Annotated in this window: 39 protein-coding genes and 2 pseudogenes; 26 read left to right on the top strand and 15 right to left on the bottom strand. The window is 44.4% G+C overall.

Translation table 11 applies throughout. The annotated features are described in order from the left end of the window. Nucleotides 1-158 precede the first annotated feature (158 nt). The 3 genes from PSF16_RS06635 to PSF16_RS06625 are packed head-to-tail and all read left to right on the top strand — an operon-like array spanning nucleotide 159 to nucleotide 2,337. Nucleotides 159-530 (top strand): ArsC family reductase, encoded by a 372-nt coding sequence (locus tag PSF16_RS06635; RefSeq protein ID WP_006661614.1) that lies wholly within the window; start codon nucleotides 159-161, stop codon nucleotides 528-530. 11 nt (nucleotides 531-541) lie between these two features. Beyond that, entirely contained in the window at nucleotides 542-1,672 is a 1,131-nt protein-coding gene (dapE, locus tag PSF16_RS06630; RefSeq protein WP_272688996.1) for a succinyl-diaminopimelate desuccinylase, read from the top strand. Then, nucleotides 1,669-2,337 (top strand): M15 family metallopeptidase, encoded by a 669-nt coding sequence (locus PSF16_RS06625; protein ID WP_006658877.1) that lies wholly within the window; start codon nucleotides 1,669-1,671, stop codon nucleotides 2,335-2,337. The genes dapE and PSF16_RS06625 overlap by 4 nt, the downstream gene beginning before the upstream one ends. 44 nt (nucleotides 2,338-2,381) lie before the next feature. Here the strand turns inward: PSF16_RS06625 and PSF16_RS06620 are convergent, their stop codons facing one another. Further along, nucleotides 2,382-2,780 (bottom strand): DUF454 family protein, encoded by a 399-nt coding sequence (locus PSF16_RS06620; protein WP_006658878.1) that lies wholly within the window; start codon nucleotides 2,778-2,780, stop codon nucleotides 2,382-2,384. Nucleotides 2,781-2,891: 111 nt separating this feature from the next. On the opposite strand from PSF16_RS06620, the gene PSF16_RS06615 reads away from it, so the two are divergent. Then, entirely contained in the window at nucleotides 2,892-3,086 is a 195-nt protein-coding gene (locus PSF16_RS06615) for a YpfN family protein (protein WP_006658879.1), read from the top strand. Here PSF16_RS06615 and PSF16_RS06610 read toward each other — a convergent pair. Together PSF16_RS06610 and PSF16_RS06605 are read right to left on the bottom strand one after the other, a co-directional pair. After that, nucleotides 3,067-5,100: a tRNA(Met) cytidine acetyltransferase TmcA gene (locus tag PSF16_RS06610; RefSeq protein WP_272688995.1), complete on the bottom strand. Its 2,034-nt coding sequence runs from the start codon at nucleotides 5,098-5,100 to the stop codon at nucleotides 3,067-3,069. The two genes, PSF16_RS06615 and PSF16_RS06610, sit on opposite strands and share 20 nt — an antisense overlap. Before the next feature lie 8 nt (nucleotides 5,101-5,108). Continuing rightward, nucleotides 5,109-5,561 (bottom strand): DUF441 domain-containing protein, encoded by a 453-nt coding sequence (locus tag PSF16_RS06605; RefSeq protein WP_006658881.1) that lies wholly within the window; start codon nucleotides 5,559-5,561, stop codon nucleotides 5,109-5,111. Nucleotides 5,562-5,956: 395 nt separating this feature from the next. Here PSF16_RS06605 and PSF16_RS06600 point away from each other — a divergent pair, with 395 nt between their 5' ends. The 5 genes from PSF16_RS06600 (at nucleotide 5,957) to PSF16_RS06580 (ending at nucleotide 9,366) form a co-directional block, all read left to right on the top strand. After that, entirely contained in the window at nucleotides 5,957-6,382 is a 426-nt protein-coding gene (locus tag PSF16_RS06600; protein ID WP_006658883.1) for a PPC domain-containing DNA-binding protein, read from the top strand. Between the two features lie 63 nt (nucleotides 6,383-6,445). After that, a complete protein-coding gene (locus PSF16_RS06595; RefSeq protein ID WP_006661611.1) occupies nucleotides 6,446-7,027 on the top strand; it encodes a hypothetical protein in 582 nt (193 codons plus the stop codon). Nucleotides 7,028-7,035: 8 nt separating this feature from the next. Further along, on the top strand, nucleotides 7,036-7,740 hold the full coding sequence (locus PSF16_RS06590) for an energy-coupling factor transporter transmembrane component T (protein ID WP_006661610.1): 705 nt from the start codon (nucleotides 7,036-7,038) through the stop codon (nucleotides 7,738-7,740). Next, a complete protein-coding gene (locus PSF16_RS06585; protein WP_272688994.1) occupies nucleotides 7,731-8,576 on the top strand; it encodes an energy-coupling factor ABC transporter ATP-binding protein in 846 nt (281 codons plus the stop codon). Before PSF16_RS06590 ends, PSF16_RS06585 begins: the two co-directional genes overlap by 10 nt. Continuing rightward, on the top strand, nucleotides 8,560-9,366 hold the full coding sequence (locus tag PSF16_RS06580) for an energy-coupling factor ABC transporter ATP-binding protein (protein ID WP_036979430.1): 807 nt from the start codon (nucleotides 8,560-8,562) through the stop codon (nucleotides 9,364-9,366). Before PSF16_RS06585 ends, PSF16_RS06580 begins: the two co-directional genes overlap by 17 nt. Before the next feature lie 68 nt (nucleotides 9,367-9,434). Here the strand turns inward: PSF16_RS06580 and purC are convergent, their stop codons facing one another. The 4 genes from purC to dapA form a co-directional block, all read right to left on the bottom strand. Continuing rightward, complete coding sequence (gene purC, locus PSF16_RS06575; RefSeq protein WP_006658888.1) at nucleotides 9,435-10,148, bottom strand: phosphoribosylaminoimidazolesuccinocarboxamide synthase; 714 nt, start codon at nucleotides 10,146-10,148, stop codon at nucleotides 9,435-9,437. A gap of 333 nt (nucleotides 10,149-10,481) precedes the next feature. Beyond that, nucleotides 10,482-11,159, bottom strand: a complete 678-nt coding sequence (locus tag PSF16_RS06570; RefSeq protein WP_272688993.1) for a hypothetical protein — start codon at nucleotides 11,157-11,159, stop codon at nucleotides 10,482-10,484. A gap of 161 nt (nucleotides 11,160-11,320) precedes the next feature. After that, on the bottom strand, nucleotides 11,321-12,373 hold the full coding sequence (gene bamC / locus PSF16_RS06565; RefSeq protein WP_006661606.1) for an outer membrane protein assembly factor BamC: 1,053 nt from the start codon (nucleotides 12,371-12,373) through the stop codon (nucleotides 11,321-11,323). A gap of 16 nt (nucleotides 12,374-12,389) precedes the next feature. Then, on the bottom strand, nucleotides 12,390-13,298 hold the full coding sequence (dapA, locus tag PSF16_RS06560; RefSeq protein WP_006661605.1) for a 4-hydroxy-tetrahydrodipicolinate synthase: 909 nt from the start codon (nucleotides 13,296-13,298) through the stop codon (nucleotides 12,390-12,392). 249 nt (nucleotides 13,299-13,547) lie between these two features. Here dapA and PSF16_RS06555 point away from each other — a divergent pair, with 249 nt between their 5' ends. Both PSF16_RS06555 and bcp read left to right on the top strand, forming a co-directional pair. Beyond that, nucleotides 13,548-14,105 (top strand): glycine cleavage system transcriptional repressor, encoded by a 558-nt coding sequence (locus PSF16_RS06555; protein ID WP_006658892.1) that lies wholly within the window; start codon nucleotides 13,548-13,550, stop codon nucleotides 14,103-14,105. A gap of 14 nt (nucleotides 14,106-14,119) precedes the next feature. Further along, nucleotides 14,120-14,590: a thioredoxin-dependent thiol peroxidase gene (gene bcp, locus PSF16_RS06550; protein WP_006658893.1), complete on the top strand. Its 471-nt coding sequence runs from the start codon at nucleotides 14,120-14,122 to the stop codon at nucleotides 14,588-14,590. 40 nt (nucleotides 14,591-14,630) lie between these two features. Here bcp and PSF16_RS06545 read toward each other — a convergent pair whose 3' ends face one another. Then, nucleotides 14,631-15,716, bottom strand: a complete 1,086-nt coding sequence (locus tag PSF16_RS06545) for an AI-2E family transporter (protein ID WP_006658894.1) — start codon at nucleotides 15,714-15,716, stop codon at nucleotides 14,631-14,633. 143 nt (nucleotides 15,717-15,859) lie between these two features. Between PSF16_RS06545 and PSF16_RS06540 the strand changes: the two genes are divergently transcribed. Together PSF16_RS06540 and arsC are read left to right on the top strand one after the other, a co-directional pair. Continuing rightward, nucleotides 15,860-17,326, top strand: a complete 1,467-nt coding sequence (locus PSF16_RS06540; protein WP_006661604.1) for a beta-barrel assembly-enhancing protease — start codon at nucleotides 15,860-15,862, stop codon at nucleotides 17,324-17,326. A gap of 12 nt (nucleotides 17,327-17,338) precedes the next feature. Further along, nucleotides 17,339-17,695: an arsenate reductase (glutaredoxin) gene (gene arsC / locus PSF16_RS06535; RefSeq protein ID WP_006661603.1), complete on the top strand. Its 357-nt coding sequence runs from the start codon at nucleotides 17,339-17,341 to the stop codon at nucleotides 17,693-17,695. A gap of 50 nt (nucleotides 17,696-17,745) precedes the next feature. Here arsC and hda read toward each other — a convergent pair whose 3' ends face one another. From hda to upp, 3 genes are all read right to left on the bottom strand, one after another. Continuing rightward, nucleotides 17,746-18,468 carry a DnaA inactivator Hda gene (gene hda, locus PSF16_RS06530; protein WP_036961411.1) on the bottom strand — a complete coding sequence of 241 codons (723 nt, stop codon included), beginning with the start codon at nucleotides 18,466-18,468 and terminating at the stop codon, nucleotides 17,746-17,748. Between the two features lie 109 nt (nucleotides 18,469-18,577). Continuing rightward, nucleotides 18,578-19,873 (bottom strand): uracil permease, encoded by a 1,296-nt coding sequence (gene uraA / locus PSF16_RS06525; protein WP_036979432.1) that lies wholly within the window; start codon nucleotides 19,871-19,873, stop codon nucleotides 18,578-18,580. Nucleotides 19,874-19,948: 75 nt separating this feature from the next. Next, on the bottom strand, nucleotides 19,949-20,575 hold the full coding sequence (upp, locus tag PSF16_RS06520; RefSeq protein WP_006658899.1) for a uracil phosphoribosyltransferase: 627 nt from the start codon (nucleotides 20,573-20,575) through the stop codon (nucleotides 19,949-19,951). Nucleotides 20,576-20,892: 317 nt separating this feature from the next. Between upp and purM the strand changes: the two genes are divergently transcribed. Both purM and purN read left to right on the top strand, forming a co-directional pair. Next, the gene (purM, locus tag PSF16_RS06515; protein WP_036965858.1) at nucleotides 20,893-21,933 is read left to right on the top strand and encodes a phosphoribosylformylglycinamidine cyclo-ligase; all 1,041 of its coding nucleotides are present in this window, start codon (nucleotides 20,893-20,895) and stop codon (nucleotides 21,931-21,933) included. Further along, a complete protein-coding gene (gene purN, locus PSF16_RS06510) occupies nucleotides 21,933-22,571 on the top strand; it encodes a phosphoribosylglycinamide formyltransferase (RefSeq protein WP_006658902.1) in 639 nt (212 codons plus the stop codon). Before purM ends, purN begins: the two co-directional genes overlap by 1 nt. Before the next feature lie 91 nt (nucleotides 22,572-22,662). Here purN and PSF16_RS06505 read toward each other — a convergent pair. After that, nucleotides 22,663-22,830, bottom strand: a pseudogene (locus PSF16_RS06505) (SDR family oxidoreductase); the annotation flags it as partial. Between the two features lie 60 nt (nucleotides 22,831-22,890). Next, on the bottom strand, nucleotides 22,891-23,856 hold the full coding sequence (rlmF, locus tag PSF16_RS06500; protein WP_272688992.1) for a 23S rRNA (adenine(1618)-N(6))-methyltransferase RlmF: 966 nt from the start codon (nucleotides 23,854-23,856) through the stop codon (nucleotides 22,891-22,893). Between the two features lie 576 nt (nucleotides 23,857-24,432). Here rlmF and speG point away from each other — a divergent pair. The 5 genes and pseudogenes from speG to PSF16_RS06475 all read left to right on the top strand — a co-directional run bounded on the left by speG (nucleotide 24,433) and on the right by PSF16_RS06475 (nucleotide 32,259). Beyond that, nucleotides 24,433-24,978, top strand: a complete 546-nt coding sequence (gene speG / locus PSF16_RS06495; RefSeq protein ID WP_006658911.1) for a spermidine N1-acetyltransferase — start codon at nucleotides 24,433-24,435, stop codon at nucleotides 24,976-24,978. 81 nt (nucleotides 24,979-25,059) lie between these two features. Next, nucleotides 25,060-27,129: a polyphosphate kinase 1 gene (gene ppk1 / locus PSF16_RS06490; protein WP_006658912.1), complete on the top strand. Its 2,070-nt coding sequence runs from the start codon at nucleotides 25,060-25,062 to the stop codon at nucleotides 27,127-27,129. A gap of 4 nt (nucleotides 27,130-27,133) precedes the next feature. Then, entirely contained in the window at nucleotides 27,134-28,666 is a 1,533-nt protein-coding gene (gene ppx, locus PSF16_RS06485) for an exopolyphosphatase (RefSeq protein ID WP_272688991.1), read from the top strand. Between the two features lie 371 nt (nucleotides 28,667-29,037). Then, nucleotides 29,038-30,318 (top strand): annotated as a pseudogene (gene mgtE / locus PSF16_RS06480) (magnesium transporter); the annotation flags it as partial. A 585-nt stretch (nucleotides 30,319-30,903) separates the two neighbouring features. Then, nucleotides 30,904-32,259: an MFS transporter gene (locus PSF16_RS06475; protein ID WP_272688990.1), complete on the top strand. Its 1,356-nt coding sequence runs from the start codon at nucleotides 30,904-30,906 to the stop codon at nucleotides 32,257-32,259. 87 nt (nucleotides 32,260-32,346) lie between these two features. Here PSF16_RS06475 and PSF16_RS06470 read toward each other — a convergent pair whose 3' ends face one another. Beyond that, nucleotides 32,347-32,790 carry a hypothetical protein gene (locus PSF16_RS06470; RefSeq protein WP_272688989.1) on the bottom strand — a complete coding sequence of 148 codons (444 nt, stop codon included), beginning with the start codon at nucleotides 32,788-32,790 and terminating at the stop codon, nucleotides 32,347-32,349. A gap of 434 nt (nucleotides 32,791-33,224) precedes the next feature. Here PSF16_RS06470 and PSF16_RS06465 point away from each other — a divergent pair, with 434 nt between their 5' ends. From PSF16_RS06465 to trhP, 6 genes are all read left to right on the top strand, one after another. Next, nucleotides 33,225-34,475 (top strand): MdtA/MuxA family multidrug efflux RND transporter periplasmic adaptor subunit, encoded by a 1,251-nt coding sequence (locus PSF16_RS06465; RefSeq protein WP_272688988.1) that lies wholly within the window; start codon nucleotides 33,225-33,227, stop codon nucleotides 34,473-34,475. After that, nucleotides 34,475-37,591, top strand: coding sequence for an MdtB/MuxB family multidrug efflux RND transporter permease subunit (locus PSF16_RS06460; protein WP_272688987.1), 3,117 nt, complete (start codon nucleotides 34,475-34,477; stop codon nucleotides 37,589-37,591). The genes PSF16_RS06465 and PSF16_RS06460 overlap by 1 nt, the downstream gene beginning before the upstream one ends. Next, nucleotides 37,591-40,683 (top strand): multidrug efflux RND transporter permease subunit MdtC, encoded by a 3,093-nt coding sequence (gene mdtC, locus PSF16_RS06455; RefSeq protein ID WP_272688986.1) that lies wholly within the window; start codon nucleotides 37,591-37,593, stop codon nucleotides 40,681-40,683. The genes PSF16_RS06460 and mdtC overlap by 1 nt, the downstream gene beginning before the upstream one ends. After that, nucleotides 40,673-42,064: a two-component system sensor histidine kinase BaeS gene (baeS, locus tag PSF16_RS06450; RefSeq protein ID WP_272688985.1), complete on the top strand. Its 1,392-nt coding sequence runs from the start codon at nucleotides 40,673-40,675 to the stop codon at nucleotides 42,062-42,064. Before mdtC ends, baeS begins: the two co-directional genes overlap by 11 nt. Beyond that, a complete protein-coding gene (gene baeR, locus PSF16_RS06445) occupies nucleotides 42,064-42,777 on the top strand; it encodes a two-component system response regulator BaeR (protein ID WP_006661588.1) in 714 nt (237 codons plus the stop codon). Before baeS ends, baeR begins: the two co-directional genes overlap by 1 nt. Nucleotides 42,778-42,927: 150 nt before the next feature. Next, nucleotides 42,928-44,304: a prephenate-dependent tRNA uridine(34) hydroxylase TrhP gene (gene trhP / locus PSF16_RS06440; protein WP_006661587.1), complete on the top strand. Its 1,377-nt coding sequence runs from the start codon at nucleotides 42,928-42,930 to the stop codon at nucleotides 44,302-44,304. A gap of 336 nt (nucleotides 44,305-44,640) precedes the next feature. Here the strand turns inward: trhP and thiD are convergent, their stop codons facing one another. Then, complete coding sequence (gene thiD, locus PSF16_RS06435) at nucleotides 44,641-45,438, bottom strand: bifunctional hydroxymethylpyrimidine kinase/phosphomethylpyrimidine kinase (RefSeq protein WP_006658924.1); 798 nt, start codon at nucleotides 45,436-45,438, stop codon at nucleotides 44,641-44,643. Nucleotides 45,439-45,811: the final 373 nt, after the last annotated feature.

The following is a 45,811-nucleotide window of genomic DNA, read 5'->3' as shown; positions in this document are numbered from 1 at the left end:
GTTATCCATTTATAAAATCATGAATATTAACTCCGCTTTAGTTATTATTAAATCGCTTTTAATATTAATAAATCTTTTCGATTCAAGGGGGTAGACCACAATTGTATTTTCCCGCATTATGTATGGCATAACATTGTTCGCCATCAGAGGAAAATCATATGTCCAATACCCCTGTGCCCCCTTATACCATGTATGGGATTAAAAACTGCGATACCATTAAAAAAGCACGCCGTTACTTAGACGATAATGCAATCGGCTACCAATTCCATGACTATCGCGTTGATGGCATTACAGATGAGCTTCTCTCCACATTTTTACAGCATATCGATTGGGAAACGCTTGTGAACAAACGAGGTACCACTTGGCGTAAACTGAGTGATGAAGAAAAAAATGCCGTTATTGATGCAGACAGCGCCAAGAAAGTACTACTCGCTGAACCAGCAATGATCAAGCGCCCTATCCTTGTCTCCGCAGACCACCGTTACCTTGTCGGATTCAATGCTGACGACTACCAATCATTCACACGATAAAAGGTGACTCAATGAACTGCCCTGTCATCGAACTTGCACAACAACTTATTGCACGCCCATCAATCAGCCCTGATGACCAAGGTTGCCAAGATTTACTGATTGAACGTTTGAATAACATCGGTTTTACTGTCGAAAAAATGCCATTTGGCGATACGCTTAATTTTTGGGCTCATCGCGGCAACGCAGGTAAAACACTTGCGTTTGCTGGACACACAGATGTTGTCCCTGCTGGCGATCATAGCAAGTGGCAGACGCCGCCATTCACGCCAACCATTATCAATCAGCATTTATATGGGCGTGGCGCCGCTGATATGAAAGGCTCTATTGCCGCGATGGTCGTGGCCGCTGAGCGCTTTGTCGAAAAATATCCGACTCATACGGGACGTCTCGCATTTTTGATTACCTCTGATGAAGAGGCTAAAGCGACCCACGGAACTGTTAAAGTCGTTGAAACATTACAAGCTCGCCATGAATCCGTCGATTACTGCTTAGTAGGGGAACCGTCGAGCCAATCTGCGCTTGGCGATATCATTAAAAATGGTCGTCGAGGCTCTATCACCGCCCACTTAACCATTTTAGGCACACAAGGGCACGTCGCTTACCCACACCTTGCAGACAACCCCGTGCATCGCGCAACAAACTTTCTTCAAGAATTAGTCACAACCAAATGGGATGACGGTAACCAATACTTCCCTGCCACCAGCATGCAAATTGCCAATATTAATGCGGGTACGGGTGCAGATAACGTGATCCCTGGAGAGCTAAAGGTACAATTCAACTTCCGCTTTAGTACGGAATTGACTGACACCATAATCCGTGAACGCGTCACGGACATGCTTGAGCGCCATGGTCTGGCTTATCGCTTAGAATGGTTCTTATCCGGTCAGCCTTTCTTAACAGGTGACAGTGAATTAGTGAGTGCAACCGTCCAAGCTATCCATGAAGTTACAGGGCGTGAAACCACACTATCCACCAGCGGCGGTACATCTGACGGGCGTTTTATTGCGCAAATGGGTACCCATGTGATTGAATTGGGCCCACTGAATGCCACCATCCATAAAGTGGATGAGTGCGTTAGCACCGAGGATTTACAACAGCTCGCTGTCATTTATGAGCGCATCATGGAGTTACTACTACTATGATCACCATCGAGATGCTTACAGGGCGTTCCACCGACCATTTAGTCACATTAGGCGGTCATCATCGACTGCAATTTAATACCACTAAAGCCTTTCTTGCTATGCAACAAGCTGCGGCACGCGCAGGATTCAAGTTACAATCTGCCAGCGCATTTCGCGACTTTGCTCGTCAACAGGTGATTTGGAATGAAAAATTTGCAGGTCAACGTCCTGTTCTCGATACACACAGCCAACCGCTAGACATTTCGACCTTAACTGAAGGGCAGCTGTGTGAAGCGATTTTGCATTGGTCTGCGTTGCCCGGTGCTAGCCGCCATCATTGGGGAACTGAAATTGATGTTTACGATCCGCTACGGATCCCCGCTGGACAAACATTGCAATTGGAACCGTGGGAATACCAAGAAGGTGGGTATTTCGCTGAGTTAAATGATTGGCTCACCGATAATATGGCAACGTTTGATTTCTATCGCCCTTTTACTGCTACAGATGCCGGTGTAGCAGAAGAACCTTGGCACATTAGTTACTGGCCGTTGTCCCATGAAGCAGAGCAGTTATTAACGCCAGACATTATCAAACAGGTACTCACTGAGGAAGATATTAGCGGGAAAAACTGGTTACTCGCTAACCTTGAATATGTGTTTAACCGCTATATTAAAGTGCCGGATTAATGTTTATTGTCACTCGGTGCCTTACTGAGTGACATTTTTCTACTTTATAACTCAGTCTTACTCTGCTGAGTTTCCGTGGCATCCACTACAGGTAAACGGTACATAAAAATCAGCAACCAACACATTCCCACGAATAGCCCGATTTTTAACCACCCATAACTGACCACCCAAATCGAAAATGCAAATGTCAGGACGATGAGCGTCATCGCTTTCGGTTTTACACCTTTAGGTAATGCCCGATAAGTCTGCCAGTGACGTAAATAACCGCCAAACCATGAGCGATACAATAGCCAATTATGAAAACGTGGGGATGAACGAGAAAAACACCATGCTGCCAGTAATAAAAAACACGTTGTTGGCATCACAGGTAAAATTGCGCCTAAAAAGGCTAAGCCAACGGCAATCCACCCTACTGTAATGAATATGATCTTCTTTATATTCATTCCGGCTCTCCCGTTAAAACAAAAAACATGGTTAAATAACCCCACTTAAGCTAGCTAATTAGCAACGTTGGCTGCGCTACACATTATTATGATTAATATAAGAAGGCAAATATGCATTGGTTAGCCGATTATTGGTGGATCATTCTACTTTTATTGGTTGGCGTCATTTGGAATTCAGTTAAAGAAATGATGCGACTCGACCCCAAAAAATATTTAGACGACAAACCTAAAATTCCACCTCACCAAGATAATAATCACCTGTGGGACGATGAAGACGACGACTGGCCTAAGGACAAAAAACGCTAATTTGCTGTTTTAATCCGCGCGTCTGTTCAGCGTAATAATCATTCAACCATTGTGCAATTTCCATTCTTGCACGTTTTAGCCACTGTTTTTGCCCTGCTAAACCTAGCCGCTTTGCTGCCTGCTCGATGGATAGCCCTTGCTGGAAGTAATATCCAAGAGCAGTATTCACTATTTCATGCGAATGTTGTTGCTGAAAAACAGCTAAAAAGCGCTGTAGTGACGCCTCACTCGCCGCAAGCGAGCGGCTATAATGGCTAAAGCCGACTAATTCTAGCCAATCCCCAGCATCAAGTAGCTGCTCATATGTGCTTTTCAGATTAAATTCATCGAGATCATCACGCCAAAACAGATCTCGCTGTAAGCGATGTTGCCCCAGGTGGCAGATTGCCTGAGCTTCCGTAGATAACGGCAATATCGCCATTGCAGTATAACAGCCACTACTTGCCTCAATATGGCGCCCTATACGTAAAAGATGGAATCCCGCTGATTGCCAAAATGCCAATAAGTCAGGCGTCAAACCAAAACTCACCGAAAGAAAATCCAAACCATCCTGAACACCGCGTTCCACTTGTAATGCTAATAAGCGTTGCCCGATTTTTTGGCGGCGATATCGGGTCTGCACTGCAATCCTCATCACACGCCGAGAACGCAACCTCGATGCTTCAGGAAAATAACTATGCGCAGCAAGAGATTGCGCTACTAAATTTCCCCGAGGACGCCGTAATCCAGCCCAAATTTGCCAGCTTAAATGCGTCTCTAACCCTCCTTCATCCACCAACCAAACAGCCCCCATAACATCCTGATTATCTTGGCTTATCATCGCAAAATGTTGATGCTGAGCATCCAATAATCGTCGTAGATCCAGAGGTGACGTTCGATAATGTGCCGCCGTTAATAAACCATAAAACCCCTTCAGCAACTTAGGATCATCCGCAAGTTGTTGTTGGCTCAACAACTGTGTAATCGCTGGTGCATCGATAGTATGAGGGGATTCCACCTCACCTAACAAAAGACTCTGATTAATCACTTTTTCGAGCGGATCATCCTGCGCAAATCGAATCGGCTGAGTTAGCGATAACGCAGTAAAATTCTCAAGGCTATCGCAAAATTTAATCACAAATCCACGCCCAGTTCCTTCATACCCTTCGACTGTCGTCGTCATTAAAACCCGTGGAAAGTAGGCGATAATTTTTCGTAGCATGTGCGTTGGAATTGCAGCGGCTTCATCAATAATCAACCAATCTGCATCAATCGTTTGACCAAATTCGCAATAGTGTAAAAGCGCATCTGGTGCCCAAAATTCAAGTTCATGTTCCGCATACTCAGCCACTACACGGGTGGAAACTTTCGCTGGTGCACAACACCAGCACTTTCCCTGCCACTGTTTTATCAGCATCCCTGCAACTGTCGATTTTCCTCTTCCTCGAGGTGCGATCAATCCCCAAACACCGCAATTAGCGGACATTAATTGTTTCAGGGCATTGAGCTGCTGTTGAGTCGGTTGACCTAAAGGTGGAAACCATTTGGGGTGATCGGGTAGCAAATTCAAGAAACGTGGCTGGTTTTGTTCCACAACTAACACTTCGGGACAATTCAAAAATGTTCGCTGTAAATGATGGACAAAATTGGGAGTAGGGATTTGACCAAAGTGCTCATTCCAACGCTCACTATCCGCATCATTTTGACTTGCCCACGTTGACTGTGGCGGAGTACAGAGCACCAATAAACTACCCGCTTTTAATGTTCCCGCTAAGATAGCAAGGGCTTCGCTGTGCAGACCTTTACGTGCATCAAAGATGCCATGGGTGAATTCACGTCCCAGCAATAATTGCGCTTTTTCCGGTAGGATATTATTGGGTAACTCTGATGAAATACACAGCCAATCTCCCGCTAAATAACTTTGAATTTGCTGAAGTTCATTCGTGACCCATTCACTCTCACCTGATATCACCAGCAAACGGCGATAACCCACAGTTTGTAGCTGTTCAACAATTGCCTGTAATGATTTTTGCATAAGTCGCGCTACGATTTACCAACCAATAATGAGAGAATTCCAGCCGCAATCAACGGTCCGACAGGAACCCCGCGAAATAGTGCCACACCAATCACCGTACCGACTAATAATCCTGCAACAGTTGAAGGTTGGCTTCCCATGAGTGCCACCCCACGGCTCCCTAACCAAGAAACCAACACGCCAATCACTATTGCTAAGAGTGATTTCCAATTCAAAAATGAGCCTAATACATCATTTGCGGAGATCTTCCCACTGGCAATCGGCGCCATTACCCCTATTGTCAATATTAAAATACCAATAGTTAATCCGTATTTTTCTACCCAAGGAAAGAAATTATTCAGTGGCGTGATCCGTACAACCAACAGAAACAGCATGGCTAACGTCACCGTCATGTTATGGCTGATAATACCTAGCCCTGCCAGTACCAGCAAAATGATCAGTGTTGGATCAACTTGGCTCATAGATTTTCCCCTGTAAAATAAATACGTTGCAGTATTCCACTTTCACTGCATCCATAAAGTTTGTATGTTATTGATCTCGCGCTGAAGAGGCAAACATTCCTTCATCGCTCAGCACTATTTTCCATCGTTTATCTGAAAAACAGTTTACCTTAAAAACAACACTGTTTTTTGCTCAGCCTTGCAAACCAGATGAAAGCTTAAGCCAAATAATTAGAATATTTGGGACTCTACTTCCATTTTTTTCTGTTTTTCCCGACCTTCTCTATCAATCTTTTTCAAGATGCAGTGTGTTTCACTAAAAAACCCAGAAAAAATCGCCTTTCCCAGACAGCCATTTATCAATTCGTATAATAGATTACCAAAATCTATCAACATGATTCGCAAGGATCTTTGCTATGTCTCATTCTTTAGCAACTTACTCAAATGCGCGTTTTATCGCTCTACGCTTACGCCCAGGGGATGATGTTATTCTCACATTGCAACAACAGGTAAAGCACCACCAGCTACAAGCTGCATTTATTGCAGGCTGTGTCGGTAGTTTAACCGATGTTGCACTGCGCTTTGCGGGGCAAGAAGATACTCATCTGACATCCGGTAAATTTGAAATTGTATCGCTTATCGGGACACTCGATGCACAAGGTGAGCATCTCCATCTTGCAGTCTCCGATGAAAATGGACATATGCGTGGTGGGCATATGATGCCCGGCTGCACCGTCAGAACCACCCTCGAATTAATTATTGGCGAATTAGAAAATAATACATTTACCCGTGAGCATTGCACGCTTTCAGGGTATGAAGAATTGGTCATCACTTCGCGTTAACTATCATTCTGTCTTGATTTTTATTATGGCGTTAATTTTCAACTTCTAAGGGATATTTATTTCATGGCAAACTCGTCAATGATTTCAAGCCGCACACTGGCGCTAATTGTTTTCTCCATTGCAATCAATATGGTCGTTGGACAGCTAAGTTCTATGTTAAAGCTGCCTATCTTTTTGGATTCTATTGGAACGATTATCTGCGCACTTCTCGCGGGTCCTTGGGCTGCCTTATTTAGTGGCTTAGCAACGAACTTACTGTGGGGATTATTAAGTGGTCCTATCGCTGCGGCGTTTGCCCCTGTGGCAATGATGATTGGCTTAAGCGCAGGCTTACTCGCCCGCGCTGGCGGTTTTCGCACTCTGCCGCGTGTGATTTTATCGGGTGTAGTCATCACTTTTGCTCTGATGATTGTTGCCGTGCCTATCCGCACTTACTTATTTGCAGGTACCACCGGTAGTGGCGCAGACTTTTTTGTCGCCTATTTCCACGCCGTTGGTGAAAACTTATTAGAATCGGTCGCCATTACCGTCTTAGGTGCCAATATTGCCGATAAGATAATCTCTGCCATTGTCGCTTGGTTGCTTGTTCGTCGTTTACCAGAGCGCGTTCAGCGCACTTTCCCAAATATGGCTAAAGTACGCTAGGGGTCAAGATGCACCCTTTTACCTCATTAACCTTATGGCTCTGGTTTAGCGCTAGCACATTGATGCTACCACTCGGCTGGGGCTTGGTCTTTGTTGCTTTCGCTCCATTTGCCGCCGTCATTCTACGGTCCGCGTCGTATCACCGTTGGAAATTTATCGCATGGATTATGCTGCCGATGGCAGCAGGACTTTGGTTAATTCATGGAGGCTGGTTAAGCCAATTATTAACGGGTTCACCACCGCTTATCTCTCAGCAACAAAGTGCCATGGCTTTATGGCTACGCCTGCTAGCCATCATTAGTGCATCCCAATTATGGTTGCAATATGTCTCCACGGAGCAATTTATTCGTGCGTTGTTTGCAAGCCGTCTTCCTGCGAGTTTTGCCTATGTGCTCGCCGGTCCACTCTTACTGGCTGAACAGTTTCGCCAACAACTTGCGAGCATTCGAGAAGCGCAGCTTGCTCGGGGTGTCCCATTAGATGGTCACTTTTGGCAACGTATGACATCATTGCCCGCCCTCTTATTTCCACTGGTTAGCCAGACACTCAGCGAACTGACTGTGCGCAGTGCTGCACTCGATATGCGTGGTTTTCGTTATACTCGTCATCGCACTACTTTACATAAACCTATGGATAGCCGAAGCCAATATATCTGGCGCCTCGTTTTGTTGCTATTAATCGTCATTGAAGGAGCCTTTGCATTATGGTGGTAGATTTACAGCAACTGTCCTTTATCCCACAAGGTAGTGAAGAGCCTATTCTTGATGCTATTCACTTAGCCTTACCACAAGGACATTGGCATTGTATTCTGGGCGGTAATGGCAGCGGAAAAACCACATTTGCGCAACTGTTAGCGGGCTGGCTTCCTGATCAATTGATTGGCAAATTAATCGGCGATGGGCAAGTGCTTTCTCAGCGATTAGGAAAACAATCATTAGTTGAGTTATCAGTCGATCGCCAGTTAGTTCAGCAATCACCTCAATTACAGCTATCGGGATGCACTTTTACTGTTGCACAAGAAGTGGCATTTGGTCCTGAAAATTTGGGGTTGTCTCCTGAGGAAATTGTTCGTCGCGTTGAACAAGCTTTGGATTTGACATTCAGCCAGCATTTGCGTGATCGTCATCCTGCGACACTGTCTGGAGGCGAAGCTCAACGCGTCGTTCTAGCCAGTGCCCTCGCTATGTCTCCCCAGCTGTTGCTATTAGATGAAGCATTTAGTCGTCTCACGCCCGCAGCTACCTATCGACTATTAACACAACTCAAAAACTACAGTGAACAAACTGGTTGTAGTGTCATTCTATTGGAGCGCCACTTACTGCCTGCCTTGCATTTTTGTGATGATTTCTCACTACTTGAGCAAGGTAAAATCACCGCTCAAGGGGATATTAACTCCGTATTTCTACCCGCGCAAAATACCATCAATATGCCAGATGCATGGCGAGTGTTGGGTAAATTAATAGAAAATGGTATTTGGCAATCGGAAGTTCCATGCAAAGAACAGCAACTCATTCAAGGCATCGAGGCTTGCTATGCTGCAAATCAATAATTTAAGCTTTCAATGGGCACCTAAAACCGCGCCAGCTATTGCCGAGCTGTCATTTGCAATCCATGCTGGTGAATGGGTCGCTCTCGTCGGTGACAATGGCGCAGGAAAATCCACGTTATTACGCTTAATGGCAGGACTGTTATCGCCTTCTCATGGGGAGGTCAATTTCAATCAACACCCCATATCTTCATTACGTGCGATCGAGCGAGCACAGCACATTGGAATTTTATTCCAAGAGGCGGAAAAACAGATTTTTCACAGCACCGTAAAAGATGAAATTTTGTTTGGGTTACGCCGTAAAAAACTCAATCAATCTGACATCACGGAAAAGTTAGAACACGCTTTAGATTTATGTCATTTAACCGATGTCGCTGATAAACACCCTCTAGACTTGCATTCAGCCCAACGACGAATGGTCGCTGTTGCGTGTTTAACCGCTGTCGCACCTAAACTATTATTGTTAGATGAACCTAGCCGAGATTTCGACGCCCAGTGGCTCGGCTATTTTGAACAGTGGCTAGATTTTCAAAAGCAGCTTGGCACCACCGTTGTCACTATCAGCCATGATTTAGATTTTGCTGCGCGCTACTTTGAACGTGCCTTGCATTTGTCTCAGGGTCACTTAGTCGCGGATGGCAAGATTGATACCGTATTACGCCATCACGAGTTACAACCTAATTCAGCGTTACCTTCCCCCTCCTTACACGCCCTGAGCCAGCAATTAAATATACCGCCCCAAAACCATCCCATCTCTTGGGTTCAGCAATTTATGGCACAAATTCAGTCATAATGTACACGTAAAAAAATAGCCTGCAATTTGCAGGCTATCCTCTATTCGCTTAATACGCGGTTGAATACTTAGTCAAGCTTAACTCCAATACGGCGAGCCACTTCTTCGTAAGCTTCAATCAAACCACCAAGACTTTGACGGAAACGGTCTTTATCCATTTTGTTCAAGGTTTCTTTATCCCATAAACGGCTACCGTCTGGAGAAAACTCATCACCCAGAACCACTTCACCGTTGAACAGTCCAAATTCCAGTTTGAAGTCAACTAAGATAAGACCTGCATCAGCAAAAATCTGGCTTAAAACATCGTTCGCTTTGTAGCTCAGTTCGCGCATTTTCGCTAAGTTTTCTTTGCTCACCCAACCAAACGTTTCGCAGTAAGATTCATTCACCATTGGGTCGTGTTTGGCATCATCTTTCAGGAATAAGTCAAACAGAGGCGGGTTTAAAATCATCCCTTCTTCTACCCCAAGGCGCTTGACCAGCGATCCTGCCGCACGGTTACGAATAACGCATTCAACCGGCACCATATCCAGTTTTTTAACCAACGCTTCGGTGTCAGATAACAGGGCTTCCATTTGGGTAGGAATACCGGCTTCTTGCAATTTAGTCATAATAAAATGGTTAAATTTATTATTGACCATACCTTTGCGGTCAAACTGTTCGATACGCTCGCCATCGAGTGCTGATGTATCATTGCGGAACTCCAGAATGAGTAAATCTGGATCCTCTGTGGTATAGACCGTTTTTGCCTTGCCACGATACAACTCAGCTTTCTTTTGCATCTTAAACACTCCAGGGATGTGAATACACTCAATAGAAATCAACCTGCACAGCAGATTCAGATAAGTAACAGAAGAATAAACCGCTAAAAATGGCGGGTTCATTGTTAATTTTCTGCTCTGATTCAGTCAGTTATCAAAAAATAATCATGATATTGCTAACTAACTGATATTCAATATTTTATGATTAACTGCTAATTATGATAATAAAATTCTCACGCATACGCAAACGATTACTTAGCTGCAAATACTGATTTTTTGTCCATTTGTTTCACTGAGAATTTTAGGGTGGATAGATGTGCAGATGGGTAGTTATGTGCAGGCGCAGGAAAGCGACTAAAGTAATGGATGTTTGCTGATCACAATCAGCTTATGGGTATAGATGTCGATATCCCTGCCCCAAAGTTGATTAATCCATTGATCAAAGAATTCAGACTCAGTATGGATTTGTGTTAGTGGTCTGTCTTCAAGCGTGCCATCGGAAGCATAAATATAAAAGTTATTATAAAACGCCCAAACAATTGTTGTTTCCCAGAAACGCTGCCCATCACGGGTATGCTCTTCATCTGTCACCATAATACAGTGTGTATTTAAGAGGTATGCAAAGAAAATACTTGGCATCTCCCGTATGATGGATTTATGTTCTACCGCCATTGTGCGCCAAACTTTAATTTGAGTGCATGTGGTTTCACCAAAGACAATATCCGTGCGGAATCTCAGCTCCAGTAAGTAAACTGTTTCTGGTATTCCCTCCATCGCTAATAATCGATATTGTTCTTTTTTGAGTGACTTAACTAACCGATATCCCTTAGGGATAACATAGCCGGGTAAGTCAAAGTCCACAATTCCATCTCGAATAAAGCTTTCTGTATGACTCTGGTTATTTTCGGTACTGCGTAATTTATAATTAAATTCAGCCCCTGATATTTGTCTTGGCATCGAAGTACTATCACTCTTGGTCGTTGGTTTAGATGCGTTATTATCCACGACTTTTCCCTCATTATTAGCCTTCATTGACTGAAGTATATCCGAAAAATAACCTCTAATACATTCACCGTTAGAGTGACTATTAAGCGGTTTTATTACGTTTACATCACGTTTTTATCCGAAAAAAAAACGCCATCTCATAGGACGGCGTTTTCACTTAATAGAACAAATAAGTTAGCTATGTAAACTTACTTTTTCATTTGTGTTTTACTGAAAGCAGCTTTTAGTGCAGCCACCATTTCATCATTTTGTTTCTGAGTTAATGGTACGCCTTTAGTGTTGATAAACTGTAAGCTACTACGGTTATTCAAGTCACCCACTTGGACTTTATAGTCATTTTCTGGCACAGATGGATCGTCAATACCCAGCGCTTGCCATTCAGAACTGCTTAGACCTTTGTACGTCACCATGACAGATCCGGCTGAACGGCTACGGTCACCCACTTTCATGCCCACGCTTTCTAACGCGTGCGGTAAACGCTCCCAGACAGCATCATATGGTGCACGAACGATAACCACTGGTAAGCCTGTATCATCGCTGCCCGACTGAACGTCAATGATACCGTATGCGCTTTGCAGACTATTTTTGCTTGATGTATCACGCAAGGTGTACAGCGCATCCGTTAAATCGTTTAATAACAGCTTGTTATAACGCTGAATTTCAGCAGCATCCGTAACGGTTTCATTTCCTTGGCGTAAGCCTAAGTTAGTTACAGTGAGTGCAATCATCCCATTTTCAGGCTGAACAGTCACTTTATGGCGGCTTTCTAATGGGACGTTCTCATCCGCACGATCCCACTTAACCCAATCCGTTTCGATAGAACGAGAACCATCATTTTTCGTGGTAACAGGAATACCACGTTGTTCTAAAATCATGGTCACTTGTGACCATAACGCATTATTTTCAGGAGTATTATCTAGCAACAAACGGCTGGCATTTGCACTGTTTTCAGTACGTGAGCCCGCTAATTGTGAAATCGTCAGTACTGGTGGGCGAATATCTAGCGCTTTCCCAACTGCACCTGTTGAGGTCGTTTTAGGAATATCATATTCACCGTTAGTCGCTGGTAATGTGATCCCTTGTGGCGCATTTAATACTTTCAATGGCGCAGCATTAAGATATTCCTCATCACCACTAACCTGACGTTTATAGCGCTGATCGCTGGAGCAGGCTGCCAGTAACACGACAAGTGACAGGCCAGCAACCTTCATAACCTTCGATTTTTGCAATAATGTTGCCATTAAAATTCCCTAAATTTTACAGTAAACCCGCGAGTTTCAAGGCATCCTCAACCTTTTGCTGTCCAGATACTGTTAACGGTGTCATTGGTAACCGTAAAGTATCATCCGCAATAAGACCTAGACGATGACAAGCCCATTTCGCAGGGATTGGATTCGGCTCAACAAATAACTGATGATGAAGACCCATCAGCTGTTTATTCAATTCACGGGCCTCAGTATATTTGCCCGCAAGCGCTAAGTCACACATTTTTACCATCTGCGCAGCCGCGACGTTGGACGTGACCGAAATAACGCCCTTTCCACCGAGTTGCATAAAATCAAGCGCGGTAGCATCATCGCCGGAAAGCAGAACAAAGTGATCATCAACCAGCTCTTTGATTTGGTGAACCCGTGCTAAGTTCCCTGTGGCCTCTTTAATTGCCACAATATTCGCCAATTTCGCTAAGCGCCCCACAGTTTCAGGTAATAAATCACACCCAGTGCGTGATGGTACATTATAGAGCACTTGTGGCAAGCTGGTGTTTTCTGAAATTGCTTTAAAGTGTTGATATAACCCTTCTTGTGACGGTCTATTATAATAAGGTGTTACCGTCAGGCACGCAACTACACCACTGTTTTCAAACTCATTTGTTAGCGAAATCGCTTCTGCGGTCGCATTTGCGCCCGTTCCCGCAATAATAGGAATTCGACCATCAGCTAACTCAAGTGTCGCTTTCACTACATCAACGTGCTCTTTATGGCTTAATGTTGCTGATTCCCCTGTTGTTCCGACAGACACAATCGCAGAGGTTTTATTGGCAACATGGTAATCCACCAGCTGTTTTAAGCTTTTTCTATCAACGTTACCCGCTGAGTCCATCGGTGTGATCACCGCAACAATACTGCCTTGTAAAAAGTCTTTGTAGTTTACGTTTTGATTAGCCATCGCCATACCCCCTAAATAGATGAGTTTCCATGTTACTTTTTCATTTCACAGAAGAAAACCACCCAAACGCAAGATTTTAATGAATTTTGTTAATGCCGACGACATTAACTTAAATAGAAGTAATAATTCAGCCATATTTGTCGCAAGAGTGAATCGCCCCACTTGGCAGATTCACAATTTTATGGTTTCCTTACCACCATCATGAGTCAATATTATTGACCTAAATTTAGTCAAAATAAGGAAGATACTTTGCCTAAGACTGAACCGCAATTTCTTGTTATTACTGCGCTGGGAACAGATCGTCCGGGCATTGTGAATACAATTACGCGTCTTGTCAGTGAATGTGATTGTAATATTGAGGATAGTCGACTCGCCATGTTTGGCGAGGAATTTACGTTTATCATGATGTTATCCGGCAGTTGGAACGCTATCACGCTCCTAGAAGCGATTTTACCCGCTAAAGGGGCTGAGCTGGATTTACTGATCGTCATGAAGCGCACACACAGTGTACAAACAACGTACTATCCTTCTACTGTCACAGTGAATGTCACCGTGGATGATGCCCCGAGGATTATTGAGCAATTTACCAATTTATTTACCACTCAACAGTGTAATATTGCGGAATTAACGTCCAAAACTCAGCCTGCGACTGAAACACAACCGGCTCAATTGGAAATTCAAATTACAGCTCATGACCCATTGAATGATAATGGCATAATTATAAAGAATAAATTTCAACAACTATGTACAATGCTAAATGCCAAAGGCAACATCAGTATTGTTAACAATCCCAAAATGCAGAGTTAACGGAGATATATGTAATGAACCCATTGAAAGCCGGTGATAAGGCTCCTCAATTTAGCCTTCCTGACCAAGATGGTGAAATCATCAATCTTTCTGATTTCCAGGGTCAACGCGTATTAGTTTACTTTTATCCTAAAGCGATGACACCAGGCTGTACAGTTCAAGCATGTGGACTGCGTGATGAGATGGATACACTAAAAGCAAAAGGTGTCGAAGTTTTAGGTATTAGTACAGACAAACCAGAAAAATTGGCTCGTTTCGCTGAAAAAGAGTTATTAAACTTCACACTGTTATCCGATGAAGATCATCAAGTTTGTGAACAATTTGGTGTGTGGGGCGAAAAGCAATTTATGGGGAAAACCTATGATGGTATCCACCGCATTAGTTTCCTTGTGGATGCAAATGGCACCATCGAACATGTTTTTGACAATTTTAAAACCAGTAATCACCACGAAATTGTATTAGCGTACATCAACGCTAACACCTAATTACTAAAAGGGTTGCTTATTATTAAGCAACCCTTTTTCGTTACTGCTCTTCCCGTTTGTCTTGCATCTCAGCATCATTCAAATCTTGCGGCCACGCATTAATTACTGCTTTAATTAAGGTTGCGAGTGGGATAGCAAAAAATACGCCCCAGAATCCCCATAATCCACCAAAAATAACCACCGATAAAATGATGACGAGTGGGTGCAAGTTCACCGCTTCAGAGTACAGGAGTGGCACGACAATATTGCTGTCTAACCCTTGGATCACTAGATAGACAATAAACAGAGACCAAAATTCGGTTCCAATGCCCCACTGGAATAATGCCACCAGCACCACAGGAATCGTAGCGACTACCGCACCAATATAAGGGATCAGTACGGAAACCCCGACCAATACAGATAATAGAACGGAATAGCGCAAATCAAAATACGCAAATCCAATATAGGTAAACACGCCAACAATCACCATTTCAGTGACTTTCCCGCGCAAATAGTTGGTAATTTGTTGGTTCATTTCCAACCAAACTTTACTGACTAATAAACGATTTTTAGGCAATAATTTTAAAAAGCTTTTTGTGATTTTTTCTTTATCTTTTAATAAGAAAAACATCATTAATGGCACTAGAACCAAATACACCGCCAGCGTGAAAATACCAATCAGTGAAGCGACCGAGGCTTTAACCACGGAATCCGCAACAACGGATAATCGGCTACGCACGTTATCTGCCATCATATCGATAATGCCAGCATCAACCAACGCAGGATATTGTTCAGGTAATCGGCGGGCGAATTCACTAAAGCGATTGACCATGTTGGGTAAGTCCGCCACTAAGTTGATGCCTTGCTGCCATGCCGTCGGTGCAATAATTAAGATCACCATGGCACTTATTCCAGCAAATAAGGTCAAAATGATGCTAACCGCTAATACGCGGGAAAGCCCTAATCGTTGAAGTAAATGCGTTGGCCATTCAAGTAAATACGCCAAGACAATTGCGACTAACAATGGAGCCAGTATACTGCTGAAGAAAAAGATGACCAGAAAGCCGATAACCAGCAAACTAAACAAAGCAACAGCTTGCGGGTCAGCAAAGCGCCGACGGTACCATTGTAAAAACATTTCTAACATTCATTGGCTCCTGGGAATGTAAAACAAAGACAGTTCCTAAATTAAAGAAAATTATACCGAATAACAGATTTTACGATAGCTTTTGATATCATATCACCCAATTAATTCGCGTTTTCTGTAGGTAATAAGTGAAGATATGCATGATGACTAAAAAATTGAAATATCCACTGCTCGCTATACTGATGTCCGCACTGATCCACGGTGCTGTATTACCTGCTTATAGTGCTGTCGAGGACAGCTTGCCAGATATCGGCACAACCGCCGGTGGAACACTCAGCATTAACCAAGAAATTATTATGGGCGATGCTATCACTCGACAGATACGCGCCAGTACCCCGCTGATTTATGACCCATTATTAACTCAGTATGTTAATAAGTTAGGACAGCGTTTAGTCACTCATGCTGACTCTGTCAAAACCCCATTTCATTTTTATCTGGTGAATAACCCGAATATTAATGCTTACGCCTATTTTGGTGGTAACGTTGTTCTCCACTCCGCCCTATTTCGTTATAGCCAAAATGAGAGCCAACTAGCCTCCGTCATGGCGCATGAAATTTCTCACGTCACTCAGCGCCATCTTGCGCGAATGATGGAAGACCAAAAAGCCACAACACCGCTGGCAATCGCTGGTACTATAGGCTCCTTGTTGCTGGTCATGGCTAACCCTCAAGCAGGCTTTGCGGCATTAACGGGCACATTCGCAGGGATGCAGCAAGGCATGATCAGCTTTACACAAGCCAATGAACAAGAAGCTGACCGTATTGGTTTGCAAACGCTACGTCGCGCAGGGTTTGATCCACATGCAATGGCTGATTTCATGCAGATCATGTCAGACCAAACTCGCTATATGTCTAAACCACCTGAAATTTTGCTGACTCACCCCCTACCGGATAGCCGTTTAGCTGATGCCCGTAACCGTTCTAACCAATATCCGAAAGTTCACGCGCCATCTTCATTAGACTTTATGCTGGCGCGCGTACGTATTTTGTCTATGTACAGCCCCGCAGATCAACGAAATGCGCTAGACCAAATCATAGAAAATTACAGTAAAGGTAATGCCCAAGAGCAATTAGCGGCTAAGTATGGTAAAGCCTTGCTGTTATCCCAAGATAAAAAATACAGTGACGCTGGCGTGATTATTTCAGAATTACTCGCCAAACAACCGGATAACCCGTGGTTTATCGATTCCATGACGGATATCGACATTGAACAAGGTCAAAAGGGAAAAGCGATTTCACGCCTACAAGATGCGCTGAAAAAATCACCGAAAAATACCGTATTTATTGTCAATCTAGCAAATGCGTACGTCAATAACGGGCAGTATCAAGATGCAACGAAGCTATTGAATAAATACACGTTCGATTACCCAGATGACCCGATTGGCTGGGATCTTCTCGCGGAAGCGTCAGCGAAACTCGGCGATCGTAATGCTGAATTGGCAGCCTATGCGGAAGGCATGGCACTACGCGGGAATTATGACACCGCCATCAACTATTTAAGTGAAGCAAGCCGTAGAAGCCGCTTAGGCAGCTATGAGCAACAACGTTTTGATGCGCGAATCGATGAACTCACTCGATTAAAAGAGCGCGACAGCAACGCAAAACCGTAAGGAGCTAAAATAATGACGGATTCAGTTAAAATTTATCATAACCCACGCTGCTCTAAGAGCCGTGAAACACTGGGTTTATTGCAAGAAAAAGGTATCACGCCAATCGTTGTGGAGTATTTAACCACTCCACCTTCCGTTGCCGACATTGAAAAGCTCCTGAAGATGCTCGGATTCAGTGATGCTCGCCAGTTAATGCGCACCAAAGAAGATATCTACAAAGCGTTAAAATTATCGGATGATAGCTTAACGCAAGCACAACTAATTCAGGCTATGCATGACAACCCAAAACTCATTGAGCGCCCTATTGTCATCAAAGGTAAAAAAGCAAAGTTGGGTCGTCCACCTGAACAAGTGTTAGACATTTTATAAGTAGGCTATTTGGCAGACAATAAGTTGGCAGTCGATTGGCTGCCAACTTTCTATAATTTGAGAATATCTTTAACGAAAGGAATGGTCATTTTACGCTGAGCAACAATCGAGGCATGATCCAGCTTATTTAAGATATCAAACAAGGTGCCCATCTTTCTATCTAACCGTTTTAATACAAACCGACAGACATCCTCAGGCAATTCAAACCCACGAATACTCGCACGTAATTGAAGCGCACAGATTTTATCTTCATCACTTAAAGGATGCAGTTTATAAATTTGCCCCCAATCAAGACGGGAAGCTAAGTCAGGTAGTTTTAAATCGATTTGACGTGGTGGGCGGTCCCCGGTGATCAGCAGGCAAGTTCGACCAATTTCTAATATTCGGTTATACAAATTGAATATGGCCATTTCCCACTCTTCATCACCCGCAATGCATTGAATATTATCAATACACACAAGCGAAAGGTGTTCCATACCTTCAAGTACATCAGGGACAAAATACGCTCGTTTATCCAAAGGGACATAGCCGACTGCTACTCCTTGTTCGGATAATTCAGCACACGCAGCGTGCAGTAAGTGACTCTTACCGCCCCCTTCTCTTGACCAGTAATAGATATAACTACCATGAGGCTGGTTAATCGCCGTTTTTAACGCGGAAAGTAATCCCTCATTTTCTCCTGCATAAAAACTCGCGAAAGTTTCATCATCAGGAAGATAAAGTGGCAGTGAGAGTTGAGATGGTGTGTTCAGAAGCGCCTCTGATTGTGCAATTCAATTAACGCCATTGAGTTTATCATAAATAACAAGAAGAGATGAACAGCCTGACGGTTAATTGCCGGAGCTTTAGCCACTCCGGCAATCTATTTATCTTAGCTCTGACTTATTTTTTATTTTCGTCTAATACTTTGACTTCTGAAGTCACAAATTGTTTTTCTGGGCGAACAAACGTAATAAAGCGGAATAATAGTGCCATAAAAATACCCACGATAGTCGCCAACGCCATACCTTTCAGTTCAGCTTGTCCAATATGGATCACCGCACCACTCACACCGATGATTAAAATCACTGAGGTTAAAATCAGGTTTTGTGGTTTGTTATAATCCACTTTAGAGTCGATCAGAACGCGAATACCCGATGCACCGATCACCCCATACAGTAACAGTGAAACACCACCCATAACAGGTACTGGCACTAATTGAATTGCTGCGGCTAATTTGCCCACGCAAGAGAGTAAGATAGCGATAATTGCCGCGCCACCGATGACCCACGTACTGTATACCTTAGTAATCGCCATTACCCCGATGTTTTCACCGTAAGTGGTATTCGGCGTTGAACCAAAGAAACCAGACAACACGGTAGAGAAACCGTTTGCGAACATGGAACGATGTAAGCCAGGGTTTTTCATTAAGTCGCGCTCAACGATATTCGCGGTCACCACTAAGTGCCCAACGTGTTCAGCAATGACCACTAACGCCGCAGGCAGGATGGTTAAAATCGCAAACCACTCAAAACGCGGAGTATAGAAAGTCGGAATAGCAAACCATGGCGCTTCGATAACCGGCGTAAAGTCAACAATCCCCATAAAATAGGAAAGTGCGTAACCTGATAGGAAACCGATTAAGATTGGGATAATCGATAAGAATCCACGGAAAACCACCGCACACAAGATAGTGACCGACAATGTGGTGATCGAGATAATTAAGGTGCTTGAATCAACTGCTGCGCCTTCTTTTGGTAATAATCCCGCCATACCTGCTGCCGTTTGCGCTAATTCCAAACCGATAACCGCAACAATCGCTCCCATCGCTGCGGGTGGGAACATCACGTTGATCCAGCCGCGCCCTGCCACTTTGACAATCAATGCTACGATACAGAACAACACCCCGCAGATAATAAACCCGCCAAGCGCTAGCTCATACCCAAGAGGCAATAAAATTAATACTGGAGAAATAAAGGCGAAGCTCGACCCTAAATAAGCGGGAATTTTGCCCTTACAGATAAATAAATACAGCAGCGTCCCAATCCCGTTGAATAATAAAATCGTTGCCGGGTTCACGCCAAATAAAATAGGAACAATAACCGTTGCCCCAAACATGGCAAACAAATGTTGAAAGCTTAATGGAATGGTTTGTAGTAATGGTGGTCTTTCTTCAACACTTATCGTGCGGCGTGTCATGTTCTTCATCCTCTTTGCGTCATCAATATTATTTTTTTTATCAAAAAAAAGCCGACTCTTCAGTCGGCTTCATTATTATTTAGTACCAAATATCTTATCGCCCGCATCTCCGAGACCCGGAACAATGTAACCTTCATCATTTAAATGTTGGTCAATTGAAGCCGTGTACAATTCGACATCTGGGTGCGCCGCTTCTAATGCAGCAATACCTTCTGGTGCAGCAACTAAAACTAAAACTTTAATTGAGTTACAACCGGATTTTTTCAGAAGATCGATGGTTGCAATCATAGAACCACCGGTTGCTAACATTGGGTCAACAATCAGCGCCATACGCTCATCAATGTTAGAAACTAATTTTTGGAAATATGGGACAGGTTGTAACGTTTCTTCATCACGGTAAATGCCCACTACACTGATACGTGCGCTTGGGATGCTTTCCAATACACCGTTCATCATACCAATACCTGCACGCAGAATTGGTACTACAGTGATTTTTTTACCTTTAATTTGTTCAATTTCTACAGGACCACACCAACCATCAATTGTTACTTTTTCAGTTTCTAGGTCAGCGGTCGCTTCATAAGTCAGTAGGCTACCAACCTCTGAGGCCAGTTCACGAAAGCGCTTAGTGCTTATATCATGATCTCGCATCAGGCCGAGTTTATGTTTAACGAGAGGGTGTTTTACCTCAACGATCTTCATGGGTTTCTCCTACTTTTTTAAAACGTCACCGGACAAAAAAATCGCGGGATTATACCGCTTTTTTCCCTCAATGCCACTAGAATCATCTTGATTCAGGTCAAATAAACATCAATCACTTACTCTTTGTTGAATTAGTATACACATAATATTTTTTAGCATGTAGACCGTGAATAAATTCATGCGCTTTGCATCACGATATCACAATTTATTGCCTCAAATATTTCAGTCAGAAAGCTATCGCAAACGTTTGCGGAGCCTGATAGAATATCGGCAAATGAAGTTATCTTTTCCAAAATGCAATTGCCTTGGGGGCCGTAGTGACTGATAAAACCTCTCTCAGCTATAAAGATGCCGGTGTTGATATTGATGCAGGTAACGCATTGGTTGAACGTATCAAAGGTGTGGTGAAAGAGACTCGCCGTCCAGAAGTAATGGGAGGATTGGGAGGGTTCGGCGCACTGTGTGCCCTACCACAAAAATACCGTGAGCCTGTCTTAGTATCCGGCACTGACGGTGTGGGAACAAAACTACGCCTCGCGATGGATTTAAAACGTCATGAATCCATCGGTATCGATTTAGTCGCGATGTGCGTCAATGACCTGATTGTCCAAGGTGCTGAGCCACTGTTTTTCTTAGACTACTATGCGACTGGTAAATTAGATGTTGATACTGCCGCTAGCGTCATTACTGGTATTGCCGAAGGTTGTAAGCAGTCTGGCTGTGCATTAGTCGGTGGTGAAACCGCTGAAATGCCGGGCATGTATCATGGCGAAGATTACGATGTTGCAGGTTTCTGCGTCGGGGTAGTAGAACGCTCTGAAATTATTGATGGTTCTAAAGTCAGTGCTGGCGATGCGCTTATCGCTTTAGCTTCAAGCGGTCCTCACTCTAACGGTTACTCGTTAGTTCGTAAAATTCTAGAAGTCAGCAAAACCAATCCAGAGAACACGCTATTAGCAGGCAAATCTCTCGCCGACCACTTGTTAGAGCCTACACGCATTTACGTTAAAAACGTTTTAGAATTAATTGCTAAAAACGACATTCATGCCATTGCGCATATTACGGGTGGCGGCTTCTGGGAAAATATCCCACGCGTTTTACCGGATAACACCCAAGCTATCATTGATGGCAACAGCTGGGAATGGCCTGCAGTATTCGAATGGCTGCAACAAGCGGGCGATGTCACGACGCATGAAATGTATCGTACATTTAACTGCGGCGTCGGCATCATCATCGCCCTACCACAGACTGAAGTTGAGTCCGCATTAAAATTGCTAACAGCATTAGGTGAAAATGCTTGGCAGATCGGAACAATTGGCGCATTACCTGCGGGTGAAGAGCAGGTTGTTATTCGCTAATGAAGAAAATCGTCGTTTTGATTTCAGGTAGTGGCAGCAATTTGCAGTCGATTATTGACGCCTGCCAACACCATCAAATTGATGGTCAAATTGCCGCTGTTATCAGTAATAAAAGTGATGCATACGGTCTGATTCGTGCACAAGAGGCTGGGATTCCAGCCCTTTGTGTTAGCTCAAAAACAATCACAGACCGTCAAGCCTACGATGCAGCACTCTTGGATACTATCGAACAATACCAACCTGATTTAGTCGTCTTAGCTGGGTTTATGCGTATTTTAACCCCTGATTTTGTGAAACATTTCACAGGGAAAATGCTGAATATCCACCCTTCTTTACTGCCTAAATACCCGGGGCTACATACCCATCGACGCGCGCTTGAAAACGGCGACAAAGAACACGGTACTTCCGTGCATTTTGTCACCGAAGAGCTCGATGGCGGACCGATTATTCTACAAGGTCATATTCCGGTCTTCGCACAAGATACGGAAGACGATTTGGTTGAACGCGTTAAACTGCAAGAGCACCTGATTTATCCTCAAGTCATTGAATGGTTTGTTTCCGAACGGCTGATGATGCAAGAGGGCAAAGCTGTATTAGATGGGCAACCATTACCAGCAACGGGTTATCGCGCAAATTAATACGCTGTTAGGTAGATTTAAATACACTCGCGCAGACTTGGTTGGCAGGTCTGTGCGAATAACTCAAACCCAACCATCCACAATAAACGTTTTATTTCCCACCTGCCAAATCGATAAAACTTTCCGTGACGTAAGATGCCTCATCAGACAGCAACCACGCGATAACCAGAGCAACCTCTTCTGGCTGACCTCCACGTTTCATCGGTAAGCTATCTTTAACTCGAGCAACCCGAGCTGCCTCATCACCATCAGCATGCAGAAATTGAAAGGGAAATGCGATGTTTTATCGGTGCCGGTTAAATAATCGGCACCAGGGAAATTAACGCCAGCGTTTTTCCGCCCAGGCGGCCTGCTGTTGCGCGTCGTGGAAAGTCCAGGCCACGAAGCGACTGATTTTTTGCCCCTGCGCCATTTCAATGGTACGGACTTCGGCCGCACCCACCAGATTCAACGCGTGATAAATCGAAGGCAAGGTCGTGTTTTTAGAAATCAACGAGGTGAACCACAGGCAGTTTTGCGCAAAGCTAACGCTCTCCTCTACCATTTTACGCACAAAGGCTTCTTCACCGCCTTCACACCATAGCTCGTTATTTTTGCCGCCAAAGTTCTGTACTGGTGTGTCGGCTACCTCGCCTTTACCCAGCTTGTGCAGTTTGCGGCGAGTGCTGGCTTGCGCTTCCTGTTGAGAGCTGTGGAACGGTGGATTACACAGTGTGGCATCAAATTTCTCCGCCACGCCGATGATCCCGTTCAAAATAAATTCGGGTTGTTTTTGCAAACGCAGGCGCACGCCGTTTCTCAGTATCGGATTCATCTCCACGATCATTTTGGCTGTATTGAACGATACCGGATTAATCTCCGAACCAGTAAAACGCCAGCCGTATTCACGCAGACCAATAATCGGATAAATACAGTTGGCGCCAACGCCTACATCAAGAATCGCCACGCCTTTACCGCGAGGGATCTCACCGCCGTTGCTGGTCGCCAGCAGGTCGGCAAGATGGTGTAAATAGTCGGCACGCCCGGGGATTGGCGGGCACAGATAATCGGCGGGAATATCCCAATATTCGATGCCATAAAAATGTTGCAGCAACGCACGGTTGAGCATTTTAACTGCCGCAGGATCGGCAAAATCTACCGAGATATCGCCCCAGGCGTTCGGTTTGACGAACGGCTCCAGTGCAGGGCAACTGGCGATCAGCGCCGGGAAATCATAGCGCGAGCGATGACGGTTACGCGGGTGCAAGCCGCTTTTCTGCTGCGGGAAGGTTTTCTTTTTTTCCACCGTGACGGGCTCTCTTAAAGGTATTTCTGACGCGTACGATACCATATACCCTATAGCTTTCAAAACAGCTCGGGATGAAACCGTATTAAGCCTGCCTTCAGAGTTTATGCCGGAATGTCCTGCTTTTTATACCCAATGTCATTCAAGATGCAAAAAGGTGGCAAGGGAAGATAGACAAGGAACATACATCAGTATGTAACCCGGCGAGCTGAATGCTGCCAACGAACCTGCAGTTTGAATGAATAAGGAGATATACCGTCCGTTTTGAGCTGTGAGTTCAATCGGTGGATGCAACACACTGGTTAAATCGTTCTGCTGGTGATTCAAATCCAAGCGAGTACAATTTTTGGGTGGCGATAATCTCTGCCCTGTATTGTGTCTTCACCCGATCACCAACCTACTACTAACCATTTTCACTTAAACGAACTAATCTTCGACAAACTCTCCCGCCCCCTGCTTTCTGTCATTATTTTATTGCAAATAAGTGGTATCCTTATAACAGCGCTAAGTAATTAATTTTCTAATTGATACTTTCGCCATAAATAGTTTTATAATTAACAACAATCGAGGTGTTTTATGACGACCGGGCAAGCTCATCTGTTTAAGTTGCGCCCACTTGAGCGTGAAGACTTAGCATTCATCCACCAGCTGGACAATAATGCCAACATTATGCGTTATTGGTTCGAAGAGCCTTATGAGGCATTCGTTGAACTCAGTGATCTTTACGATAAACATATTCATGACCAATCCGAGCGCCGCTTTATTGTCGAATATGACAGTGAAAAAGTGGGTTTAGTCGAGTTGGTTGAAATTGATTATGTTCACCGTCGTTCTGAATTCCAGATTATCATTGCACCCCGCCACCAAGGCAAAGGGTATGCAAGTCGCGCGGCAAAACTGGCAATGGACTACGCCTTTTCAGTGCTAAATTTATACAAACTTTATCTGATTGTAGATAAAGAAAATGTCAAAGCTATCCATATTTATAATAAACTTGGTTTCCACACAGAAGGCGAGCTTATTGATGAGTTTTTCGTGAATGGTCGCTACCACACCGCAATCCGTATGTGTGTGTTCCAGCACCAATATTTCGCCATGAAACAGCAGTCTGAAAACGCGTAAGCTGCCATCACAGCGCTGCGATAGAAGTCAACGGTGATAATTAGTTTTTATCAGCATTAACCAGTCGAATACGGAGCAACAATGTCCCAAGAACGTCTCTATCATGAAAAAGAGCTCAGCTGGCTCTCTTTTAACGAACGAGTTCTCCAAGAGGCCGCAGATAAGCGTAACCCTTTGATTGAACGAATGCGTTTTTTGGGCATTTACTCCAATAACTTAGATGAATTCTATAAAGTTCGTTTTGCAGATGTTAAGCGCCGTATTTTGATCAATGAAGAACGCGGCTCAGCCAGTGGCGCACGCCATCTTCTCAAACGTATTCAGTCCAAAGTTGCTAAGCAAGAGCAAGAGTTTGACGTACTTTACAATGAGCTGCTGCTTGAAATGGCGCGCAACCAAATTTTCTTAATTAACGAACGTCAAATTTCGCCTCGTCAGCAAATCTGGTTACGCCAATACTTTCGGCAGAATCTACGTCAACATATCACACCAATTTTAATCAATCGTGATACTAACTTGGTCGAGTTTCTCAAAGACGATTACACGTACCTCGCCGTTGAAATTATTAATGGGACTGAAGTGCAATATGCCTTATTAGAAATTCCTTCTGATAAAGTTCCGCGCTTTGTGAATCTTCCACCAGAAATGCCGAAGCGCCGTAAATCAATGATCCTCATTGATAATATCCTGCGTTATACCCTTGATGAAATTTTCAAAGGCTTTTTTGATTACGATAAACTCAACGCCTATTCCATGAAAATGACCCGCGATGCAGAATATGATATCGCCACGGAAATGGAATCCAGTCTGCTGGAAATCATGTCATCGACCTTGAAGCAGCGCTTAACTGCAGAACCGGTTCGCTTTGTGTATCAACGTGATATGCCCGATGAAATGGTCGCCTTGTTACGAGAAAAATTGGGATTATCGAGTGATGACTCGGTGATTGCTGGTGGTCGTTACCATAATTTTAAGGATTTTATTAACTTCCCAAATGAAGGAAATAAAAACCTTCTCAACAAACCATTACCCCGCCTTCGCCATCGCTGGTTTGATAATTTCCGTAACGGATTTGATGCCATTCGCGAGCGCGATGTGTTGCTCTACTACCCGTATTACACGTTCGAGCATACATTAGAACTGTTGCGCCAAGCATCGTTTGACCCGAATGTGTTATCCATCAAAATCAATATTTACCGTGTCGCAAAAGACTCTCGCATTATCGACTCCGTGATCCACGCAGCCCACAATGGTAAAAAAGTGACCGTGGTCGTGGAGCTGCAAGCACGTTTTGATGAAGCTGCCAATATTCACTGGGCAAAACGCCTCACTGAAGCGGGTGTCCATGTTATTTTCTCCGCGCCGGGACTGAAAATTCACGCTAAGCTATTTATTATCTCCCGCATGGAAGAAGGGCAAATTGTTCGTTATGCCCATATCGGTACTGGTAACTTTAACGAAAAAACGGCTCGCCTCTACACCGACTACTCATTACTCACCTGCAATGAGCAAATCACCAATGAAGTGCGCCGCGTGTTTAGTTTTATTGAAAACCCGTATCGTCCGGTGACTTTCGATAATTTGATGGTCTCTCCACAGAATACTCGAACCAAGATTACCGAATTAATCGACCAAGAGATTGCCAATGCACACGCGGGTTTACCTAGCGGCATTACACTAAAAATCAACAATCTGGTGGATAAAGAACTGACCGACAAACTGTACGATGCCTCTAATGCCGGCGTGAAAATTCGCTTGCTAGTTCGGGGGATGTGCTCCCTCGTTTCAGGGCAACAAGGCTATAGCGAAAACATCCAAGTCACCAGTGTGGTCGATCGTTTCTTAGAGCACGACCGCGTCTATGTCTTTACCAACGCAGGCGATGAAAAAGTGTTTATCTCCTCAGCAGATTGGATGACACGCAACATTGACTACCGTATCGAGGTCGCCGTCCGTTTAGTGGACCCGCGCCTGAAACAGTTAGTCTTAGACATCCTCGAATTACAGTTCAGCGATACCGTCAAAGCCCGTTTTGTTGACAAAGAACTCAGTAATCATTATGTTCCTCGCGGCAATAAGCGCAAAATTCGCGCTCAATTAGCTGTCTACGAATTTTTAAAAGCACTCGAAATGCCTGAAACAAGAGCTTGATACTATGCCAATTGCTAATTCATCTACGCCAAGACCGCAAGAAATTGCGGCGATTGACTTGGGTTCAAACAGCTTTCACATGGTTATTGCGCGTATTGTCAATGGAGCACTACAAGTTCTAACCCGTTTAAAAAAACGTGTTCATCTTGCTGATGGGCTGAGTGATACCAATGAGCTCAGTGAAGAAGCCATGGAGCGTGGCTTAGCGTGTTTATCGCTATTTGCTGAGCGTCTACAAGGCTTCACGCCTGATAACGTCTGCATCGTTGGTACCCATTCATTACGAGTCGCCACCAACGTTGAAGAATTTCTACGTCGTGCAAAAGCCATTATTCCCTACCCGATTGAGATCATTTCAGGGCAAGAAGAAGCGCGCCTGATTTTCATGGGCGTTGAACACACCCAACCAGAAAAAGGTCGCAAATTAGTCATCGATATTGGCGGTGGTTCAACGGAGCTAGTGATCGGCGAAAAGTTTGAGCCGATTTTAATTGAAAGCCGTCGCATGGGCTGCGTTAGTTTTGCGCGCCAGTATTTTCCAAACGAAACCATTTCACCCGAAAATTTCAATCGCGCTTATTTAGCCGCCTGCTTAAAACTTGAAAGTACCGCGACACTATTTAAGAAACAGGTTTGGGACGTGGCAATGGGGGCATCCGGTACCATCAAAGCTGCCCATGCGGTCATTATGGAAATGGGGGAGCGTGACGGTATCATTACCCGTGAGCGCCTCGAAAAAATCAAACAGATGGCTCTGAAGTACAAAACGTTCCGTTCATTAGAGATCCCAGGTCTTTCTTCTGATAGAAAACAAGTATTTGTACCCGGCTTAGCCATTTTAATTGCTGTTTTTGATTCTTTAGAAATCAAGGAATTACGTCTTTCTGATGGTGCCTTACGTGAAGGTGTACTCTATGAAATGGAGGGTCGCTTTCGGCACCAAGATATTCGGCAGCGTACTGCACTCAGCCTTGCTGAGCACTATAATATTGATCGAGAACAAGCCCGACGGGTTTTGAAAACCATGGAAGAGCTGTATTATCAGTGGCGCCAGCAGAACCCCAAACAAGCCAACCCGCAATTAGAATCTATTTTAATTTGGGCGGTTATGCTGCATGAGGTGGGATTAAGCATTAACCATAATGGGATGCACCGCCACTCCGCGTATATCTTACAAAACACCAATTTACCGGGATTTAGCCAAGAACAACAGTTGCTATTATCCACATTAGTACGCAACCATCGCCGCGCTATCAAGTACGATGAAATTCCAAAGTTTAACCTGTTTAAACGCAAACAATTTATGCCGTTGATTCAGATTTTGCGCTTATCCATCCTATTGAATAATCAGCGCCAATCAACGACAACCCCATCGTCTATGCGCATTGAAACTGACGATGGACATTGGACACTTTTTTTACCCGCACAGTATCTCGCACACAACGCGTTAATGTTGCTTGATCTTGAAAAAGAAAGTGCCTATTGGGAAGAGGTTCCGGGCTGGAAACTCACTATTTGCGCAGAAAATGAGCCATAACGTTTTACCACTAAGAAAAATAGAAACAAATAAATAGCGATTTGCGGTCAGTATTGTTTTGTTCTTCTTATTCGAAATATGAACCGATTTGATATTTTTTCGGGATCAGCGACAATACTGGGTAGATGTTTCGTCACCTCGCAGGCGAATTAATTTAAAGCGCTTCGGCGCCGAATGGTTTAAGGATTAACATGTCACAAACTGCTTTTTCAACTGATGCGGCAACAATAATCAATCCGCATTCACAAAGACTGGCGTATATCCGCCAGCAAATACTGACGTTATTCATGGAAGACGAAGAGTTTGTCCATGCTCTTATCGAGAAAGACCAACACGTCAGTATGGATGATAAAGCATTTAGTGAAAAAATTAGTGCAGTCAAAGAACTGCTCATTGATCTCCACACCGCTGATATCGCCGATATTCTTGAGATGCTGCCTTACGATGAGCGTCTCGCTCTATGGCGCTTAGTTGACAATAACGAACGTGGTGAAGTGTTAGTTGAAGCGTCGGTGTCAGTCTGGGATAGCCTAATTAAAGATATGTCAGACCGAGAGCTGCTGCGAGCAGTAGCGGGTTTACATGTCGATGAACAAGCTTATATCGCCGAACATTTGCCGCGCGATACCATGCGCCGCCTACTGACCTATTTAGATCCAAGCTTACGAAGCCGTATTCGCGAAGTTCTGCAATATGCTAAAGACAGCGTTGGGCAGATGATGGATTTCGAATTCGTCACCGTCCGTTCCAATGTCACACTAAAAACAGTACAACGCTATCTCCGTCAACGTGGAAAAATACCTGAAGCGACAGATAAAATTTTCGTTGTCGACAAAGACAATTACCTACAAGGTGAATTGCCGCTAACCACCATTTTGATTCAAGCACCAGAACGTATTGTCGCTGATGTCATGAAAACGGATACCGTCACCTTTTTGCCCGATGAAAAAGGTGAAGACGCCGCAAGCGCGTTCGAACGTTACGACTTAATTTCCGCTGCCGTCGTCGACAGTAATGGGTTACTTATGGGGCGACTCACGGTTGAAGATATCGTTGATAATATTAGCGAAGAAAATGACAACAGCATTCGCCGTATGGGGGGGTTGAGTCCTGAAGAAGACGTATTCGCCCCTGTGGGTCAAGCGGTTAAAACACGTTGGACTTGGTTAGCCATTAACCTCTGTACCGCTTTCGTCGCTTCTCGTGTGATCGGCGTATTTGAAGATACTATTTCACAGCTCGTTGCCCTAGCCACTTTGATGCCAATCGTGGCAGGTATCGGTGGTAACACCGGGAACCAGACTATTACCATGATTGTGCGGGCAATTGCCTTACACCAAATCCAAAACGGTAGCTTCTCTTTCCTAATGCTTCGAGAGCTTGGCGTTGCCTTGATTAACGGTATTGTCTGGGGGGGGATCATGGGTGTTGTTACCTACTTACTCTACGGCGATCTCGCCATGGGTGCCGTCATGACGCTTGCGATGATACTGAACCTGCTCATGGCTGCTATCATGGGCGTTCTTATCCCGTTGATTATGATTAAGATGGGTAAAGACCCTGCTATCGGCTCTAGCGTCATGATCACTGCAATTACTGATACCGGTGGTTTCTTTATTTTCTTAGGTTTAGCCACCCTGTTCTTAGTCTGATAACCTAGCCCGCATACTTCCCCTTATGAAAAGTATGCGGGTTTATAAAAACCCATTTTTTTTCTAAAAACCTCTCATATATACCAAAACACGAATCTGAAACAACTCAAACAGACGTGTATTATTTATATAAATAGCCTTATCCCCTGTTAAATAATTATATTTTTTTACTGATAAGATTTATTAATATTAATTAATTTCTTACCAAATAGAACCCTGTTCTTTTATTTATTGCTTTTTTTGTCCTTATTTTTTCGCTTCAAATATACAATCGTCTGTAATTATTATTTTATTAATATCATATCGTGACATTTGATTATCAATCGGAATACATATTCAACCTTTGGAAACTAAATAGAATCTTATGCTTGTTTTAAGGGTGGCAGTTTACAGAATATGAAACTTTCTGCTATAAATGAAGGCACGTTAGAGATACAGAGTATTACCTAGGTTTATTTTCCCTCGTTTTATCTCTCTTATCCTTTGCTAAATAATATTAATTACTTCGCTATTTAACGTACCTATTATTACAAATAACCCCATCGCGCTAATATTGAAATGTTGTGTATTTAGAAGGACAGAATTATGACATCGCAAACAACCAGCCAGCCCGCGGCTAGACCGTTGGGCAAAGAAGATTATAAAACATTGGGCTTATCCTCATTAGGTGGCACATTAGAATTTTATGATTTCGTTATTTTCGTCTTTTACGCGAAGATTATTTCCCAACTCTTTTTCCCGGGTGATAATGAATTTCTCGCACTAATGGCGACACTGGGTCTGTTTGCTGCGGGTTACCTTGCTCGCCCATTGGGCGGTATTATCATGGCTCACTTTGGCGACAAAATCGGTCGTAAGAAAATGTTTACTTTAAGTATTTTCTTAATGGCCTTCCCAACATTTATTATTGGTTTCTTGCCTACATTTGAATCCATTGGTGCCGCTGCACCACTGTTACTGTTATTAATGCGCATCATGCAAGGTGCGGCTATCGGTGGTGAAATGCCGGGTGCGTGGGTGTTCATTGCCGAACATACCCCAAAACAACGTTATGGATTAGGTGTTGGCACGTTAACTTCCGGGATCACCGGTGGGATTTTACTGGGATCTATCGTTGCCATTATCATTGAACGCTCTTATACCACTCAAGAAGTGCATGATTTTGCTTGGCGTATTCCATTTATTTTAGGCGGTATTTTTGGTTTTATCTCTGTGTATCTGCGTCGTTTCTTACAAGAAACGCCTATTTTCAAAGAGATGGCGGCTAAAAAAGCGTTAACCAAAGAATTGCCAGTAAAAACCGTGGTTAAATCCCATAAACAAGCTTGCATGATCACCGCTGCACTGACGTGGTCACTGTCTACCGCTATCGTTGTCACCATTTTGATGACGCCTGACGTGGTATTAAAAGGTATTTATGGCATTGACCGTAACATGGCTTTGCAAGCCAACTGTGCGGCAACATTAACGTTAACTTTAGGCTGCATTTTCTGGGGTTGGTTAGGGGATAAAGCAGGAACGCGTACCTCAATGACGTTATCTTGGGGTGGATTAGCGGTCACAGCTATCTATTTCTACTCGACTTTATCATCCGATATTTCTGCGAGTACCTTAACGTTTAACTATGCATTAATGGGCTTCTTTGTGGGTGCAATTGCAACAACGCCAATTATCAGTACTCGTGCGTTCCCACCAGAAATTCGTTTCTCCGGCTTATCATTCGCCTATAACTTGGCTTATGCCGTATTTGGTGGATTAACCCCAATCTTAACGGATGCATGGTTACAACAATCTCACATGGCACCAGCATACTATGTAGCAGGCGTTTCATTATTAGCCGTAGCGGTAGCCTTTATTCCACTGTCATGGAAAGGTTGGAGTGCAAATGAAACACAGCAAAATGAGAAAGCACCGGTTTTAAATACCAGTACAATTCAATAGTTATCGATTAGTCTAAACCAATAAAAGCCACCTTAATGGTGGCTTTTATTATTAATAATCACATAGTGTACTGAGTACAGTTTTTATCTAAATAATTGGATGGTGTCCCACAATTGGCATGCCATAGCCATATTTGATATTAATATCCCCAACAGTATTTGAGGTCATAATATCTGCCTGAGGAAAACTGCTTAAAGCAGAAGCGACCATTTCAGCTTGTGATGACCCGAAACAATCTGTGACTAGCGGATCAAAAGATTGTGCCTCATCAACCAATTGTTTCACCTTCATCTCGAGCGTTATTTCTTGTTCAATGTCTGGGCCAAGACAAGGCTCAGACAATGCAAACTTAGATTGTGGAGCTTCGAAATAACCTTTGATTAGCGGGTCAAAAGGTTGTACCTCATCAACCAATTTTTTGATCTTCATCTCGAGCGTTATTTCTTGTTCAAATTTTGGGCTAAGACCAGGCTCAGACAATGCAGATTCAGAGACCCGCTCAAATAAATCCATGGTATTCGATAAGTTCATCTATTAAATTCCTTTTAATGTAATTACTTATTAGCTACGATTATTGACTCTTTCTGCTGTGAGCCAATTCACTTTATAATCCCGACGCTAACCGCGCTAATTTTTTATTTATATACGCTTGAACAACTCATTTCTTAATCAAATTTAGCTCAGGTAATTCATTGAATTATTAGGTGAAGAATGATTTTTGTTTATATTGTATTATGTCCTAAACTTAATTAGCGCTAACGCTGATTAAATAGGTACGTCACGGCAAGTAGATATACGTATACTCAGGACGTACATAAATTGACACTTATTCATAATTCCTCCATTTTTCTTTGTACCTATCAAGTTAAACTATTATTATGTCTAACTAACTCTTTTTCGTTAGTTTTTTAGCCTATAGCCTGACGGATTTTACCCACTCTTTTGAGTTAAGCGAATGACCCACCATGACGACACAGAAACGCCGTACAATTTGGACTCGATCTGCCCTGTTTGTTGCGATAATCGCAGTAGCTGGTACAACGTGGTATGTCTACCATAAAAATAATCAAAATGAAGTACCAACAACAGCGAGTGCAACACCGGGTGGACAAGCGAAAAAAGCAGGTGGAAGACCGTCTCGTCCCTTAGCCCCTGTGCAGTTTGCTACGGCACAAGAAAAAGTCGTTCCGCGTTTCTTATCCGGTTTAGGAACCGTGCAAGCCGCCAACATGGTGACGGTGACCAGCCGCGTTGAAGGTCAGTTAATGCACATCTACTTCACTGAAGGCCAATCCGTTAAAGCCGGTGATTTATTAGCACAAATTGACCCTCGCCCTTTCGAGGTTCAGCTCGCTCAAGCAGAAGGTCAGTTGGCAAAAGATAAAGCCGCCTTAGCCAATGCCCGTTTAGATCTCACTCGCTACCAAAAACTCGCAGGTACTAAAGTCATTTCGCAACAAGAGCTGGATAATCAACGTGCCACGGTTTTACAGGCAGAAGGCAGTATTAAAGTTGACCAAGCTGCCGTCGACAATGCCAAACTGCAGCTGACTTACAGCAAAATCACTGCCCCTATTGCTGGACGGGTGGGTTTAAAACAGGTTGATGTTGGTAACTTTATCTCTTCGGGTACTTCCACCCCTATTGTCGTGATCACCCAAACACAACCTGCTGACGTTCTATTCGCCTTACCTGAAGGCGATATTCCCGCCATACAGCAAGCACAAGCTGCGGGTAAAAAAGTGCTGATTGAAGCGTGGGATCGCAACAATATTGCCATGATTGCCCAAGGGGAATTATTGAGTACCGACAACCAAATTGACCCCGCAACAGGCACACTCAAAATTAAAGCACGCTTTACCAACGAAGAGCAAAAGCTGTTTCCGAACCAATTTGTCAACGTCAAAATGCAAGTAGAAACGTTACAAAATGCTGTCGTTATCCCAACCGCCGCCCTGCAAATGGGGAATGAAGGGCACTACGTTTGGGTTCTGAATGATGAAGGTACCGTCGCGAAGCATCTTGTCACCGTAGGTATTCAAGACAGTCAGCAAGTGGTCATTGAAAGTGGGTTATCCGCCAATACCAAAGTCATCACCGATGGGGTTGATAAGCTCACGGATGGCGCGAAGGTGGAGGTTGTTAATGCGTCATCCATCGAGAAAAAGTCCACTTCCGCAGAGAGAAAACCTCGCAATAGTGCGGAGAAAGCCTAATGCAGCCTGAATCCCTTAAAGGCGGAGGTCCGTCTCGCCTCTTTATTCTGCGTCCAGTGGCGACCACATTATTTATGGTGGCAATCTTACTGGCAGGGATCATCGGCTACCGTTTTTTACCTGTTTCTGCATTGCCCGAAGTTGACTATCCAACGATCCAAGTCGTCACTCTGTATCCGGGGGCCAGCCCTGACGTCATGACATCGGCGATCACCGCTCCGTTGGAAACACAATTTGGTCAAATGTCTGGCTTACAGCAAATGTCATCACGCAGCTCTGGTGGCGCGTCGGTGATCACGCTCATGTTCCAGCTTTCGCTCCCTTTAGATGTTGCAGAGCAAGAAGTCCAAGCGGCAATTAACTCTGCCACCAGCTTATTACCCTCTGATTTACCGTATCCACCGATTTACAATAAAGTGAATCCTGCGGATCCCCCTGTCTTAACGTTAGCCGTCACCTCCGATGCCATGCCGCTGACTCAAGTACAAGATATTATTGAAACTCGCGTTGCGCAGAAAATATCTCAAGTAACGGGTGTCGGTTTGGTTACCTTAGCCGGTGGGCAGCGCCCTGCTGTCCGCGTGAATCTTAATCCCCAAGCCATGGCGGCTAAAGGGCTAGATAGCGAAACGATTCGTACCGCGATTAATAACGCTAACGTCAACTCCGCAAAAGGGAGCTTTGATGGTCCAACTCGTGCGGTAACTTTATCTGCCAATGACCAAATGAAGTCGCTTGATGATTATCGCAAGCTGATTGTGGCATTCCAAAATGGCGCGCCTGTACGTCTTGGTGATATTGCAACTATCGAACAAGGAGCAGAAAACGCTTACCTCGGTGCATGGGCAAATAGCCAGCAAGCGATTGTCATCAATGTTCAGCGCCAGCCCGACGCTAACGTCATTAGCACCACAGACACCATTCGTGCCTTACTGCCTGAGCTCATTGAAAGTCTGCCAGCCTCCGTCAACGTGGATATTTTAACGGACCGCACCAGTACGATACGCGCCTCCGTGAATGATGTTCAATTTGAATTGATGCTTGCCATCGCCCTTGTAGTCATGGTGATTTACCTGTTCCTGCGCAATGGTATCGCGACATTGATCCCCGGTATTGCCGTACCGCTATCCCTCGTCGGCACCTTTGCGGTGATGTATTTCTGTGGTTTCTCTGTCAATAACCTGACGTTAATGGCACTCACCATCGCAACGGGATTTGTCGTCGATGATGCCATCGTGGTGATTGAAAATATCTCCCGTTATCTTGAACAAGGCGATAAGCCTGTCGTTGCGGCATTAAAAGGCGCCGGAGAAATCGGCTTCACCATTATTTCGCTGACGTTTTCATTGGTTGCCGTGCTGATCCCACTGCTGTTTATGGGAGACATTGTCGGGCGTCTATTCCGTGAATTTGCGATCACCTTGGCGGTGGCGATTTTGATCTCTGCCGTGGTATCCCTCACACTCACCCCAATGATGTGTGCTCGCTTACTCAAGCCAGAATCCCAGCATAAACATAACCGTTTTGAAATCGCCTGCGAGCACTTTTTTGAATGGATGATTGCGGGCTATGGAGTATGGTTAAAACGCGTTCTTAACCACCAATGGCTAACACTGTGTGTCGCACTAGGAACCTTGGTGCTGACTGTGCTGCTGTATATGTGGATCCCGAAAGGTTTCTTCCCACTGCAAGATAGCGGTATTATTCAGGGCACTATTGAGAGTCGCCAATCCATTTCATTTGCGGCTATGTCGAAAAAACAGCAAGAAGTGGCGGGAATTATTCTGTCCGACCCTGCCGTTGAAAACGTCACCACCTATGTGGGAATCGATGGCAATAATGCCACGCTAAATAATGCCCGTATTCAAATCACATTGAAGCCCCTTGATCAACGTGATGACCGAGTACCCACCATTATTCCCCGCCTACAGCAAGCCACTAGCAATGTTGCAGGAGTAAACCTCTATCTGCAACCTTCACAAGATTTAACCATTGATACACAAGTTTCTCGTACTCCGTATCAGTTTACACTGCAAGCCGGCTCCCTCGATGAGCTCAGTACTTGGGTACCAAAGTTAATTGACGCCCTTAACCAACAACCCGAACTTGTGGATGTCAGTAGTGACTGGCAAGACAAAGGGTTAGTCGCCTATGTGAATGTGGATCGGGATACCGCAAGTCGTTTTGGCATTACGATGTCAAATATCGATAATGCCCTGTATAACGCCTTTGGCCAGCGCATGATCTCGACTATCTATACCCAAGCGAATCAGTATCGCGTTATTTTAGAGCATAACACCCAAACCCGTGATGGAATGGATGCACTGAATGATATTCGCCTGAAAGGGACGGATGGTGCCATGGTGCCGCTCAACACCTTAGTGAATATTCAAGAAGGTTATGGCCCTCTCGCCATCAATCACCTTGATCAGTTCCCTTCCGTCACGTTTTCTTTCGATGTCGCAGAGGGCTCTTCATTAGAGTCCGCAGTTAACGCGGTTAAGCTGGCAGAAAAAAACATTGCCATGCCAAAATCCATCACCACGCAATTCCAAGGGGCAACACTCGCCTTTGAAGCGGCATTGAGTAGCACAGTTTGGCTTATTTTTGCCGCGATCATCGCCATGTATATCGTGTTGGGCATTCTGTATGAAAGCTTTATTCATCCAATCACTATATTATCCACTCTGCCAACCGCTGGAGTCGGGGCGCTACTTGCCTTAATGATGGCAGGAAATGAGCTAGATGTAATAGCCATCATCGGTATTATTTTGCTGATCGGAATTGTGAAAAAGAACGCCATTATGATGATTGACTTTGCGCTTGCTGCTGAGCGTGAACAAGGTTTATCCCCATATGATGCGATTTATCAGGCCTGTTTACTGCGTTTTCGTCCAATCCTGATGACCACGATGGCTGCCTTATTAGGTGCATTACCGTTAATGTTAAGCACGGGTGTGGGTGCGGAATTACGCCAACCATTGGGAGTCTGTATGGTCGGTGGACTGATCATGAGCCAAATTTTGACGCTCTTCACCACCCCAGTGATCTACCTGATGTTTGACCGCTTAGCCCATCGCTTTAATCATCGTGAGCGCAAGGCACAGGAGTCTTAATGAAACGCTTCTTTGCTTTATTCATCAGCCGTCCGGTAGCAACCACCTTAATCAGTGTTGCCATTACCTTATGCGGTGCATTGAGCTTTCTATTTTTACCTGTGGCGCCCCTGCCACAGGTCGACTACCCAGTAATAAGAGTGTCAGCGTCACTTCCCGGTGCATCACCAGAAACAATGGCATCCTCGATTGCGACCCCACTTGAGCGTTCACTCGGCAGTATCGCAGGCTTAAATGAGATGACATCCAGCAGCTCGTTAGGGAGTACCACTATCACCTTAGAGTTCGATCTCACAAAAGATATCAATAATGCCGCCCGTGAAGTACAAGCTGCATTGAATGCAGCGCAAAACCTATTACCTAGCGGCATGCCAAGCCGCCCGCGTTACTATAAATCGAACCCGTCTGATGCCCCCATTATGATTTTAACACTTACATCAAATACCCTAAGCACTGGGGAAATGTACGATGTGGCATCGACACGTTTAGCACAACGTATTGCACAAATTGAAGGTGTCAGTGAAGTGACTGTGGGTGGTGGCTCCCTGCCCGCAGTACGAGTGGAACTCAACCCCACGGCATTATTCAATCAAGGGGTTTCTCTGGATGCAGTCCGCTCTGCAATCAGTAGCGCCAATGTGCGTCAACCCCAAGGTTATATCAATAACCCAGATAACCGATACCAAGTTCAGACCAATGATGAACTGAAAAAAGCAGCAGATTATCGCCCGATTATTGTCCATTACAGTAACGGTAATGCCGTTAAACTCAGTGATGTGGCAACGGTAAAAGATTCGGTACAGAACGTACGAGCTGCGGGAATGTCCAGTGGTGAACCTGCGATCCTCATGATTATTCGTCGAGAAGCGGGTGCCAATATCATTGAGACTGTAAAACGCATTCGTGAAGAAATACCTGAATTTAAGGACATGATCCCTGCCGCCATCGATCTTCAAGTCGCACAAGATAGAACACCGACCATTAAAGCCTCCCTTGCGGAAGTAGAAAGGGCATTAATGATTGCGATCGCGCTTGTTATTCTCGTCGTGCTGCTCTTTTTACGCTCTGGTCGTGCCACGCTTATTCCGGCTATTGCCGTGCCTGTTTCGCTAATAGGCACATTTACTGCAATGTATTTATGCGGATTTAGCCTCAATAACCTATCACTCATGGCGCTGACCGTTGCAACCGGCTTTGTGGTGGACGATGCCATTGTGGTCTTGGAGAACATTTCACGGCATATCGAAAATGGTCGCAAGCCCTTTATTGCCGCCATTAAAGGGGTTTCTGAAGTGGGTTTTACCGTTGTCTCCATGAGTATTTCTTTAGTCGCCGTGTTTATTCCTTTACTCCTGATGGACGGGCTAGTCGGGCGCTTATTCCGGGAATTCGCCATCACACTCTCGACCGCTATTGGGATTTCATTGATCATTTCCCTCACATTAACCCCGATGATGTGTGCACATTTACTGAAAAAGAGAGATGATAAAGTTAATGCTAAGCGCCAAGGCTTTGGTCGAGTGCTTATTCGGCTACAAGAAAGTTACGGCGTCACGTTAAATTGGGTACTTTCTCATCGACGCAGTGTATTAGCCGTATTAATTGCAGCTATTGGTTTAAATGTTTATCTGTATATTTCAATTCCTAAAGCCTTTTTCCCAGAACAAGATACTGGGCGGTTACTGGGTTTTGTCCGTGCAGACCAAAGCATCTCATTCCAGTCAATGAAGCAAAAAATGACGAGCTTTATGCAGCAAGTAAAAGCGGATCCTGCCGTGGATAGCGTCACTGGATTTACGGGCGGCAGCCGCGTCAACAGTGGCTCTATGTTTATCTCCTTAAAGCCACTGGATGAGCGCAAAGAGAGTGCTAACAGCGTGATTAACCGCTTGCGCATGAAACTGGCGAAAGAACCCGGTGCCAACTTATTTATGATGCCCGTGCAAGATATCCGCGTGGGAGGACGTCAATCCGAAGCTAGCTATCAATTTACCCTGTTAGCCGATGAGCTGGATGCATTACGTTCATGGGAGCCCGCTATTCGCCGAGCTCTAGGGGATTTACCTCAGTTAACCGATGTGAACTCCGATAAAGAAGATAAAGGCGCGGAGATGGCATTAACCTATGACCGCGATTTGATGGCGCAACTGGGGATCGATGTGCGTGATGCGAACAATCTGCTCAACAACGCCTTTGGTCAACGTCAAATTTCTACCATTTATGAAGCGATGAACCAGTATAAAGTGGTGATGGAAGTGGCACCCGAATATACACAAGACGTGAGCTCACTGGATAAAATGTTTGTGGTCAACAAACAGGGAGACGCCATTCCCCTTTCCTATTTTGCACGCTGGCAACCCGCCAATGCGCCGCTGAGTGTGAATCACCAAGGATTATCTGCCGCGTCCACCATCTCGTTTAACGTAGCGGATGGCTATACCTTAAATGATGCAATTGATGCCGTAGAAAAAACCATGACATCACTGGGTGTCCCCTCTACCGTACGAGGCACTTTTGCCGGAACCGCTCAGGTATTCCAAGAAACGTTAAAATCACAGTTATTTTTAATTTTAGCAGCAATTGTCACCGTCTATTTGGTATTGGGTATTTTGTATGAAAGCTATATTCACCCGCTTACGATTCTTTCCACCCTGCCTTCCGCAGGCGTGGGGGCATTATTAGCCCTTGAATTGTTTGATACGCCATTTAGCTTGATTGCTTTAATTGGGATTATGTTACTCATTGGGATTGTCATGAAAAATGCCATTATCATGGTGGACTTCGCGCTCCAAGCACAACGTAACGCCCACTTATCCGCTCGCGAAGCCATCTTACGCGCTAGCCTATTGCGTTTTCGCCCTATCGTCATGACCACGCTTGCAGCGATTTTTGGTGCACTCCCCTTGATGTTAGGCACCGGTGACGGCGCAGAACTACGTCAGCCCTTGGGGATCGCCATCGTGGGCGGGCTAATCATGAGCCAGCTATTGACCCTATTTACAACCCCCGTGGTGTACCTCAGTTTTGATAGCCTAAGACAGCGTTTCTCACGTTCAGCGCATTCTGTGCAGGAGAAAACCCATGAAGCTTAAACTTACCAGCCTTAGTACCCGTTTGTTCATCGCGATTTTTGCCACCTGTTTGCTGCTGGTTGTCATAATGCACCAAGGGGTGCGTATGGGGTTTCAGCACGGCTTTATTGACTATATCAAAGAGAACGACCAACAACGTGCTGAGCTACTTTCCTCCGCACTCGCTGAACAATATGAGGAAGAGGGAAGTTGGCGATTTCTTGCGAGTGATGAGCGCATGTTTTTCCGTATTTTACGCAATGTTGATAACCAACATCAGAGTCCAGGTCCAGGGCATGGACATAAGCGTATGCGCGGGATGTTTTGGGTTTTTGATGCTAAAGATAACCTTATTTGGGGGCGAGAACGGCCTCCAGAGCAAGTGATCCGAGTTCCCGTAAAAACTAGCCAAGGGACAACGGTAGGCTGGCTGATTGCCAGCTATGAAAGTGGCATCAGTAATGAGTTAGACCAGCGTTTCGATACTCAACAGATGCATATTAGCTGGCTAATTGCAGGATTATCGCTATTTGTTGCACTGTTAGTTACCCTCTTTTTGGCTCGCGGATTCTTAAAGCCCATCAAACGGTTATTGGAAGGCACTCACCAATTAGCAAAAGGCGATTTCAGTGCGCGGGTTTCTGAGGTTGGTCAAGATGAATTGGGACAGCTCGCCAAGGATTTTAATCACCTAGCTTCTACACTCGAAAAAAATGAGCAGATGCGCCGTGATTATATGGCCGATATCTCCCATGAACTACGCACCCCACTCTCCGTCTTACGTGGTGAACTTGAAGCCGTGCAGGATGGTGTTCGCCAAGCAACTCCAGAAACCATAAACTCATTACTCAATGAAACACAGACGCTGATCAAGCTTGTCAATGACCTACACCAGCTCTCCTTATCCGATCGCGGTTCCTTGGTATATCGCATGCAATCCATCGATATTATTCCCATTATTGAGATGAATTTAGGGCAAGCTAAATGGCGCTTGGAAGATAGACAACTGACATTAAACACTCAGTTTTCTAGCCATTCTCCCCTCTTTGCTGACCCTGACCGCATAAACCAACTATTCTATAATTTGATGGAAAATAGTCTGCGTTATACAGATCCACACGGTAAGATTGCCGTTAGCGTAACGCAACAAAATCAACAACTCATTATTGAATGGGAAGACAGTGCCCCAGGGCTTAGCGTTGAACAATGTCAGCACCTCTTTGAGCGATTTTATCGTGTTGAAGCATCTCGCAACCGTGCGAGTGGCGGCTCAGGTTTAGGGCTTGCCATTTGCTATAATATTGTCGAAGCGCATAACGGTACTATCTCTGCGGCGCCTTCCACACTAGGCGGCGTGAAGGTGACCATTCAACTTCCCATCGCGACTTTGGAGACTGAATAGTGACTTTGCCTGAGAAAAATTTTTCCGAATCAAATAGTTACCATGTTTTGATTGTTGAAGATGAACCCAAGCTGGGACAGCTCTTGTTCGATTATTTACAAGCCTCTGGCTATGTCCCTGCGCTACTGATGCGCGGAGATGAAGTGATCCCTTATGTCCAAAAACATTTCCCCGATCTCATTTTGTTAGATTTAATGCTGCCGGGGCTTGATGGCATTTCGGTTTGCCGTGAGCTGCGTCAATTCAGTGACGTCCCCGTGATTATGGTGACAGCAAAAACGGAAGAAATTGACCGTTTGTTAGGATTAGAAATTGGTGCTGATGATTATGTTTGTAAGCCATTTAGTCCTCGAGAAGTTGTCGCTCGCGTGAAAACTATTTTGCGCCGCTGTCAACGCTCATCGACTTCAGCAAACCACCATGAAACCCAATTAATTATCGATGAAAATGCCTTTCAAGTTCGTTACGGTGACAAATTACTGGAACTGACACCCGCGGAGTTTCGTCTGCTAAAATTTCTCTCCGATAATGCAGGTACCGTCTTTTCTCGGGATCAATTACTGGATATTTTATATGACGACCACCGTGTGGTGACAGACAGAACGATTGATAGCCATGTAAAAAATTTACGCCGTAAGCTGGAATCATTAGATAACGAAAAAACATTTATTCGCTCTATCTACGGTTTAGGCTATCGCTGGGACGATATCTAATTCAGCCATTCCCTTGTAACAAAATTATAACCCTGTTTTTTACAAGGGAAATTTGGCATTCCCCGCATTTAGCGTTAAAATCCCCACCCTCGAATTTTTACACCATGCCATCCGGCATGGTGCTGACCTGACATCAGACTGAGAACTAACATGTTTACACCAGAATTATTATCCCCAGCAGGTTCCTTGAAGAACATGCGTTATGCGTTTGCTTACGGTGCCGATGCGGTATATGCCGGTCAACCTCGCTACAGCCTACGTGTGCGCAATAACGAATTTAACCATGAGAATCTCGCTAAAGGGATCAACGAAGCCCACGAACTTGGTAAAAAATTCTATGTGGTCGTCAACATTGCCCCGCATAACGCCAAGCTAAAAACGTTTATTCGCGACCTGACCCCCGTGATCGAAATGGGACCCGATGCACTCATTATGTCCGACCCAGGACTTATCATGATGGTGCGTGAAGCATTCCCAGATATGGATATTCACTTATCGGTTCAAGCAAACGCCGTCAACTGGGCTTCCGTCAAATTCTGGAAACAAATGGGATTAACCCGCGTCATTTTATCTCGCGAGCTCTCCTTGGAAGAAATTGCTGAGATCCGCCAGCAAGTCCCTGAAATTGAGCTTGAAGTCTTTGTACACGGTGCACTGTGTATGGCATATTCAGGGCGCTGCCTGCTTTCTGGCTATATTAATAAACGCGACCCGAACCAAGGAACCTGTACCAATGCATGCCGTTGGGAATATAAAGTCCAAGAAGGTAAAGAAGACGACGTGGGCAACATCGTGCATATGCATGAGCCTATCCCAGTGAAAAATGTTGCACCTACACTGGGTGAAGGTGCGCCAACTGATAAAGTGTACATGATTGAAGAAGCGATGCGCCCAGGCGAATACATGACCGCCTTTGAGGATGAGCATGGTACGTATATCATGAACTCCAAGGACTTACGCGCTATTGAGCACGTCGAGACACTGACTAAGATGGGTGTTCACTCACTGAAAATCGAAGGTCGTACTAAGTCATTCTATTATTGTGCACGTACAGCCCAAGTGTATCGTCGCGCTATTGATGATGCTGTTGCAGGTAAGCCATTTGACCCGAGCCTGCTCTCTACGCTTGAAGGGTTAGCACACCGTGGCTATACCGAAGGTTTCTTACGCCGCCATACCCATGATGCTTACCAAACTTATGAGTATGGTTATTCTGTTTCAGATACTCAGCAATTTGTGGGTGAATTTACGGGTAACCGCGTGAATGGCTTAGCGGAAGTCGATGTGAAAAATAAATTTAGCGTCGGTGATAGCTTAGAGCTCATGACACCCGCGGGTAATATTGTCTTTACGCTGGATTCATTGACCAACCGCAAAGGCGAATCCGTGGATGTTGCGCCAGGTAATGGGCATGTGGTTTACCTACCAATTCCTGAAGATGTGGATGTTAATTTTGGTTTGTTAATCCGTAATTTGGCGGGAACGACAACCCGTGATCCTCATCAAGCTCAAGTCGAAAAAGCGTAATTTTCGGGTAGTGTAGCTTGCTATCCACTCACCACGTTTTCTGAATAAAAGCCCATGGTCGATGACGGTGGGCTTTTTCTTATGTTTTTGTGTAAAAAACGCTCATTTTGTGCTTTATTTTAGTTGAGAATCATTCTCGTTATTGACAGTCTCACTAAAAAATGCACTCAATATCCAATTTTATGCAACAGATCACATCAATTGGTTATTCTATATCGTATAGTCACTCTCGAAAACGAAGAACTAGAAAGTCATAAATTAAGACTAGGAACCACCTCCTTGGCTGGCTCAATCTCCCTTGAGCTAGCCATTTCTTTTTTCTAGCCCCTAATATCCTTACCACCATCGATAAAAATGGTGCACGGGTCCGAAACCACTCCCAACCTCTAAGCTGTCTGCTTGTTCAAGCGCGCCCTGTAAATAAGCTTTAGCTTCAATGACTGTTTGTTGCCAATCAGCATAACGTGGTCGTAATGCAGCCAATGCCGCCGATAATGTACACCCTGTGCCATGAGTATTTTTAGTGTTAATCCGTGGCGAAGTGAAACGCCATTCTCCTTCAGGCGTGATCAGCCAATCAGGGCTTTCAGTATCAATCAAGTGACCGCCTTTCATTAATACACCTTGGCAGCCTAACTGTAATAACCGTTTCCCTTGGTCACGCATTTGTTGCTCGGTTTGTGCCATGGGTTCATCCAGTAACACTGCCGCTTCCGGTAAATTGGGGGTAATCAATGAAACTAACGGCAATAGTTGCAACCTTAACGTCTCTACAGCATCCGGTAATAAAAGTGGGTCACCACTTTTCGCGACCATCACGGTGTCCAGTACAACATAGGGAACAGGTGTTTTTTTCAAAGCTTCAGCAACGACATGTACATTATCGCGATTTGACAGCATACCAATCTTGGCTGCATCTATACGCACATCACTTAAAACAGATTCCAATTGAGCAGCAACAAACTCAGGAGGGATATTATGAACAGATTGAACGCCTCGCGTATTTTGTGCCACCAGCGCAGTCATCACACTGGTTCCATATGCACCGAGCGCGGAAAAGGCTTTAAGGTCAGCCTGAATACCCGCTCCGCCTGATGGGTCCGTTCCTGCAATCGTTAACGCATTCACTCTCATTAATGCCCTCTCCTTTGTCGTCAGAAAGATAATTTACCTTAGTAATATTACGTTTATTTTATTTTTTTAACTTAATTAAAATCATTAAGTTAAAAAAATAATCACTTAAAATGGATTGTCTCATATGCCATGCCAATTACTAGTGAATGATCCATTAAACTTAAAAATTAAATGCGATTAATTGTCATTTAAATGCAAATTTTTATTTTACTAAATTAATCATTGAATTACGTTAATCCATTTAATCAAACTTATCGATTTAGCAAATTGATTTTACGCACCTAATTGCACGCCCAATAGTCATTATCCTAATTTAACTATTTATTGCTGTCTTATTTAGCTTATCTTTATTAAAATAATTGATAATAGAATT

The organism is Providencia sp. PROV033, assembly GCF_028484855.1.
In the GTDB taxonomy this organism is placed as follows: domain Bacteria; phylum Pseudomonadota; class Gammaproteobacteria; order Enterobacterales; family Enterobacteriaceae; genus Providencia; species Providencia alcalifaciens.
This window is presented reverse-complemented; position numbering and strand designations above follow the sequence as displayed.

Bases quoted from the DNA above. Each gene is read 5' to 3' on its own strand.
- PSF16_RS06635 (WP_006661614.1), top strand. From the start codon at position 159: ATGTCCAATACCCCTGTGCCCCCTTATACCATGTATGGGATTAAAAAC.
- dapE (WP_272688996.1), top strand. From the start codon at position 542: ATGAACTGCCCTGTCATCGAACTTGCACAACAACTTATTGCACGCCCA.
- PSF16_RS06625 (WP_006658877.1), top strand. From the start codon at position 1,669: ATGATCACCATCGAGATGCTTACAGGGCGTTCCACCGACCATTTAGTC.
- PSF16_RS06620 (WP_006658878.1), bottom strand. From the start codon at position 2,780: ATGAATATAAAGAAGATCATATTCATTACAGTAGGGTGGATTGCCGTT.
- PSF16_RS06615 (WP_006658879.1), top strand. From the start codon at position 2,892: ATGCATTGGTTAGCCGATTATTGGTGGATCATTCTACTTTTATTGGTT.
- PSF16_RS06610 (WP_272688995.1), bottom strand. From the start codon at position 5,100: ATGCAAAAATCATTACAGGCAATTGTTGAACAGCTACAAACTGTGGGT.
- PSF16_RS06605 (WP_006658881.1), bottom strand. From the start codon at position 5,561: ATGAGCCAAGTTGATCCAACACTGATCATTTTGCTGGTACTGGCAGGG.
- PSF16_RS06600 (WP_006658883.1), top strand. From the start codon at position 5,957: ATGTCTCATTCTTTAGCAACTTACTCAAATGCGCGTTTTATCGCTCTA.
- PSF16_RS06595 (WP_006661611.1), top strand. From the start codon at position 6,446: ATGGCAAACTCGTCAATGATTTCAAGCCGCACACTGGCGCTAATTGTT.
- PSF16_RS06590 (WP_006661610.1), top strand. From the start codon at position 7,036: ATGCACCCTTTTACCTCATTAACCTTATGGCTCTGGTTTAGCGCTAGC.
- PSF16_RS06585 (WP_272688994.1), top strand. From the start codon at position 7,731: ATGGTGGTAGATTTACAGCAACTGTCCTTTATCCCACAAGGTAGTGAA.
- PSF16_RS06580 (WP_036979430.1), top strand. From the start codon at position 8,560: ATGCTGCAAATCAATAATTTAAGCTTTCAATGGGCACCTAAAACCGCG.
- purC (WP_006658888.1), bottom strand. From the start codon at position 10,148: ATGCAAAAGAAAGCTGAGTTGTATCGTGGCAAGGCAAAAACGGTCTAT.
- PSF16_RS06570 (WP_272688993.1), bottom strand. From the start codon at position 11,159: ATGAAGGCTAATAATGAGGGAAAAGTCGTGGATAATAACGCATCTAAA.
- bamC (WP_006661606.1), bottom strand. From the start codon at position 12,373: ATGGCAACATTATTGCAAAAATCGAAGGTTATGAAGGTTGCTGGCCTG.
- dapA (WP_006661605.1), bottom strand. From the start codon at position 13,298: ATGGCTAATCAAAACGTAAACTACAAAGACTTTTTACAAGGCAGTATT.
- bcp (WP_006658893.1), top strand. From the start codon at position 14,120: ATGAACCCATTGAAAGCCGGTGATAAGGCTCCTCAATTTAGCCTTCCT.
- PSF16_RS06545 (WP_006658894.1), bottom strand. From the start codon at position 15,716: ATGTTAGAAATGTTTTTACAATGGTACCGTCGGCGCTTTGCTGACCCG.
- PSF16_RS06540 (WP_006661604.1), top strand. From the start codon at position 15,860: ATGACTAAAAAATTGAAATATCCACTGCTCGCTATACTGATGTCCGCA.
- arsC (WP_006661603.1), top strand. From the start codon at position 17,339: ATGACGGATTCAGTTAAAATTTATCATAACCCACGCTGCTCTAAGAGC.
- uraA (WP_036979432.1), bottom strand. From the start codon at position 19,873: ATGACACGCCGCACGATAAGTGTTGAAGAAAGACCACCATTACTACAA.
- upp (WP_006658899.1), bottom strand. From the start codon at position 20,575: ATGAAGATCGTTGAGGTAAAACACCCTCTCGTTAAACATAAACTCGGC.
- purN (WP_006658902.1), top strand. From the start codon at position 21,933: ATGAAGAAAATCGTCGTTTTGATTTCAGGTAGTGGCAGCAATTTGCAG.
- speG (WP_006658911.1), top strand. From the start codon at position 24,433: ATGACGACCGGGCAAGCTCATCTGTTTAAGTTGCGCCCACTTGAGCGT.
- ppk1 (WP_006658912.1), top strand. From the start codon at position 25,060: ATGTCCCAAGAACGTCTCTATCATGAAAAAGAGCTCAGCTGGCTCTCT.
- ppx (WP_272688991.1), top strand. From the start codon at position 27,134: ATGCCAATTGCTAATTCATCTACGCCAAGACCGCAAGAAATTGCGGCG.
- PSF16_RS06475 (WP_272688990.1), top strand. From the start codon at position 30,904: ATGACATCGCAAACAACCAGCCAGCCCGCGGCTAGACCGTTGGGCAAA.
- PSF16_RS06470 (WP_272688989.1), bottom strand. From the start codon at position 32,790: ATGAACTTATCGAATACCATGGATTTATTTGAGCGGGTCTCTGAATCT.
- PSF16_RS06465 (WP_272688988.1), top strand. From the start codon at position 33,225: ATGACGACACAGAAACGCCGTACAATTTGGACTCGATCTGCCCTGTTT.
- PSF16_RS06460 (WP_272688987.1), top strand. From the start codon at position 34,475: ATGCAGCCTGAATCCCTTAAAGGCGGAGGTCCGTCTCGCCTCTTTATT.
- mdtC (WP_272688986.1), top strand. From the start codon at position 37,591: ATGAAACGCTTCTTTGCTTTATTCATCAGCCGTCCGGTAGCAACCACC.
- baeS (WP_272688985.1), top strand. From the start codon at position 40,673: ATGAAGCTTAAACTTACCAGCCTTAGTACCCGTTTGTTCATCGCGATT.
- trhP (WP_006661587.1), top strand. From the start codon at position 42,928: ATGTTTACACCAGAATTATTATCCCCAGCAGGTTCCTTGAAGAACATG.
- thiD (WP_006658924.1), bottom strand. From the start codon at position 45,438: ATGAGAGTGAATGCGTTAACGATTGCAGGAACGGACCCATCAGGCGGA.